This window comes from Pseudomonas sp. LjRoot71 (assembly GCF_964253255.1).
GTDB lineage: Bacteria > Pseudomonadota > Gammaproteobacteria > Pseudomonadales > Pseudomonadaceae > Aquipseudomonas.
Genome location: NZ_CAXURA020000001.1, coordinates 1,422,655 through 1,478,528 on the forward strand (window position 1 = coordinate 1,422,655; position 55,874 = coordinate 1,478,528).

The following is a 55,874-nucleotide window of genomic DNA, read 5'->3' on the forward strand; positions in this document are numbered from 1 at the left end:
GTCGCCTTATGTGCTCGGCGGTATCCACGGCAAGCTGCTGGACGCCGACCATGACCGGCTGGGCATGGCCGACGTGCAGTGCTTCGAGATGGAGGAACTGATGCACAGCAAGGCCGCCGTCATGGCCGTGCTGCATTACCTCTTTGCGCGTTTCGATGAACGCTTTGACGGTGCGCCCACGCTGCTGATCCTCGATGAAGCGTGGCTGTTCCTCGATGACCCGGTGTTTGCCGCGCGTATCCGCCAGTGGCTCAAGACGCTACGCAAGAAGAACGTCAGCGTCATCTTCGCCACGCAGTCGCTCGCCGACATCAAGGATTCGAGCATCGCCCCGGCGATCATCGAAAGCTGCGCTAGCCGCATCTTCCTGCCGAACCCGCAGGCCACCGAGCCGCAGATTCGCACGATCTACGAGGGCTTCGGCCTCAACAGCCGGCAGATCGAGATCGTCGCCACCGCGCAGCCCAAGCGCGACTACTACTACCAATCCCGTCTCGGCAACCGCCTGTTCGACCTCGACCTGGGGCCGGCGACGCTGGCCTTCGCGGGCGCTTCCACGCCGCAAGACCAGCGCGACATAGACCGCGTGCTGCTGGACGCCGGCGCACCCGGCTTCGCGGGCGCCTGGCTGCGCCATCGCGGCCTCGATTGGGCGGCCGACCTGCTGCCCTCGTTCCCCGGCCTGGCGCCGGGTTCCCTCCGTACCACCGACCACCCACAGGAGAGCCTGTCATGAAGAAGCGTCTTGTCGCCGCCGCCATCGCGGCCATGCTTTGCACCGCCACCGCCCATGCGCAATGGGTCGTGGTCGATCCCACGAACCTCGTGCAGAACACGCTGACCGCGATCCGCACGTTGCAGCAGATCAACAACCAGATTCAGCAGCTCCAGAACGAAGCGCAGATGCTGATGAACCAGGCACGCAACCTCGCCAGCCTGCCGTCCAGCGTGGTCGGCCAGTTGCGCGCCAATCTGGCAACCACGCAGCGGCTGATCGACCAGGCGCGCGGCTTGGCCTACGACGTGACGAATCTGGATCGGGAGTTCGCACGCCTGTATCCCGAGCAGTACGCCGCCACCGTCAGCGGCGACCAGATGTACCGCGACGCGCAGGAGCGTTGGCGGAACACGCTCAACGGCTTGCAGACCACCATGCAAATGCAGGCGCAGGTGTCGCAGAACCTGGGCGAAGACGAAAGTGTGCTGGCGGATCTTGTGGGCAAGAGCCAGTCGGCCGAAGGTGCGTTGCAGGCGATGCAGGCCATGAACCAGTTGCTGGCCTTGCAGGCCAAGCAGTCGATCCAGTCGCAGCGGCTCCAGATCACGCAAGACCGGGCGGCGTCGCTGGAGCTGGCGCGGCAGGCGGCAGCCACGGAGCGCGCCCGCGAGGTGCGGCGGCGCTTCCTGGGCGACGGCACGCCGTACACGCCGCAGTCCGTGAACTTCTACGGCAACTGACGGGAGGCCGCTATGCGATGCGTCCTCGTCCTGTGTGTCGCGCTGCTTGCCGCTTGCGGCGAGCAGCCGGCCGACCACCTTGCCGATGCCCTGGCCGCCGATCCCGCGCGGTTGAAGGCATTGCGCGCGCAATGCGCGGCCGACCGGCAGGCCACGGGCGAGGACGCTTGCCGTGCCGCCGCCGAAGCCTTCCGGCGGCGCTTCTTCTCCGGCCAGGCCGGGCCGGATGAATACCAGACGCTGGCCGACCTGCCGCCGATCCCGCCGAGCTTCGATGAACCGGCCGATGGCGAAGCGCCGCCCTTGACCGCCGTACCGGAGGACACGCCATGAATGACGTGACCATCATCGACCGCTTCCTCAACATCTTCTCCACCTACATCGACTCGGGTTTCGGGCTGTTGCAGGGCGAAGTGGCCTTCCTCACCGCCACGCTGATCGTCATCGACATGACGATCGCCGGACTGTATTGGGCGATGAGTCACGCCACCGGCCAGGGCGAGGACGTGATCGCCAAGCTGCTGCGCAAGGTGCTCTACGTCGGTGCCTTCGCTTACATCATCGGCAACTTCAACTGGCTGGCCGGCATCGTGTTCCGCTCCTTCGCCGGGCTGGGCCTGACGGCCACCGGCTCGACCATCACGATGGAGAACTTCTTGCAGCCGGGCCGACTGGCGAAAACCGGCATCGACGCAGGCGCTCCGATTCTGGAGCAAGTCGGCGAGATGGCCGGTTTCCCCGAGGTGTTTGTGAACCTCGATGCCATCACGGTGATGTTCCTCGCTTGGCTGGTCGTGGTCTTGTGCTTCTTCGTGCTGGCAATCCAGCTTTTCATCACGCTGATCGAGTTCAAGCTGACGACGCTCGCGGGCTTCGTGCTGGTGCCGTTTGCCTTGTGGAACAAGACGGCGTTCCTCGCCGAGAAGGTGCTGGGCAACGTGGTGTCGTCCGGCGTCAAGGTACTGGTGCTGGCCGTGATCGTCGGCATCGGCTCGGGCCTGTTCGCCGAGTTCCAGGTTCATCCCGATGACCCGTCCATCGACCACGCGCTGGTCATCATGCTTGCGTCGCTCACCTTGCTGGCGCTGGGCATCTTCGGCCCTGGCATCGCTACGGGCCTGGTGTCCGGTGCGCCGCAGCTCGGCGCCGGCGCTATGGCCGGCGCTGCTGTAGGCGCAGCCGGCACGGCCGTTGCCGTAGGCGCTGCCGCGACGGGCGTGGGCGGCGCGGTCATGGCCGGGGCGCGCATGGCGCCTGCCGCCGCCAAGCTCGCCGGCAGCGGCGCGCGTGCTGCCGCCTCGACGGCCAGCAGCGCACGCTCGGCGTTCCAGGCCGGTTCCGCCGCCGCAGGCGGTGGCGCGAAGGGCGCGATGGCCGGCTTGGGCAATGTCGCCAAGACCGGCGCGCAGTCCGCCGGGCGCGGCATCGCATCCCGTGCTTCCGCTGCTGGGCAACGCATGGCAGCTCCCTTCCGCTCCGGCTGGAGCGGCGCTGCTGCTGACGATGGCACGGCAGCCGGTGGAGCCGGGGCATCCGGCCGGGCCGCCGCAGGCGAGGCCACTTCCGGCGCAGCCAATGCGCAACCCGCTTGGGCCAAGCGGCTGCATCGCCGCCAGCAACTCACCCATGCCGCGACCACCACCGCGCACACGCTGCGCGGCGGCGATGGCGGCGGCTCGGGCCAAGGCCCAAGCCTGCGCGATTCCGATTCATAAGGAGAACTGACCATGCGATTCAAGCGACCGCAGGTGCGCTACGCCGACACGCCGCAGCCTGCCACTCCGTACCAAGCTGCCGGCCAGGTGTGGGACGAGCGCATCGGCTCGCCGCGCGTGCAGGCGAAGAACTGGCGCCTCATGGCCTTCGGCTGCCTGACGCTCGCGCTGCTGATGGCCGGCGGCCTAGTGTGGCGCTCGGCGCAATCCATCGTGACGCCCTACGTGGTGGAGGTGGACAACGCAGGCCAGGTGCGCGCCGTGGGCGAAGCGGCCACGCCGTACCGGCCCAACGATGCGCAGACGGCGCACCACATCGCGCGTTTCGTGACGCTGGTGCGCTCACTGTCCATCGACCCGATCGTCGTGCGGCAGAACTGGCTCGATGCCTACGACTACACGACCGACAAGGGCGCGGCCGTGCTCAACGACTACGCCCGCACCAGTGACCCGTTCGCTCGTATCGGTCGCGAGTCGGTGACGGTGCAGATCACCAGCGTCGTGCGCGCAAGCGACACGTCTTTCAACGTGCGCTGGACGGAGCGCCGCTACGTCAACGGCGCCGCGGCGGGCCTGGAGCGGTGGACGGCCGTGGTGTCCATCGTGCTCCAGCCGCCGCGCACCGAAGAACGCCTGCGCAAGAACCCCCTGGGCATCTACGTCAACGGCTTGTCGTGGAGCCGCGAGCTGGATTCTTCCGAAGGAGCCAAACCATGAATGCACTTTTCCGTAAATCCGCCTTGCCGGTGATCCTGCTGGCTTCGACTGTCTTGTTCACGGGCTGCGCCACGCAAGGCAAGCCGCCGCCGACCATCTCGCTCGATGAGCCGGTGCAGGCCCAGCCGCTGCCCGAACCGCCCGCGCCGGTGGAGGTGGTGGCCGTGCCCGAGGTGCTGCCGATGCCGGCGCAGTTGATGCCGGTGCCCGAGGCCGAAGACGCCAAACCTACGCCGGAACCGGCCGACGAGAAGGTGCGTGTCTCGCGCGCCAACGCCGAGGCCCGCGTCGCGCCCACGCGCGAGGGCTACGTCAACGCGATTCAGGTGTGGCCCTTCACCGATGGCGCGCTCTATCAGGTCTATGCGGCCGTGGGCCGCGTGACCGTGATTTCGCTCCAGCCGGGCGAGGAACTGGTGACGGTGGCCGCCGGCGATACCGTGCGCTGGATCGTGGGCGACACGTCCAGCGGCAGCGGCGCCGACCTGCGCGTGAACGTGCTGGTCAAGCCGATCCGCTCGGGACTCAAGACCAATCTCGTCATCACGACCAGCCGCCGCACCTATCTGCTGGAGCTGACCTCGACGGAAAAGACGTGGATGGCGTCGGCGTCCTGGGAGTACCCGCGCGACCGGATGCTGGCCTTGCAGCGCCAGGCGCAGGCGGCCAGCGCCGCAGCGCCGGTCGATACCGGGCTGGCGCTGGAGAACCTGCGCTTCCGCTACGCGATCAGCGGCAGCAATCCGCCGTGGAAGCCGCTGCGCGCTTTCGATGACGGCGAGAAGGTCTATATCCAGTTTCCGGCGGGCATCGCGCAAGGCGAGCTGCCGCCCCTGTTCGTCATCGGCGCGCAGGGCGATGGACAACTGGTGAACTACCGCTTCCGCTCGCCGTACTACATCGTGGATCGGCTGTTCGGCGCGGCCGAACTGCGCCTGGGCGGCGACAAGGGCGACGTGGTGCGAATCGAGCGCACGGACGGCGTTGCGCGGAGGAACTGACCATGAGCCAGGACGACACCCCCGACCTCGCCACGCCGCAGGCGGGCAAGGTCGCGCCCGAGGCGGTGGCGCTGCGCGCCCAGCCGCGCCCGGTCACGCGCCTGAACCGGCGCACGCTGGCCATCCTCGTCGGCAGCCTGTCGGTCGCCGTGCTCGGCGCCACGATCTGGTCATTGCAGCCACAGCGGCGCGGAGCCGGCGAGCAGACCGAGCTTTACAACGTCGATCGCGTGTCGAAGTCCGAAGGGCTGGACGCGCTGCCAACCGATTACTCGAAGCTGCCGGCCTTGCCGCCCGCCGCACCCGAGCTGGGGCCGCCACTACCGGGCGATCTTGGCCCGGCCATCGTGAAGTCGCAGCAGCCGGTGACGGCCGCCTACGCGGCCCCCGGCCACGACCCGAACGACGCGCTGCGCAAGGAAGCCGAAGCGGCTGCGGCATCGTCGGTGTTCTTCCGCTCGGGTTCGCAGAAGGCCGCGCCGGTAGCGCAGACGCAGGTGGCTGCCTCGCAGGGCTTCGCCGCCAATGCGGCGTTCGACCCACTGGCGGCTGGCCCGGCCTCGACGGCGGCCCAGCCTGCCGACCCGACCGCCGTACAGAACCGGCAAGACCAGAAAGAGGCGTTCCAGAAAGCCGGAACCACGGAAACCCGTAATTCCGGCAATCTGACCCTGCCGGCTTCGCCGTATCAGGTCATGGCCGGAACGGTGGTCGCCGGGGCGCTGGTGACGGGCATCAAGTCGGACTTGCCGGGCGACGTGATCGCCACGGTGACGGAGCCGGTCTATGACACGGCCACCGGCAAGTTCCTGCTGATCCCGCAGGGTTCGCGCATCCTGGGCAAATACAACAGCCAGGTCAGCTACGGGCAGAGCCGCGTGCAGGTGGTGTGGAACCGGATCATCCTGCCCGACACGTCTTCGCTCACGCTCGACAACCTGGCCGGCACCGACCCGGCCGGTTATGCCGGGCTGGAAGACGACGTGGATTGGCATTGGGGCCGCATCTTTGCCGGCGCGGCGCTGACCACGCTGCTGGGTGTCGGTGCCGAGCTGGCCGCGCCGGAGAACCGGCAGGACGGTGATCGCGTCATCATCGCCGGCCGCGACAGCGCCCAAGACAGCATCAATCAGGTCGGCCAAGAGATGACACGGCGCAACATGAACATCCAACCGACGCTGACCGAACGGCCGGGCCTGCCGGTTCGCATCATCGTCAACCGCGATCTGGTGCTGCGGCCGTACCAGCCGCTTTTCTTCAACAGGGGGACTTCACGATGACGACGCGCAAGCTGCGGCTGGGGCCGCTGCCGAAAACCGAATCCACGAAGCTGACCTTTGCTTGCCCGGCCAGCCTGAAAGCCGACCTCGACCGCTACGCCGCGCTGCACGCGCAGACCTACGGCGAAGCGGTCGATGCCACGGTGCTGATTCCGCACATGCTGGAAGCCTTCATGGCGGGGGATCGGGGATTCAGGAAGGGAGGCGCGGGCAAGGCCGCGCCGTCGAAGCCAAGCTGATGACGCCGGTTCCCGTGGTATCCATCCCTCGAACGCGCAGCCCAAGGCTGCGCGTTCTTCGTTCTGGAGGGCTGCGGCGTTGTGGGCTATGATGATGAGACGCGGCCGCCGTCTGCTGGCAATCGTCCCCGATGCAGCACGCTCCGGCTTTCTACCGCGACGCTCTTATGTGGCTCCTAGTCCACAACGCCGCAGCCCCGCAAAGCGGCCCGAAGTAGAGCTAAACCCGCGCCCCATATAGACTTCCGGCCATCAGGCTGTTTTCACAAAACACTTGACACCGGAACTTTTTTGCACTGCGCCTTGCCTGCCCAACCTATGGCCAAGCGTCGCGTGCCCTACTCATCGTCCGGCGCGGCTTTGACTATTGGCTCGCCGCGGCGCCTCCGCCTTTGGAAATAACCATGCTGCAACACCTGAAAAACACCTGGTTCTTTAATATCCGCGGCGATGTGCTCGCCGGTCTGGTGGTGGCGCTGGCACTGATCCCGGAAGCCATCGCCTTCTCGATCATCGCCGGGGTCGACCCCAAAGTCGGCCTGTATGCCTCCTTCTGCATTGCCGTGGTGATCGCCTTTGTCGGTGGCCGCCCAGGCATGATCAGCGCGGCCACCGGGGCCATGGCCCTGCTGATGGTGACCCTGGTGAAAAACCATGGTCTGGAATACCTGCTGGCCGCAACACTGTTGTGCGGCGCGCTGCAGATTGGCACGGGTTACCTCAAACTCGGCTCACTGATGCGCTTTGTCTCGCGCTCGGTGGTCACCGGCTTCGTCAACGCCCTGGCCATCCTGATTTTCATGGCGCAGCTGCCCGAACTGACCAACGTCACCTGGCAGGTCTACGCCATGTGTGCGGCGGGCCTGGCCATCATCTATCTGTTTCCCTATGTGCCGACGCTGGGCCGCCTGATTCCGTCGCCGCTGGTGTGCATCCTGTCGATGACCGCCGTGGCGATGTATTTCGGCCTGGATATCCGCACCGTCGGCGACATGGGTGAACTGCCGGACACCCTGCCGATCTTCCTCTGGCCGGACGTGCCCCTGACATTCGAGACCCTGGCGATCATCTTCCCCTTTTCCGCCGCACTGGCCGTGGTTGGCCTGCTGGAGTCGATGATGACCGCGACCATCGTCGATGACATGACCGATACCGAAAGCGACAAGAACCGTGAATGCAAAGGCCAGGGCGTGGCCAATATCGCCTCTGGCCTGCTGGGCGGCATGGCGGGTTGCGCGATGATCGGCCAGTCGGTGATCAACGTGAAATCCGGCGGCCGGGGGCGTTTGTCCTGCCTGGTGGCCGGCAGCGTGCTGCTGTTGATGGTGGTGTTTCTCAGCGACTGGGTACGGCAGATCCCCATGGCCGCGCTGGTAGCGGTAATGATCATGGTGTCGATCGGCACCTTCAGCTGGGCGTCGCTGCGCAACCTGCGCACCTTCCCGCTGTCGACCAATATCGTCATGCTCGCCACCGTGGCGGTCACCGTCTATACCCACAACCTGGCGTACGGCGTGTTTGTAGGCGTGTTGCTGGCGGCGATGTTCTTCGCCAACAAGATCGGCCATTACCTGTACATCACCTCGGCGCGGGACAGCGCAACCGGCCAGCGCACCTACCAGGTGGTCGGTCAGGTGTTCTTCAGTTCAGCCGACAAGTTCGTCAGTGCCTTTGACCTGCGTGAAGGCCTGAGCAAGGTGGTGATTGACCTGTCCCGCGCACACTTCTGGGACATCACGGCAGTCGCAGCGCTGGATAAGGTGGTGCTGAAACTGCGTCGCAGCGGCAGTGAGGTCGAAGTGCTCGGTCTTAACGAAGCCAGCGCGACCATCGTTGATCGCTTTGGCGTGCACGAAAAGCCCGAAGCCATCGATCAAGTGCTCGGGCACTAAGCCCGCTCAATTCGACTCGGTCGCCGCAGACGCAAACAGCTGCTCCAGCGGCACCGGCCGACCGAAGTAGTAGCCCTGGAAGCAAGTGCAACCAAAGCTGCTCAGGCGCTCGCACTGGGCCTGGGTTTCCACACCCTCGGCGATCACGTCCAGCTTCAGTGCATGCGCCAGGGACACGATGGTGCAGGCAATGTCGGCATCCTGGGTGTCGCTAAGCAGGTCGCAGACAAAGGAACGGTCGATCTTCAGCTGATCCACCGGCAGGGTTTTCAGGTAGGACAACGACGAGTAGCCCGTGCCGAAACAAAACAGCGCAGCTCACTGACCACCAGCCCTCTTACGGAACGGCAGCTGGAACCACGGCCTTATCCTTTGGTTTTAGTCCAGTCTCGCCGAGGTCACCAGAAAACTGCCGCACGGAGCGGTCAAACCGCGCAATGCCCGGTTTTTCGCCTCAGACTCAAGCAAGTTGAATGCCGAATTGCTGATTTGATCAAAGCTGGCGATGTGACAGCTTTTTCACTTTGGACGGGTTATGCTTCCAGAAAGACGTTTTTGTGATCACAGACCATGACTGAAGCCCAGTTACCCCGCCAGCCCAAGGCTTTCGTCCTGTGGCGTGAAGCCCAGGACACACGCATCCGCTCGCCACTGGGAGGCATCTATTACCTGCTGGCCTGGGCGCTCACCTGGATTTTCAGCAACGAACCAGGCGCACTGATCATTCCGGGGCTCGTCGGCATCAGCATCTTCGCCCTGTTGCTGGTGCTGCGCCTGCTGCACCGCCTGCCACAGGAGCAGAGCGATGCCAGCCTCAAGCGTTGGCTCAACCTGCATTGGGGCTTGATTCTGCTCACCGCGCTAAGCTGGGGCCTGGCCCACGCGCTGGCGCACAAGGATGCCCTGTTCAGCGATTCGGCAATCATCGCCACCCTCAGCACCATCGCTTTCAGCACCGCGCTGGCCTTCAACTTCGCCATGCGCAAGAAGCTCGCAAGCCTCGCCCTGTTGCTGATCTACCTACCGGGCCTGATCAGTCTTGCCGTGGACTGGCGCGATCAGTACGCCATTTTGATCACCCTGAGCTTCTACCTCAGCTACCTGCTGCTGGCGCTCAACCGCAGCAACCGCGAATACCACAACACCCTGGCTCTGGAGCTGCAGTTGCTCTATCAGCAGGAAAAGCTGGAGCGACTCAGCCGCACCGACAGCCTGACCCAGCTGGGCAATCGTTATCAGTTCAACAGCCTGTTCCCGGTGATGGTGGGTAACGCTCAGCGGCAGAACCAGCCGTTATCCCTGGTGCTGCTGGACATCGACTTCTTCAAGCGGATCAACGACGAATACGGCCACAGCTGTGGCGACAGCTGCCTGAGTGCCTTTGCCGAACGGATGCGCCAGAACTTCCGCCGCGACAGTGATGCCCTGCTGCGCCTGGGCGGCGAAGAGTTCGGCATCCTGATGCCCAACACCGCGCTGGAACAGGCGCGTCAATTGGCCGAGCAGTTCCGTCAGGAGCTGGAGCGCGAAGGTTTCAATGTCCCCGGCACCCGTCTGCCGCTAACTGCGAGCCTGGGTGTCGGCTGTTACGACATGCTGCGTGACGGCAGTGCCGAAGCCTTCTTCAAGCGCGTTGATGACGCCCTTTACCAGGCCAAGAGCGCCGGGCGTAACCGCATCGAACTGGCCTGAAACAGGCGGCAGCCGAGCTGCCGCCATGCGGGCCTAGGGTCTGTTGACGTTTCGTTCGCGGCCGCGCCGGAGCCAGTTTTAGCGCGAGGCAAGGCACGAGATGCGAAGTTTAGCCAGCTAAATGAGCCATCGAGGAACGCAGTATCGCGCTAAAACTGGCCCGGCCCTTCGGGTTGCGCGCAAAATCTCGCCATGCGTTGTTGGAGGACTTGGCAAGGGAACAACCATTACCTGCGTCCTCCGCCTAGCCTGGCGAGATTTTGCGCGGCAACGCGGCTCGCGACGAAACGTCAACAGACCCTAGAGTCGGAAGTTACCCATCTGTTTGGCCAGGTCATCCGCCAGCGCGCGCAGGGTCTGGCAGTCTTCCTTGCACACCTGCACCTCACCAGCCGTGGCATGGGCCAGGTCGGCAATGCCTTGTACGTTGCGGTTGATCTCCTCGGTCACCGAGGACTGTTCCTCGGTGGCGGTGGCCACCTGGGTGTTCATATCGCTGATGCGTTCAATCTGCTCGGTAATCGCACTCAGCGACTGCCCCGTACGCTGACTGGCTTCCACGCCAGTACCAGTCGCACGCTGGCCGGCATGCATGGAGCTTACGGCGGTTTCCGCGCCCTGCTTGAGGCGCTGGATCATCTGCTGAATTTCATCGGTCGAACTCTGCGTGCGGCTGGCCAAGGTGCGTACCTCGTCAGCCACCACAGCAAAACCACGGCCCATCTCCCCAGCCCGCGCCGCTTCGATAGCAGCGTTCAGCGCCAGCAGGTTGGTCTGCTCGGAAATCCCGCGAATTACCGCCAGTACCTGATCAATCGAAGCCACCTGCTCGGCCAGCTCACTGACTGCGGCGGCGGCATTGCCAATATCAGTGGACATGCTCTCGATATGCCCGATGGATTGGCGCACCTCATTACGCGCGCCCTGCGCCTCGTCCCGCGCGCTTTGCGATGACTGCGCGGCGCTGCTGGCGTTACGGGCGATTTCCTGCACGGTGAGGCCCATCTCGTGCACCGCCGTGGCAACCATGTCAGTCATTTCCTGCTGCTGGCTGGAACGTCCGGCCGTGTTGTCGACCACCTGCGCCACCTGGCTGACCGACGCGCGCAAACGCTCACTGGTCGCCAACACATCGCTGATCAGGCTGCGCTGACCGCCGATAAAGCGGTTGAAGCCACGGGCCAAGTCGCCCAGTTCGTCCTCGCGGGACTCATCCAGGCGACGGGTCAGGTCACCGCCACCGCCGCCGATTTCAACCAGCGCAGCAGTCACCTGACGGATCGGCCGCACCAGACCGCGTGCCAGAATCACCACCAGACCGAGGAACAGCAACGCCACACCAATGCCGATGGCGCTGGTCATAAACAGCGCCTGACGCGCCTCGGCGTAGATTTCCGCCTCAGGCACTTCGCTGACCAGCAGCCAGTCCAGGCTGCCGAGTTTCTGCGCCACGGCCAGGTAAGCCTCGCCGTCGCGTTCAAAACGCACCGCCTTGCCGCCGCTGTTCAGCAACTGGTCGGCCGGGCCTTGGCCAAACAGCTCCGCCAAACGACCGCTGCCGCTCAGTTCGGCCTGCGGGTGCACCTTGATCTCGCCCTGGGCATCGATCAGGAACACCTGGCCACGCTCGCCAAAGCGAAAATCACGAATCATTTCCGACATGGCCTTGAGGCTGTAGCCCAGACCGGACACACCCAGCGTCTTGTTGCCCTGCTTGATGCGCTGATTGATAAACAGGGTGGGCAGCCGCGTGCCCTTGTCGATGTCGATTTCCAGCACCTGATCGCGGCTGCTGTCGACCAGTTTGTAGAACCACTGGTTCTCCGGCTGAGTGCGATTGATCACCCGCGCGAGGCCAGTACCGGTGAAATAGTTGCCGCTTTCCAGTACGGCAATCGAGGTGGTCATGGCATTCTGCTGCACGCGTACGCCATCCAGATAACGCGCCACGGCATCACGCAGCCCCTCATCTTCGCCAGCGGCCAGCCAATCCTGAATGAACGCGTTGCCGGCAATCCCGGCGTTGGCCGTAATCGGCGCGGTGAGCACCCGCTCCAGGTCATTGCGGATCGCCAGCACCCGTGCCGGCAGCGCTTCCTCAACCAGGAAGCGCTCACTCAGACGGTTGACCACCGCCGAATAGACGCCGACCACAATCAGAATGCTGGCAAGCAGGGCAGCGCCCATGCTGAGAATCAGCTGCCACTGAATGCTGCGTTTCCACACGCTCATGGAGGGTTACCTTATGCTTATTATTGGAAAGGCAAGATTGAATACAATCATGTACACAAACTCAATAACCTGCCGACGTATAACAGCTATCGGCCAGTCCATGCGCCGACTTTAACCAGCCCGCAGCACCTCTCACTGCATCTGCCGCCACAAGCGCAGGTAGGCCTCTTCGTGGCTGAAATCCAGTTCGATACTCAGGTCATCGCTCTCCTGCAACACACTGGGGGTGATCAGCAGCGGCGCGGAAACAAACTGGCTTGAGGGCGTGCCGGCAAATGCCCGGTTCAACTCATCAACCAGCTGCCAGCCCTGCACGCTCAAGGGCTCGGCCACCGTCGCCACCTGTTGCGACAGGCCGGAGTGAATACGCCCCAAGGCCTTGGCCGAGCCATCACCCGCAGAAATATTGCGCAGGCCCTTGCGCCCCAGCGCGTTGAGCGGCACGTTGATATGGTCGAAGTACACATCGTTGATCGCCAACGTGTGGCTCCATTGATTGCCGAAGCGCCGATGCAGCGTGCGCACCCGCTCATCCATACCCTTGCTCACGGCAGAGATCGGCAAATCCTCAATGCTCAGCAGGCGGCATTGCTCACATTGCGCCAGGCGCTCGGCCATCCGTTCGGTCTTGGCCGTAGCGATGGCGAACTGGCTGTCGGTAAAAATCACCACGCCAATCGGGCCATCGCGTACTCCACCGCCAGATCGGCCACCTGCTGCGGGTCACTGGTGATATTGCTGAACAGCACCTCGGTCGGCCCCGGCCGATCTCCGGCATGCCAGCCGACCAGGGGAATGTCCTGGCGTTTGAAGTCATCGATCAGCGCACCGAGGGCCTGCGGGTCAAAACCGCCGAGCACCACGCTCTGTGGCCTGCGCTCCAGCGCCTGCGCCGCCACGCGCTGGATCTCTGCCGGATCACCTCGACCATCCACCGCGTGCACCTGCCAGCCGAGCAGCTTGGCCGCCCGCTCGAAGCTGCGATACACGCCAACCACACCACCGTTGCGAAAATCAGCCGCAATAAAGCTGACCTGCATGCCGCTGCGCGCCGGCGGCCCGTCACGCGGCCCGGACCATTGCGCCGCCGCCAGCCAGGCACTGAACAGCAGCCCGCACAGCCAGAACGCACTTGCCTTGTAGGTCATCGACATGGCTTTTCCCTGCGCTGCTGCCCGGCACTTTGTCGAACAGCTGTTGCTAGCAGCGTAGTCCGTCCATTGACGGGCAGCGGGCAGACGACCTCAATCGGACAGGCTGAAACTCAATTTGGCGGTCTGGCCACTCTCGTCGAGCACACTGAGCTGGTAGCGACCGGCGCGCGAAAAACTCTGGTTCAGCACGGCTTCAGCCGTGGTTTCCGCCACCGGTTGGCCGTCGACAAACCACCAGCGTCGGCCACTGCCGCCCAGGGCCGAAAGACGCAAGCGCAGCGGTTCAACGCTGCCGGCCGGGCGCCGCAAGCGGTCGCCTTCGCGCACCCCGACAATCGACAACGGCGCACTGGCGGCGACCTGTTGCGGCGGGCATTGCCGGTCCACCGCCGGCAGGCGCGCACTGCGTCGCTCACGGCGTGGCAACCAGGGCTCCAGCGGTGCTGGCCACAACGCCAGATGCTGCGCCGTGGCTCCCGGACAGCTGGCATCCACACGCAAGCCCTGGGCATTGACCCAAAGGGTTTCCTGCAAGCCCAGGCCCAGCGGCTGATCCTGCGCCTGCAAGGTCGGCGGCGTAGTGCCGTCCAGGGTCCAGGCGAAGCGCTGACGCCGGCAGTTGGGGTCATGGCTGTCGAGCGGTTGACCCAGCGGCCAACAGATGGCGGCCACACCGACCGAGGCCGGCTGCGGGTCTATCGGCAGGGCAATGCCACGCTGGCTGTCGCGATTGACCAGCAGATCATGCACCTGCAATAGCAGTGGCGCGGCCGACGCCAGGCCAAACTGCCCGGACACCGGGGTGCCGTCAGGACGGCCGATCCAGATGCCGATCAGGTAACGCGGCGCCACGCCAATCGCCCAGGCATCACGAAAGCCATAGCTAGTACCAGTCTTCCAGGCCAGGCTCGGGCGCTGCACCAGCTGCGCGCGCGGGTCACGATCAGGCCGCGCCTGACCGCTGAGAATGCGCCGTACAATCCACGCCGAGCCGGGCGACAGTAAACGCCGCTCATGCAGCCCATCCTGCGGCTGAAAACGCAGGCGTACGGCCATGCCGCCGCGGGCAAAGGCGCTGTAACCGCTGACCAGTTCCTCCAGCCGGCTGCCGGCGCCGCCGAGAATCAACGCCAGGTTAGGTTCGGCCAGCGGTGGCAGCAGCAAGGGCACGCCGGCACTGCGCAGCTCACCAGCAAAACGCTTCGGCCCGTAGGCTTCCAGCAGTTGCACGGCGGGTAGGTTGAGCGAGGTAGCCAGCGCCTCACTGGCCGACACCGCGCCGCTGAAGCCGGCGGCGAAGTTGCCCGGTCGATAGTCGCCATAACGGCGTGGCACATCCTGCAGCAGTGATTCGGAATGAATCAGCCCTTCATCCAACGCCATGCCGTAAAGAAAGGGCTTCAGGGTCGAACCCGGCGAGCGCACCGCGTTGATCATGTCGACATGGCCGAAGCGTTTGGCATCGCTGATATCCACTGAGCCTAGGTAAGCGCGCACCGCCATGCTCGGCTGCTCGACCACCAGAATCGCTGCCGAGGTGCGCTCTGGCAGCCGCGCACGCCAGCCCAGCAGCAGGTCTTCCAGGCGGCGCTGCAAGGTGGCATCGAGCGTCGTGCGAATCAGCGGTGGGCTGCCCGCCGTATTCAGCCGCCGCGCCAGCAACGGGGCCAGGCGCGGTTCCTGGCGCGGCGCCAGCAGCACCGGTTCTTCCAGCGCATCGTTGATCGCCGATTGCGGCCATATCTGGAAGCTGGCCAGGCGCTTGAGCACCTTGTCGCGCGCTGCCTGCGCCCGCTCGGGATGACGATCCGGACGCAAACGGCTGGGCGCCTGCGGCAGCACCGCCAGCAAGGCCGCTTCGGCGCGAGTCAGTTGGCTCGGTGATTTGCCCAGGTAGGCCCAGCTGGCCGCAGCCACCCCTTGTAGCGTGCCGCCAAACGGCGCGCGATTGAGGTAGAGGGTGAGGATTTCATCCTTGGACAGGTGCCACTCCAGCTGCAGCGTGCGCCACAACTGCTTGAGCTTGCCGCTGTAGCTGCGCGCATGTGGATCAAGCAGGCGCGCCACCTGCATCGACAGCGTGCTGCCACCCGACAGCACCCGCCCGCCGCTGAGGTTCTGCCAGGCTGCGCGGCCCAGCGCCAGCGGGTTGACCCCAGGGTGCTGATAGAACCAGCGATCCTCGTAGGTCAGCAGCGCCTCCAGGTAATAGGGCGACACCTCCGCGGGGCTGACCGGGTAACGCCATACGCCATCATGGTCGGCAAAGCGCCACAGCGGCGCACCGTCCTCGGCCAGCACCACGCGGGCCAGGTCATCCCCCGGCACCGGCAGCGGAAACAGGCGGTCGGCCGCCAGCAGTGCCAGCAGTGCCAGCAGCAAGGCCAACGGCAGCGCCAGCCAGGGCCGCCGTAACAGCGGCCAGAGGTGCTGACGGCAGATCACAACAAGCCGCTGGTAAAACACGTTAACGCGGGTCATGCGCGTAGCCATTCCTTGTATCGCGATGCTGTACTGACAAACGGCCAACAGCGCTGCCATTCTGCCAAATCACTGGCACACTGACGCGCAGCAGCAATCCATGCAGCGTTGAGTGGAACGAGAACTATGGGTGTAGAAGGCTTTTTTGAATCCCTGGGCGAGGCGGTTGGCTCGGTGATCCGCTTTATCGTCGAAGGCTTGAGCGGCTTCTTCGGCCTGCTCGGTGGTGCGGTCAGCAGCTTTATCACGGGCATGTCCAAGGCCTTGGGGGTGACGCCATCATTGCTCAGCATCGTGGTGCTGGTGGCCGGCCTCTGGCTGCTGTACCTGGCGGTGCGCGCCTTTATCCGCCGTTCGATCATTGCCGGGGTGATCTGGCTGGTGCTGGGGTTATGGTTGCTAGGCGGCCTGATCGGTTAAGCCAAACAACAAGGCCCGCCAATCTGGCGGGCCTTGTGCGTTCTAAGAACCTGTTTCGGATCTCGCGAGCTAGAGCGAGACAAGGCAAAAATGGCCGAGGAAGCGGAGTTTACGTGCTGTAAATGAGCATTCCGAGGCCATTTTTAACGCCGTATCGCCGACGCGCAGCAGATCCGAGACTGGTTCTAACGCTCCTTAACGATCAAACGCCCCGGCGTGGTGCCCAAAGCCTGCCAGTTCGGTCGGTACATCGACTCCACTTGCGGTGGCGGTACGCGGTAGCTGCCCGGGGTAACGGCGCGGGCCAGGTACAGCAAGTGAGTGGTGTCGTAGCCGTTGACGTCCAGCGCTGCAACGTAGCGATCACCACGGAACTCCTGGTGCTTGATCGCCGCGTTCTGCATCGACTCACGCCACTCTTTCACCGCACTGCTGGCGTCATCCAGGCTGGCCGAACTTTGTGCCAGGTTCTGGTTCTCCAGCTCCAGGCCTGCCGGCAGCAGGTCGACCACCAGAGCATCCGGTACGCGCTGCTTGGCGGATACGGCCAGGTGCACCAGCACCAGCTCGCCACTTTGCAGGTTGCTCAGGTCCAGCGGCTGGCCGTCCATGCCCAGGTACTCGCGGTAGATGCTGAGGTTCTCGCCACCGGCTGCGGGTGCCTGGCTGGGGTAGCCGGACAGGGTGAGCTGCTGGTACAGCGGCGTGTCGCCCGGTTTGCTGACTGAATTGCGAATGCTCAGCGGCGCCGCCAGGTCGCTGCCATCGAGTTTGAGCCCCGGTTGGGCATTGCTCAGGTCGAAGGCCAGGCTGCCGCTTTGCAGGGCGGCACTCCAGTTTGGCTCCGGCTTGCTCAGCAGGTTGCGCCCGGCCAGGTACAGCGAGTTGCGCTCCTGGGTCGACAGCCACTGCTGCCCGGCCACTTCGTCAGCCAGGTTGAACAGCCGCTCTTCGCGGCGGTTGCCGGCCAGGTCGTGCTCTTCAAGCAGCGCCAGAATCAGCGCCTGGTCGCGCAGCGGGCTGCCGTAGTCAGCCAGCCAGGTGTTGCTGTCACGGCCACGGGCCAGGCCGGCGGTCAGCAGTTCGTCGGCACGCGGCTGGTCGCCCATTTTCTGCAAGGCCACGGCCAGGTGCACCAGCGGTAAGCCGGAGCGGGCATCGCTGCGTCGCTCGTACAGGCTGCGCAGCGCACCCAGCGGCGCCTGCTGGCTGCGCGCCAGCACATAACCGGCGTAGGCCTGCACGGCAAAGCGGCTGTGCTCAGCATTGTCGCTGTAATTGACTTCGATCAGCTGGCGCTCCTGCAGGTAGCGCAGCAGGCGTTCATTGGCCTTTTTCAGCGCCTCTTCCGGCACGCCGAAACCTTGCTCACGGGCGCGCAGGAGGAAGTCGCTGACATAAGCGGTCAGCCAGTATTCCTCGTCGCTGTCCGCGCCCCACAGACCGAAGCTGCCGTTGTAGCGCTGCATGCTCAGCAGGCGTTCGATGCCCAGCTCGATGGAGCGTTTGCGCTGCTCATCCGGCTCGGCTTCCACGCCCAGACGTTTCAGTGTGGCGGCATCGGCATACAGCGACGGATACAGACCACTGGTGGTCTGCTCCAGGCAGCCGTATGGATAGGCTTTAAGCGCGCGAATCTGCTCGCCCAGGTTGAGCGGCGGCCGGCTGGATATCGCCAGCCGCGCTTCCAGCCCTGCCGTCTCGAAGGCACTCAGGGCATTGGCCGGCAGCAGCCAGGGTTCGTCTTTGAGCACGGCGCGGAAGTGTTGCAGCTGCGCCGGATAGGCCGGACGAATGCCCAACGTCCACTCGCGGCTGAACGGCGGCAGGTCTTCACCCGGCAGGGCCAGGCCGTTGACGCTGACCTTGAAGCGTCCCTGGCCGTAACCACCCAAGGCACTGACCGGGATGCGCAGGATGGTGCGCTGACCGTCGGCCAGGGTGATCGGCGCCACCGCTGCGCCGGGGTTCTGCGCCAGGCGCAGTTGACCTTCGGCACTCAGTTGTACATCGAGTTTCTGCTCGCGCCCGGAGAGGTTGCTCAGGTCCAGGGCCAAGGTGGTTTCATCACCACCGGCGAGGAAGCGCGGCGCCGACAGCTCGGCAATCAGTGGTGCAGCGACCACCGTCTTGCCTTCGCCCATGCCGTAGTGCTCGTCGGTCCAGGCTTGCGCCATCAGGCGCAGTTCACCGTTGAAGTCAGGGATCGCCAGGCTGACTTCGCCTTCACCCTGCTCGTTCAGTTTCAGCGGCTCACTCTGTAGGGCGACGATCAGCACACTGGTGTCCGGACGCTTGCCGCCACCGGCCAGCGCCGCGTCACCACCGAAGGCCAATTTGGCCACCCGACCTTGGCCGGCTTCGATCAGTTGACCGTAGATATCCAGATGATCTGCGCCATAAGCCTTGCGGCCGAAGAAGTTGGCGAATGGATCCGGCGTGGCGTAGTCGGTGATATTGAGGATGCCGACATCCACTGCGGCCACCAGCACCTGCGCCTGTTTCGGGATGCTGCCGTCGGCGTTGCGCGCCTGCACCTTGACCTTGAGTGGCTGGTTGGGGCGCATCTTCTCTGCAGCGGTGAGGGTCAGCGCCAGTTTGCGCGGCGCACGCTCCAGCGGCAGATGCAACAGGCCGACCGCGCGCTTGGGCGTGGCATTGCTTTTGCGCTCGCCGGGGCGAATCACCAGGGCGCTAACATACAGGTCATGCCGTGCCCAGTCCTTGGCAATCGGGATGTCGAAGGTCTTGCCTTCGGCCGGTACGTCTACCTCTTGCCACCACAGTGGGCCTTCACTGGACTCCACCATCAGGTAGCCCTTGCCCGCAGCGGGCGGGGTGACGGTGACCTGGGCCGTATCGCCATCGACATAGGCCGGTTTATCCAGCGCCAGCTTGACCTGATCCGGACGCACCGCGCCGCCGTCGGCGTTGTCCTGCCAGCGGTAGCCGGCCCAGAAGCGCAGGCTGCTGAGCAGGCCGGTCTGGCCGTCGATCACCTCAATGCGATACGGGCCCCATTCCACCGGGAAGCTGATCTTGGCGGTGCCGCCGGCAGCGACCTTGAGGGTTTCTTCGTTAAGGGTGAGGAATTTCTCGGTGTAGTTATGGCTCCAGCCATCGCTCTCGGAGAAGTTCCAGAAGTAGTCACGGCGCTCACGGATCAGGCGCACGCTGAGCTGATCGGCGGCCAGTTTATTGCCCTCGGCATCGGCCACCAGCACTTCAAACTCGGCCAGGCTGTCGGCGTCCACTTCTTCGCCATCAAACAACCCGCGTACACCCGGCAGACGCTCGGCCGGCCACACTGGCTGGACAATCCGCCGGGTAATCGCGCGGCCACCGGACTCCTGCAGGCTGGCCTGCAGAATCAGACGCAGCGGCGATTTGGCATCGCTCCAACGGCTCTCGATATCCAGGCTGGCCTTGCCCTGCTCGTCGAGGCTGGTTTCATCCAGTTCGATGTCCTCACTCAGCTCTTCTTCAGTAACCGAACCGAACTGATAGCCCGGCAAACTCGCCACTGCCTCACGCAGCGGACGCACATAAAGCTGGCCACTGAGACGATTACCGGCAGCCGGGGCGCCATACAGGTAGCGCCCCGTCACGTCGAACTGAGCGTTCTCGCTCGGGCTGTAAGGCACCTCGCTGCCCTTGAGTTCCAGGGCCATACGCTCAGGCAGGAAGTCTTCCACGGAGAACTCGTACAGCTGCTGACGGCCATCACCGAGATCGAACAGCAGTTGCCAGCGGCCGGTCGGCGCTTCATCAGCCAGTTGCAGTTGGTACTGATACAGGCCGGAATCGTCGGCCTGCCAGACGAACTTGCGGCTGACCTGCTCATCCGGGCGGCGCACTTCCACATTCACCGGCTGGGCTTTTACCGCGCGGCCATCGGCATCGCGCAGCAGGCCATTAAGCAGCACGGTCTCGCCGGGGCGATAGAGGTCACGCGGGCCGAATACGAAGAACTGCAACGGATGGGCAACAGGACCGGCGATATCGAATTCGGCCAGGTCCAGCGCGGCGGTGTTCAGGCGTAACAGGCTGGTCTGTTCGCCCTGGTGGGCCAGCAGCACTTCGGCTTTGGGCGGCAACGGCAGTTCGCCATGGCCGGCGCCGTCGGTCTTGCCTTCGGCCAGCACCTGGCCTTCTGCGTTGAGGATTTCCAGACGTACATCGCCCAAGGCATCACCACCGGCCAGGGCCTGGGTGAACACATCCATACGGTTCTGGTAACGGTGCACGGACAGGCCGATATCGCTCAGGGTGAACAGCGTGGCCGGTTGCGAGTAGTTGTAGCTGCCCGCTTCACGCATCACCGCCAGGTACACACCGGGCTGCTTGAACGGCTCCAGGCCGGCAATCGGCAGCAGCAGGGTTTCGCGGGTGTTGCGCGCCGGGTTCAGGTCAAAGCGGCCGCCGTAGACCAGCTCGGCCATCGGCAGCAGGCTGCGGGCTTCCCAATTGTCCAGATTGCTCGACCGGCCCCAGCGGTTAAGGAAGGCCGGCAGCGATTCGGGTTTGATGCGGAAGAACTCGACATTCACCTTGTCAACGTTCAGCGCAATCACCGGCAGGCCTTCGGCCAGGCGCGTCGGCAGCAGCGAGCCACGGCTGGCGAAGCCGACACTGGCTTGCAGGTCGCGGGTTTCCAGGCGGGTCACCTGCTCGGCGGCGAGGCGCTTGCCATTCAGCCCGAGCAGCCCGGCATCTACAGTCAGCACCAATTTGCGCTGCGGCTCCAGGTGACGCAGGCGCACTTCCATCAGGTTGTCGGTCAGCTCCCAGGCGCCGTCGACCTTGCCGCTTTTGCTATCGACCAGATGCAGGCGCTCGGCGAGCTTCTGCTCGGGGTCGAGCGGTACGGAAAAACTGATCGACAGGGTGCTGGCACCATCCAGCTGGACCTCCGAAACGTCTACCACGGTCAGTTCGCGACCGGCGTAACGTTCGGCCAGCGCCTTGCGGTCAACCGGCGCTTTGGCCGTCTCGCTGGTGCTGGGGATGGCTTGGGTGGCCGTCACTTCGGCGGGCACCGGGGTAGATGAATCACAGGCGCTGAGCAGGCTCAGGACAAGTGCCAGAAGCAGTCCATTCTTCGGCATTGCGGGGCTCCAACAAGGGTAGATGCAGAGGCCTGACACTATAGTCGAGGCGCTCACCGACCACTAAGTGTGCATCTGCAAAATTGCTCAGCAGCGCACGCCTGTCGATCAGTGTTTAATACCCCGCCTGTGACACGCGCCTGCGCATTTTGTTGCAGCCATTCCCAGCTAGTTCGAGAACGCATTTGATAAACGCCGTACGCGATGCCTGGCAGCATGCGCCGACCCACAAACGGGTCTGGGCATTGGCTGCGCCGATGATCCTCTGCAACCTCTCGGTACCGCTGGTGGCGCTGGTCGACAGTGCGGTAATTGGCCATTTGCCGCATGCCCACCAATTGGCCGCAGTGGCAGTGGGCGCCAGCCTGTATGGCTTGCTGGTCGGCAGCGTGGGCTTTCTGCGCATGGGCACCACGGGCTTTACCGCCCAGGCAGTTGGCCGCAGAGACGGCAGCGCGCTGCGCCAGGTGTTGCTGCAAGCCTTGTTGTTAGGCGGCGTACTGGCCTTGGCACTGGGCCTGCTGATGCGCCTGCTCAGCGTACCGGTATTGGAGCTGATGCAGCCTTCGGCGCAGCTCGACGTCCTGGCTCGCAGTTATCTGCATATTCGACTCTTCGGCCTGCCAGGCGCGCTGGCCAGCTATGCCCTGGTCGGCTGGCTACTCGGCACACAAAATGCCCGCGGGCCGTTATTGATCATGTTCGGCACCAACCTGCTGAATGTGGCCCTGACGTTGCTGTTCGTCCTCCGGCTGGGCTGGGAAGTGGCAGGCGCAGCCTGGGGCTCGGTACTGGCGGAATGGAGCGGGGCACTGCTCGGCCTTTACCTGGCGCGCCAGACAATCAAGCGCCAGGCTGGGCGCATCAATTGGCCCGCGCTGCGGCTATGGCAGAACTGGCGGCCTTTGCTGGCGGTAAACCGCGATATTTTTATTCGTACCATGGCCCTGCAAGCGGCATTTTTCCTCATTACCGTACAAGGCACCCGCCTAGGTGATACCACAGTGGCGGCCAATGCCTTGCTGATCAATGGCCTGATGCTGAGCGCCTTCGCCCTGGACGGGCTGGCCCATGCCGTCGAGGCGCTTGGCGGGCATGCGCTGGGCGCCGGGGATCGCCAGGCGCTGCGGCGCAGCATGCTGGTGGCGGGGGCCTGGTCACTGCTGGCGAGCCTGGGATTTGCCCTCTTCTTCTGGCTCGGCGGGCACTGGTTTGTCGGCCTGCAAACCGACATCGCCACAGTACGTAGCACGGCCCTTACCTACCTGCCCTATCTGGCGTTGCTGCCGTTGATCGGGGTCTGGAGCTACCTGCTCGATGGCCTGTTTATCGGCGCTACCCGCGCTCGTGAAATGCGTAATGCCATGCTCTGGGCATTATTTCTAAGCCTGCCATTGGCCTGGTGGCTACAGGCGCTGGGCAACCACGGCCTGTGGCTGGCTCTGCTGGCCTTTATGGCGCTACGCGGCCTGTGCCTGGGTGGCTATGCTTACCGCCTGACCCGTGCCGACCAATGGTTCGCCCCCAGCCAATCAGGAGCCCCTTATGCTCAGCCCTGAAATGCCCTGCGATGAAGTCCTGCGCCAGCAGATTCTCGATGACAACGAACTGCTCGACACCCCCGCAGACGCCTATCTGGACACCCTGGTACGGGTGGTGCGCGAGGTCTTCGCGGTCAAGACCGTGCTGGTCAGCCTGATCGACCATGACCGCCAGTGGTTCAAGTCACGTATCGGCCTGGAAATCAGCGAAACCCCGCGGACCATTTCCTTCTGCGCCCACGCGATTCTCGGCACCCAGCCGTTTATCGTCGAAGACACCCATAACGACCTGCGTTTCCACGACAACCCGGTGGTGGTCAACAACCCGCAGATCCGCTTCTATGCCGGGCAACCGCTGTTCTCCGAAGAAGGCCAGGCACTTGGTACCCTGTGCCTGATCGACCCGGTCCCGCGGCAGCTAACGGACAAGCAGCTGCGCCTGTTTACCGACATGGCCGTGCTGGTGGAAGGCTACCTGAAGCTGCGCCATGTCAGCGCCCAGACCGAACAGCTGCGTGCGGCGCTGAGCCGCGAACAGCGCAAGACCATGCTCGACCCACTGACCCAGCTGTGGAACCGCGCCGGCCTCGATCACTTCCTGCCCAGGCATCAGCAACAGGCCGACGAACTGGGCTTGAGCCTCGGCGTGCTGTTCTGCGATCTCGACTACTTCAAGAAGGTCAACGACAACCACGGCCACGCCGCCGGCGATCAGGTGCTGTGGGAAACTGCGCGGCGCATCAGTGCCGCCGTGCGTCCGCAGGATGTAGTCACCCGCAGTGGCGGCGAGGAGTTCGTGGTGCTGCTGCAGGTGCATGACCAGCACGAGCTGCTGCAAATTGCCGAACGGATTCGCAGCACCCTGAGCAAAGAGCCGGTGGAAACCGACAACCACCCCCTGCACCTGACTATCAGCATCGGCGCGGCCCTGCGCAGCGCCGGGGAACCACCCAGCAGCACCATGAAACGCGCCGATCAGGCTCTCTATCAGGCCAAGGGCAATGGCCGTAACCGGGTTGAATTCGCCCACTGACCCGAGAAAGGATGCCCACATGGCTCAAGCACTGGCTGCCTACCTGCATTACCTGTCGATTTTCGTGCTGTTCGCCCTGCTTAGCGTCGAGCATGTGCAATTCAAACTGCCGCTGGACCTGCGCCGCGCCCGCAGCCTGATCATCACCGACATTGCTTATGGCATCAGTGCTGGCGTGGTGCTGTTTACCGGCCTGGCGCGCGTGCTCTGGTACGGCAAGGGCCTGGACTACTACCTGGGCAACAGCCTGTTTCACGCCAAAGTCGGCCTGTTTATTCTGATCGGACTGATTTCCGTGGTGCCGACCTTTGTCTTCCTCAACTGGCGTAACAGCCTCAAGGCCGGCGAAGTGCCGCAGGTCAGCGCCCGCCAGGCACGCCTGGTGATCATGGTGATTCGCCTGGAACTGTTGCTGCTACTGGCCCTACCATTACTGGCAGTGCTGATGGCGCGTGGTTATGGCTGACCGCCAGCCTGGCGCGGCAGGCAGAATGCCTCGACCATCAGGGCCATGCTCTCGATCACCTCATCACGCGTGAGCAATTGCTGATCCTGGCTGAAGTAACAAGCCGTGGTGTACTGCACCGAGTTGACCATTACAAATAGCGTGGCCGGCAGGTTATCGATGCGGTACTCATGCGCATGACGCATCAGATAGTGCTGGCACACCTCACTCATATCCCGCTCCAGGCTCTGGAACAGCTTGCCTGATTGCAGCCGGTGCCAATTACGCACCAGCTCGCGCTGCCCCTTGTCCTGCTCCACCTGTTCAAAGACCCCCTGCAAAACCGCCCGCGTGGCCGTTCTGACATCACAGTCGAGCAGTGGCCGCAGCCGCTGGTACACCACCTCCATCAGCTGGCGAGCCTGCTGCTGCATCAAGGCCTCGATCAACGCCTCCTTGTTGGCGAAATACTGATAAAGCGAGCCAATGCTGGCCCCGGCACGCTGGGCAACATGGTTGGTAGTGAGCCCGTCGAGGCCACGCTCCCCCAACTCCTGCGCCGTAGCCTCAAGCAGCGCCGCGACCATCTCACCCGAACGTTTCTGCGTAGGTTGCTTCCTCATACCGGCATCGACCATGCGAGTTGTTTGCGAGTAATTACTCGCAATAGTGTGGCGGCACGACCAACCAACGGCACCCAACCAAGGTATAAACATGCCTGCGCACCCCACCCGTATACCCGGCCGCCATGGCGCCGACATCACACGCGCACGCAAAGCCGCCGCCCCCATCCGACGCTGGATCAAAGGCCCGAGCGAGCCGAGCGCCGATGAGTGGCAGGCTATCGGCGAGTCCTTGCTGCACGGCGACGCGCCAATGGACAGGCTGATCGAGTGGATGCTGGAGAATGGCCTGGCGCGAACCAAGCCACTGTATGACCGCGCCGTGAACGAGGGCATCGCCGCGCTGAATGACCCACCACAGCCGCTGCTGCAGTTCTTCAATCAGGTCGAAGCCACACCGGCCTGGTTCATGCCCAGCCTGGCCGACCAGGGCGCGCGCGCCTGTGGCTTGTCCGGCATGACGGGAATGCGCGTGCTGCGCGACCTGGGTCTGCTCGCCGGCTACCAGGCTTCGGCCATCAATCGAACCCTGGTACTCACCGGCTCACTGGAAAAAAGCGCACAACGGCGCATCGCCGAAACGACCAAGTGGTGGATCGACTGCACCCGGCCTGGCGGCATGCTGCCAGGCGCACCCGGCTACCGCAGCACCCTGCAGGTACGCCTGATCCATGGCTTAATACGCCACCGCGTAGCCGCGATGCAGGACTGGGACGCGAGCTATTACGGCGTGCCGATCAACCAGGGCGACATGCACGTCACATACCTGGCCTTCTCCAGCATTTTCCTGCTTGGCCAACGCCTACTCGGAGTTCCGCTATCCCTGTCAGAGGGCGCAGCCATCACCCACCTCTGGCGCTACATTGCCTGGCTGATGGGGGTGGAGGCCTGCTGGCTGCACGCCGACGAAAATCAGGCACGTCGTGCGCTGTACCACAACCTGCTGAGCCAACCCTCAGCCGACGAAAGCAGCCGTCAACTGGGTATGGCGCTGATTAACGAACCCCTGCAACGCCACTACAGCAACCTGCCCTGGCTGCGTGGTCACCTCAACAAGGCGATTCACCTGAGTATTGCCCGCAGCTTTATCAACCGCGACGGGCGGCAGGCACTGGGGTTGCCGCGCGGAATACTGCCCTGGTACCCCCTGCTGAGCGCGCCGCTACGTTTTGCCTGGCATACCGTGCTACGCGGCCTGCCCTACGGCCGCGAATTTCTGATCCAACGCGGCCTGCGCCAGCAGGAAGCCTATCTGCAAACCCTGTTTGGCAAAAAACACCCGACCCTGACAGATATGGCAGCGCCAACGCAGCCCTGAAGCGTCGCCGACCGCCACGCCCCGGGCGCGATAAGCAGGCTCAGCGAGCGGTCGCGAAACCGCCTGGGCGAGCGCAGAAACAAGGCGGGCATTTGCCCACGCGGCATGGCTCTGCTAGTGTCGCGCCGGTTCCAATTCCCCGATCCGCCCCGAGATATCCGCCATGGCCGCCCGTAAAAAAGCCGCGCTCGATTTCGAGCAATCCCTGACCGATCTGCAGAATCTGGTCGAGCGTCTGGAAAACGGCGAGCTGTCGCTGGAAGACTCGCTGACCGCCTTCGAGCAGGGTGTGCGCCTGACCCGCGACTGCCAGGCCGCATTGGCCCAGGCCGAGCAGAAAGTGCAAATACTGATGGAGCGCGACGGCGAGCTGGAGGAAGCCCCTTTCGACGCGGATCAACAGGCATGATTGCGGCCTACCAGAGCAGCTGCCAGCGCCGTGTCGACGCCGCCCTGGACACCCTGCTGCACAGCCCACGCCCGGAGCTGGAGCGCCTCTATGCAGCCATGCGCTACAGCCTGTTCAATGGCGGCAAACGGGTGCGTCCGCTACTCGCCTACGCCGCCTGTGAAGCCCTTGGCGGCGATCCTGCGCGGGCCAACGCGGCAGCCTGTGCGGTGGAGCTGATCCACGCCTACTCGCTGGTGCATGACGACCTGCCGGCGATGGACGATGACGACCTGCGCCGGGGTCAGCCGACCACCCACAAAGCCTTCGATGAAGCTTGCGCGATTCTCGCTGGCGACGGTCTGCAAAGCCTGGCCTTTGAAGTGCTCAGCGATGCCAAGCACAACCCGCACAGCGCCGAACTGCGCCTGGCCATGCTCAACACCCTGAGCCATGCCGCCGGCCCTGCAGGGATGGTCGGCGGGCAAGCCATCGACCTCGGTTCGGTAGGCCAGCAGCTCGACCATGATGCCCTGGAAGTCATGCACCGGCACAAGACCGGCGCCCTGATCGAAGCCAGCGTGCAGCTCGGCGCACTGGCCAGCGAGCGCGCCGACGAGCACGCCCTGAAAGCCCTGCACACCTATGCCCGGGCCATCGGCCTGGCGTTTCAGGTGCAGGACGACATCCTCGACGTGGAAAGCGACACGGCCACCCTGGGCAAGACCCAGGGCAAGGACCAGGCCCACGACAAACCCACCTACCCCGCCCTGCTTGGCCTCGACGCGGCCAAGGCCTACGCCCTGGAGCTGCGCGACCAGGCCCTGCACGCCCTACGGCCGTTCGACCAGGCGGCCGAGCCGCTGCGGGAACTGGCGCGCTATATCGTCGAACGGCGCAGCTGATCAGCCCCGACTGCTGGCCAGCGCCAGCATCTGCTCACGCAACCAGGCATGCCCGGCCTGGTTTTCCACCTGCCGCGACCAGTACAGGTTGAGGCTGACTGGCGGCAGGCTGATCGGCAGCGCCAGCAAGCGATTGGGCAACCCGGCATTGATCAGCTCGGCGTAACGCAACGGCATGGTCAGCAACCACTCACTCTGTGCCACCAGCAGCGCCGCCGAGAGGTAATGCTGGCAACGCTGGCGCACCTGTCGCGCCAATCCCTGGCGTGCCAACGCCAGATCTTCCACGCAGATGCCACGCCGCCGTGAAGTGACTGCAATGTGCTCGGCGGCCAGGTAGCGCGGCATATCCAGCGGCCCATCAAAGGCCGGCCCGGCAACCACACACAACGGGTCGGTGAGCAGCTGCTGCTGACGCAACTCGGGGTCGGTCGGCCGGGCGATTTCAATGGCCAGGTCGATGCGCCCGGCGCTCAGCTCACGTTGCAGCTCGGCCCAATGCAGGCTGCTGCTGCGCACCTGCAATTGCGGGGCAACCCGGCGTAGGTGGTCGATGATGCTCGGCAGCACCACCGGCTCCATCTGCTCAGGCATATTCAGGGTAAAAGTGCGGCGGTCCTGCGTGGGGTCGAAGTCCTGACCGCGTGTCACGCTGCGCAACAACCCGGCCAATGCCTCCTGAATGCCCGGTGCCAGCTGTGTGGCCAGTGGCGTGGGCGCCACCCCACGGCCTTCGCGGATAAACAGCGGATCGTTCAGTTGTTCACGCAACCGATTCAGCGCGTGGCTGACCGCCGACTGGCTGAGGTGCAGCAAGACCGCTGCACGCGTCAGGTTGCGCTCGCGATAGATCACCTCGAAGACTCGAAACAGGTTCAGGTCGATGCGTCCCAGCGCTGACCATTCATGCTGTTGATTCATGGTTATCCCCGACAATTGCCTACCCGCCCAGCCTAGCAGGCAAGGGCAACCAGAAAACCATGAATACGCTGCATGGATAACGATGCATAAGCATCAGTTCTGTGACGGCGAACGGACTGACTAAGATGCCGCCAGGAAAAAATAAGAAGGGGCCATCTGCCATGCCTGAACGCGCATACCTCGACCACCTGGCCAGCCTGCAAGCCGAGGCCTGGCCTGCCAACGCGCCACGCGAGGCGCACTACCCGCACGGCCAACAGCCACTCAGCGAATACCTGCGAGCCTGGGCCAGTACCCAGCCTGACCGCCCGGCCCTGGACTTCTACGGCCACAGCATCACCTGGGCTGAGCTGGATCGCCTGTCCGACCGCTGCGCTGCACTGCTCTGTGAGCTGGGGGTACAGGTCGGTGATCGGGTTGCGGTGTTTATGCCCAACTGCCCACAGCTGCATATCGCCTTCTACGGCATCCTCAAATGCGGGGCGGTGTATGCCCCCGTCAGCCCGCTGAGCAAACCGCTGGAGCTGGCCTATCAGCTACAGGACAGCGCCACTCAGGTGCTGCTCTGCTTCGATCAGCTGCTGCCGGTGGTGCGCGCCGTACAGGCGCAATACTCGCCGCGCCACATTCTGGCAACCAGCCTCAGCGAACTGCGCCCCAGCGTGCCGAGCATCCCGGTGGCAGACCTGCTGCTTGCCGGAAAAGTTGCACTCGACGCCGATCTCATCGACTTTCTCCCAGCCGTGGAGCGCTGCCAGCACGCCACGCCCAGCCACCGGCCACAGCTCGATGACATCGCCGCGCTGAATTACACCGGTGGTACCACCGGGTTGCCCAAGGGCTGTGTGCACACCCACGGCGACATGCTCTACACCTGCGCCAGCTTCGTGCCCGTGGCCATGGGCCTGCAACCCGATAGCGTGCTGCTCAACTTCCTCCCGGAGTTCTGGATTGCCGGAGAAAACGCCGGACTGCTGTTCCCCGTGTTCAGTGGCTGCCGCCTGGTGCTGCTGGCGCGCTGGGATGCGCTGGCCTTTATGGCCGCTATCGAGCATTACCGGGTCAGCCACTGCGGCCTGCTGGTCGACAGCGCCGCAGAAGTCCTGGAGCACAGCGATGTCGGCCGCTACAACTTCCGTTCGCTGCACCGCACCGGGAGCATTTCCTTTACCAAGAAGCTGACCCGCGACTACCGCGAGCGCTGGCGCGAGCTGACTGGCTGCACGCTGTTTGAATTCAGCTTCGGCATGACCGAAACCCACACCTGCGACACCTTCACCTATGGCCTGCAGGACGACGATTTCGACCTCACCAGCGCCCCGACTTTTGTCGGCCTGCCGGTGCCCGGCACTGAATTCAAGGTCTGCGATTTCACCAGCGGCGAGCTGCTGCCACTGGGCAGCGAAGGCGAGCTGTGCGTGCGCAGCCCTTCTTTGCTGCACGGTTACTGGCAGCGCCCGGAGGAGTCTGCTGCGGCTCTGCGCGATGGCTGGCTGCACACCGGCGATCTCGGCCAGATCACCGATCAGGGGTTTATCCGCTACCTGGGCCGGCGCAAGGAAATGCTCAAGGTCAACGGCATGAGTGTGTTCCCCAGCGAACTGGAGGCCATGCTCGGTCAGCACCCGGCGCTGCTGGCCAGTGCGGTGATCGGCCGTAGTGACGCCAGCAGTGGCCAACGCCCGGTGGCGTTTGTCGTGTTCAAGGCCGGCAGCCAGGAGAGTGCCTACAGCCTGCACGACTGGTGCAAGGAGGCGATGGCCAGCTACAAGGTGCCAGAGATCCGCGTGGTCGACGCACTGCCCATGACGGCCACCGGCAAGGTCAAAAAGAACGAGCTGGAGAGCCTGCTGTGAACACCCCCTTTACTGCCCTGCTGATCGCCAACCGTGGCGAAATCGCCATCCGCATCGCCCGCGCCGCCAGTGAACTGGGCATTCGCTCGGTCGCCCTGTACGCCGAAGACGACGCCGCTTCCCTGCATGTGCGGCAGGCAGACAGCGCCGTGGCGCTCAAGGGCCGTGGTGTAGCGGCTTACCTGGATATGGACCAGCTGATCGCGATTGCCCAGGCGCAGGGCTGCGATGCCGTGCATCCGGGCTACGGCTTTCTCGCGGAGAACGCCGAGTTTGCGCGGCGCTGCCAGGCCGCTGGGCTGTGTTTTGTCGGCCCCAGCAGCGAGGTGCTGCAATTGTTTGGCGACAAGGCAGCGGCGCGGGCGCTAGCCGAACGCTGCGCCGTGCCGCTGGTAGCGGGGATCAATCGGCCGATCAGCCTGGAGGAAGCCCATGGCTTTCTCGCTGAACATGGCGCCGTCATGCTCAAGGCCCTGGCGGGCGGCGGTGGTCGCGGCATGCGCCCGTTATTCGCAGCCAGTGAGCTGGACGAGTCCTTTGCACGCTGCCAGTCCGAAGCCCGCACCGCATTCGGCAATGATGCGCTGTATATCGAGCAACTGGTCAGCCAGGCCCGGCATATCGAGATTCAGGTACTGGGTGACAGCACGGGCGCAGTGAGCCATCTGTGGGAGCGCGACTGCAGCCTGCAACGCCGCCAGCAGAAGCTGGTGGAAATCGCCCCCAGCCCGGACCTCCCCGCTGCCACCCGCGAACGGATGATCGCAGCCGCACTAAAACTGGCCGGAGCAGCAAAATACCAAGGCCTGGGCACCTTCGAATTTCTATTGGATGCCGAACAACCCGAGCGCTTTTACTTTATGGAGGCCAACCCGCGCATTCAGGTCGAACACACCGTCACCGAGCAGGTCACCGGCATCGACCTGCTGCACACCCAGCTCAAGCTGGCCGCAGGTCAATCACTGGAACAACTGGGCCTGCTGCAGCCTCCGGCCTTGAACGGCAGCGCGGTGCAGCTGCGCATCAACCTGGAAAGCATGAGTGCCGATGGCAGCACCCGCCCGGCCGCCGGCACCCTGACGGCCTACCAGCCGCCCAGCGGACCCGGCCTGCGCGTGGATGGCTACGGTTACGCCGGCTATCCGGTCAGCCCCTGTTACGACTCACTGCTGGCCAAGCTGATCGCCCATGCACCGGACTACCCCAGCGCCCTGCGCCGCGCCTACCGGGCACTGTGCGAATTTCGCCTGGAAGGCGTGGCGAGCAACCTGCACCTGCTGCAGAACCTGCTGCGCCTGCCGCAGGTGGCGAGCTATCAGCTGACCACGCGCTTTGTCGAAAACCAGCTAAGCGAGCTGCTGGCCGCCCAGCCCCAGGCCCATCCACATCACTTCTTTGCCGGTGCGCAGGCGGCCAGCCAAGACGCACAGCAGGTACAGGATGCACCACCCGGCTGCCTGCCCCTGCTGACCCACAGCACCGGCGTGGTGGTCAGCCTGGAGGTGGCCGAAGGCGATGCGGTGGCCGTCGGCCAGAGCATTGCGGTGCTGGAGGCGATGAAAATGGAGTTTGTCGTCACCGCCAGCCACAGTGGCATCGTCCGCCAACTGGCCGTGCAGATCGGCAGCGCACTCAATGAAGGCCAGCCACTGCTGTTTATCGAACCCGCCGAGGTCGACGTCGCCGCCAGCCAGAGCGAACAGAGCCTGGACCTTGAGCATATCCGTACGGATCTGGCCGAAGTGCTCGAGCGCCACGCCGTCACCCGCGACGAGCGCCGCCCGCAGGCCGTGACCAAACGGCGCAAGACGGGCCAACGCACCGTGCGCGAGAACCTGGCGGACTTGCTGGACGACGGCAGCTTCAGCGAATACGGCGCACTGGCGATTGCCGCACAACGGCGCAGGCGTTCGCTGGCCGAGCTGATCGAACAGAGCCCGGCCGATGGCTTGGTGGCTGGCACCGGCACGGTCAACGCCGAGGTGTTCGGCAGCCAGGCCGCGCGCTGCATGGCCATCGCCTACGACTACACGGTCTTCGCCGGCACCCAGGGCGTGATGAACCATAAGAAAACCGACCGCATGCTCGGCCTGGCCGCGCAGTGGCGCTTGCCGCTGGTGCTGTTTGCCGAAGGTGGCGGTGGCCGCCCTGGCGATACCGATTTTGTCGGCGTGGCCGGGCTGGACTGTCACACCTTTGTCGGCATGGCCAAGCTCTCCGGCCTAGTGCCGCTGGTCGGCGTGGTGTCCGGGCGCTGCTTTGCCGGCAACGCCGCGCTGCTCGGCTGCTGTGATGTGATTATCGCCACAGAGGACGCGACCATCGGCATGGCGGGCCCGGCGATGATCGAAGGCGGCGGCCTGGGCAGCTTCAAACCGGAACAGGTCGGCCCGGTCAGCGTGCAGGGACCCAATGGCGTTATCGATGTGCGGGTAGCCGACGAAGCCGCAGCGGTGCAAGTGGCCAAGCAGTACCTGAGCTACTTCCAGGGCGTGCTAACCGAGTGGGATTGCGCCGATCAGCGCGAGCTGCGCCACCTGATCCCGGAAAACCGCTTGCGCGTCTACGACATCCGCCAGGTCATCCGCACACTCGCGGACACGGGCTCCGTATTGGAACTGCGCCGCGAATTTGCCCCCGGTCTAATCACCGCATTTATCCGCATCGAAGGTAAGCCATTCGGCCTGCTGGCGAATAATCCGGCGCACCTCGGCGGGGCTATCGATGCGGTGGCCGGCGACAAGGCTGCGCGCTTTATGCAGCTGTGCGACGCCTTCGATATTCCGCTGCTGTCGCTGTGCGACACCCCCGGCTTTATGGTCGGCCCGGAGGCGGAGAAGCAGGCCACGGTGCGCCATGTCTCGCGCATGTTTGTCGCCGCCGCCAGCCTGACGGTGCCGTTCTTCACCGTGGTGCTGCGCAAGGGCTACGGCCTCGGTGCCCAGGCCATGGCCGCCGGCAGCTTCCATTCGCCACTGTTCACCATCGCCTGGCCCAGCGCCGAGTTTGGTGCAATGGGCCTGGAAGGCGCGGTGCGCCTGGGGTTTGCCAAGGAACTGGCCGCCGTTGAGGACCCGGCGGCACGCCAGCAGCTGTTCGACAAGCTGGTGGCCAAGGCCTACGAGAATGGCAAGGGCATCAATATGGCCAGCTTTCTGGAGATCGATGCGGTGATCGACCCCGTGGAAACCCGCGCCTGGCTACTGCGCGGCCTCAATGCCACACCCAAGCCCGCGCCGCGCGAGGGCAAAAAGCGCAGCGTGGATACCTGGTAGTCCGCTGAGCGCGCCTGGATGCACCATCCGTGCATCCAGGCGCGAGGTGCATGGAACCGAACCTTGTTTGGGCAGTTTCCGGCGCTTCGGGTAAACTGCCGCATCTTTTGCACCGATAACGATCTGCCTGATGCCGACGACCTTCCACGAGATTCCCCGTGAGCGCCCGCTGACGCCCCTCCTAGACCGTGCCAACACGCCGGACGAACTGCGTCGCCTGGGCGAAGCCGAGCTGGAGACGCTGGCCGACGAGCTGCGCCAGTACCTGCTATACACCGTTGGCCAGACCGGTGGGCATTTCGGCGCAGGCCTTGGCGTGATCGAACTGACCGTGGCCCTGCACTACGTCTTCGACACCCCGGACGACCGCCTGGTGTGGGACGTGGGCCATCAGGCCTACCCGCACAAGATCCTCACCGGTCGCCGTGAGCAGATGGGCAGTTTGCGCCAGAAGGATGGCATCGCTGCCTTCCCGCGCCGCTCGGAGAGCGAGTACGACACCTTTGGCGTCGGCCACTCCAGCACCAGCATCAGCGCCGCCCTGGGCATGGCCATCGCCGCCCGCCTGAAAGGTGAGAAGCGCAAGGCCGTGGCAGTAATCGGCGACGGCGCGATGACCGCCGGTATGGCCTTCGAGGCGCTGAACCACGCCAGTGACGTGGGCGCCAACATGCTGGTGATCCTCAACGACAACGACATGTCGATCTCCAAGAACGTCGGTGGCCTATCCAACTACCTGGCCAAGATCATCTCCAGCCGCACGTACTCGAACATGCGCGAAGGCAGCAAGAAGATCCTCTCGCACCTGCCCGGTGCCTGGGAAATCGCCCGCAAGGTGGAAGAACACGCCAAAGGCATGCTGGTCCCCGGCACCCTGTTCGAAGAATTGGGCTGGAACTACGTCGGCCCCATCGACGGCCACGACCTGCCCACCCTACTGGCGACGCTGCGCAATATGCGCGACCTCGACGGCCCGCAGTTCCTGCATGTGGTGACCAAAAAGGGCAAGGGTTTCGCCCCGGCCGAGGTCGACCCGATCGGCTATCACGCTATCACCAAGCTGGAGCCGATCAACGCGCCGGCCGCCCCCAAGCAAGCCAGCGGGCCGAAATACTCCAGCGTATTTGGCCAGTGGCTGTGCGATATGGCCGCCGAAGACCCGCGCCTGGTCGGCATCACCCCGGCGATGAAGGAAGGCTCCGACCTGGTGGCCTTCAGCGAACGTTACCCCGAGCGCTATTTCGATGTAGCCATCGCCGAGCAACACGCAGTGACCCTCGCCGCCGGCATGGCCTGCGACGGCGCCAAGCCGGTGGTGGCGATCTACTCGACCTTCCTGCAGCGCGCCTATGACCAGCTGATCCACGATGTAGCCGTGCAGCACCTCGACGTGCTGTTCGCCATCGACCGCGCCGGTCTGGTCGGCGAGGACGGCCCGACCCACGCCGGCAGCTTCGACATCTCCTACCTGCGCTGCATCCCCGGCATGCTGGTGATGACCCCGAGTGATGAGAACGAACTGCGCCGCATGCTCAGCACTGGCCATCTGTTCAATGGCCCTGCCGCCGTCCGCTATCCGCGTGGCAGCGGGCCGAATGCGGCCATCGAACCAGGCCTGGAACCGCTGGAAATCGGTAAGGGCGTGGTTCGCCGCCAGGGCAAGCAAAGCGCCCTGCTGGTGTTCGGCGTGCAACTGAGCGAAGCGCTCAAGGTGGGCGACGCACTCGACGCCACGGTGGTCGATATGCGCTTCGTCAAACCGCTGGATGAAGCCCTGGTACGCCAGCTGGCGGCCAGCCACGAGTTGCTGGTGACCATCGAAGAGAACAGCGTGATGGGCGGTGCCGGCAGCGCGGTCAGCGAGTTCCTCGCCCATGCCGGCCTGCTCAAACCCGTGCTGCACCTGGGCCTGCCGGACTACTACGTCGAACACGCCAAACCGGCGCAGATGCTCGCCGAATGCGGCCTGGATGCCGCTGGCATCGAAGCGGCCGTACGCCAGCGCCTGGCAACCCTGGCCAGCTGAGCGCCATTGATCCCGAGCTGAACGACGCTCACTTGTAATTGCAGTAACCGCGCATTAAGGTGCGCGGCGTTTTACTTCCGCCAAGGTGCGCCCTTCATCCGTGAAGCGGCGTTAAACGGGAAGCCGGTGCGCTCATGACGAGCCATCCCGGCACTGCCCCCGCAACGGTAATCGACCGCAGAGCCATTCTGCACGTCACCTCACGCTGTCCACTGGAGCAATCTGGGAAGGACGAGGCCACGTATGTCGAGAGTCCGGAGACCGGCCTTGCTGGATGCGACTGGTGTTGCGGAGGGCATCACCGTCAAGCTCAGGCTGCCTCTGCGCACGCCCGTTCTTGTCCCTGCCCTCCTCAAAAGTCTCCCGACCTTTTGAGGATTCTCTAGATGAAGTTGTCCCGTCTTGCCCTGGCTGTGGCCTTGTTGCCCAGCATCAGCGTTGCTGCCAGCGATAGCCGCAACCACGAGTTGCCACCACTGGTCATTACTCGTGCGACTCCGCTCAAAGCACCGGTGCCCGCGAGCGTCAAAGTAATCGACCGCCAGCAGATTGAAGCAACTGCGGCGTCATCACTCCTTGACGTACTGCGCAGCCAGGCCGGTATACAAATACGCGACACCATTGGCGATGGCAGCCGAGCCACTTTCAGTCTGCGCGGCTTCGGCGAGAATGCGGTTAACAACACCCTGATCCTGGTCGATGGTCGGCGCCTAAACCAACCCAGCCAGGCCGGAGCCGACCTCAACAGCGTGCCGCTGGGCAATATCGAGCGCATCGAGATCATTCGTGGCGCAGGTACAGTCCTCTATGGCGACCAAGCGGTAGGTGGCGTTATCAATATTGTCACCCGCACCCCAAGCAGCAATGAGGGCTATCTCGAAGCCAGTCGCGGCAGCCATGACCTGGAGGCCTTTCGCGGGCATATCTACCAGCAGCTCGGCGGTGGATTTTCGACCTACCTGAGCGGCGAGTCGCGAACAGCTGACAACTATCGCGACCATAACAATGCCAGTTACAGCAACGCCTTCGCCCGCCTGCGCTATGACCATGACAATGGCCATGCGCTGTATGAGTACCAAACGGTCGACGATGAGCTGCTCTACCCCAATGCCCTGACCAGGGCGCAACGCCGTACAGATCGCAAGCAAAGTGACTCAACGGCCTGGAATGACAGCAAGACGCAGGTGCATCGTTTTGCCCTGGAGCAGCAACTGAGTGACGTATGGACTGCCAACCTCGACTACAGCCATAGCGATCAGGACAGTGTCGGCAGTTTTGCTGCACCGGACCGTTTCACCCAGGACACCCGCACTGAAAGCATCAGTCCCAGACTGAGTGCACGCTACGACAACACCCTGGGGGCAGGAGAATGGCTACTGGGTCACGACCACATAAGCAGTGACGCCCAATCATCCTGGGGCACCGACTTCCAGCAAACCCAGCGCGACTGGTATAGCCAGTTAAGCCAGGAACTAGGCCGCGACGTGACCGTTACTGTCGGCTATCGCAGCAGCGAAGCGGACGACAATAACAAGGCGATCCGCAAACACCATAAAGATCGCGAAGACAGCACCAGCATTGGCCTGAGCTGGCAAGCTAACCAAGAGACGCGTTTGTTTATCAAGCGCGAGGATGTGCTGCGCTGGGCCAACGTGGACGACAATGCGTTTGTCCTGCCAGGGGTCGAGTTCCTCAAACCGCAGACCGGCGTGTCTTGGGAAAGTGGCATCGAGTGGCAAGACGGCGTACAGCGTTACCAAGCAACGCTGTATCGGTTGGATTTGCAGGACGAACTCCTCTACGACGCAATGATTGCCAACCCCAACAGCTGGAATGGTCGCGGGGCCAATATCAATCTGGATAAAACCCGCCGTGATGGACTGCTGCTGGAAGCGGAGCGCCAGTTGAGCGAACGCCTGAGCATCGGTGGCCAATACAGCTTTACCGATGCGGAGTTTCGCGCGGGCTCTTTTCAGGGCAACAAGGTTCCGTGGGTCGCGCGCCATACGGCCAGTACACACCTCAGCTACCTGATCGTGCCAGGCCTGCGCGGTTATCTGGAAGCGGTTTATACCGGCAACCGCTATTACTCGGGGGACGATGCCAACAACCAGCACCAAGCGGGCAGCTACACCCTGCTTAACGCGGCACTGAGCTACGACTATCAGCAGTTCAGCAGCAAGTTGCGCCTCAACAACCTCACTGGCAAACGTTATGACGCGTTTGCCAGCGCAACCAGCAGTTACCCCGCAGCCGAAGAGCAGGTGCAGCTCAGCGTTGGTTACAGGTTCTGACAATCCGCCCTGGGCCTTTTCGGTCCAGGGCTTTCAACGCGCCTGCGCCAAGCGCTCACACAATTTCTCCATCGCCCCCAGCATCTGAAAGCTCGGCCGCTCCAGGCCGTTGTCCGGTACCAGCCAGAGTTGCTCGCGCTCGACAGCCGTTAGGCCCGGCCAGATGCGCCAGGCATCCAACTGCTGCTGCACACCCGCCAGAATCACCTCGGGATTGCGCTCAAGTACCGCTTCTACGCTGACCTGCGGCGCAGGCAAGCTCAGCTCGGCAAAAATATTGCGCGCCCCGCATACCGCCAGGGCATCGCTGATGATCTGCTGACCGCCGATGGTGTACAGCGGCACATCCCAGATCTGATAGAACAGCCGCAACGGCTGCTCGCGCCGGTAGCGCTGACTCAGCTGTTGCAGGCCCTGGTTGAAGCGCTGTTGCAGACGTTGGCCCTGCTCAGGACGGCCAATCCGCGCGCCGATCTCGGCAAACTGTCCGGCCAGGTCGGCCAACTTGCGCGGCTCGATCACCAGCACTGGAATGCCCAGACGCTGCAGCTGCTGACGTTGCGCACTGCTGATGCTGTCCGGCCACAGCAGCACCAGGTCAGGCTGTAACTGCAACAGGCTCTCCAACTCCAGCTGGCCAAAATTGCCCACCGAGGGCAGATGTTTCACCGCAGCAGGTCGCTCACCGCCATCCAGCAGCCCGACCAGCAAGTCACCAGCCTCAAGTTCGAGGACGATCTCGGTCAGCGACGGGGCCAGGGTGACCACCCGCGAGGCCGCCGCCACCGGCCAGGCCAGTGACAGCAGCATGCAGAGCATCAGCGTGCGCATCAGCCGAGTTGGCGAGGAATGCGATAGAGGTACAGCAGAACGATGCTGGACAGCGCCAGCAGAATCAGCGGGATCGCCTCAAGCCCGGCGAAGACCGCCAGGGCGGCGATCCAAGCCGGCAACGCAGCACCCAGCAGCGCCAGGCGCCGTGCCCGGGTCAGCTCCAGCCAGGCGTCATGTTCAGCCGGGCTGTCGAGGGCTTTTTCTGTGGCCACCAAGGCGCGTTTGTAACCGCTGAACAGCGGCAGGCTGATGAACATCGAAGCGAGGCCAGCGATAAACAGTGGCATGGTCAGCAAACCGGTCTGCTGACCACTGCCAAACAGCAGGTTAAGCACAAACAACGGGGCCAAGGTCACGGCCAGTTGCCGCCACCACTCCAGCGCCAGCCGACGGCGCACTTCGCCGCGCGTCACAGGCTTTCCTCGACCTCGCCCTGGTGCAGGCTGCCGAGCATATGCCCGAGCTTGCCGGCCTTGGTCGCCAGGTATTTCTTGTTGTGCGGGTTGTGATCAATCTGCAGCGGCACGCGAGTCGCCACATTGATGCCCATCTCACCGAGCGCCTTGACCTTGCGCGGGTTGTTGGTCATCAGCTTGAGCTGGCTGATGCGCAGATGATCGAGCATCGGCAGGCAGATGGCGTAGTCGCGCTGATCGGCCCCGAAGCCCAGACGCTCGTTGGCTTCCACGGTATCGGCGCCACCATCCTGCAACTCATAGGCGCGAATCTTGTTCAACAGGCCAATGCCGCGGCCTTCCTGACGCAAATAAAGCAGCACGCCACGGCCTTCGCTGGCAATCGCGCGCAAGGCAGCTTCCAGCTGAAAACCACAATCGCAACGCAGGCTGAACAGCGCATCGCCGGTCAGGCATTCAGAGTGCAAACGGCCCAGTACGGGCGCGCCATCGGCCACGTCACCAAAGGTCAGGGCAACATGCTCCTTGCCCGTGGCCTCTTCAAGGAAGCCATGCATGGTGAACACGCCAAAGGGCGTGGGCAGCTGGGAGGCGGCGACAAACACGACGGACACCGGATGCTCCTAAAGATAAATGGCAGAAAGAATAGGGCCGGCATTGTAACAGCAGGCCTTGGCAGCCGCTTAGCATGAATTATTGATGATAAGGATCGAGCAGGCGCATGGCGCTAGTACTTGGATTCCAGCACCAGCACATCCTGCTCCACCCTCCAGCCAACCCGGCCGAGAAAGCTCATACCCAGCAACGCCTCGGCAGGCGAGCCGCCTTCCAGCACCACGGCTTCAACACCCAGCACCTCCAGCTCACCGACTTTGACCCGGTCCAGGCTCACCCGCCAGCCGCGCGCGGTGCCGCTGGCCGTGCTGACCTGCAAGGGCGCACCGACGGCACGGTAATCGATGCCCAGGCGGCGTGCCTGTTCATCATTGAGCGCCACCGAGGTTGCACCAGTGTCCACCAGGAACTGGATCGGATGACCATTCACCGAACCGGCAATCCAGTAGTGCCCGCCAATGCCCTTGGCGACGCTCAGCTGTTTTTTCTGCGTTTCGGCAAAGCCATCGCTGTATTCACGGCTGAGGCTGTAACTGCGCTCAACACCATCCACTCGCAGCACCGCGCCACGGCTGTCCGCGCTGACCACCACCACGCCAGCTGGGCCAGTCTGACCAACCTTGACCAGCTTGCGCTGACCATCAACGTTCAACACCGCCGCCCCGGGAAACAGGCCAACGACCCGCACCTGCGGGGCTGCCGATGCAATGGTGCTGCACAGCAACAGGCTTATAGCGATCAGGTTATACACACGCATGCGGGGTCTCGCAGGGATCAGTCAAAGGGATAAGGCTGCTGCCAACGCTTGAAAATCGGCCGCAGGCTGCCGTCGGCCACCAGTTGTTCCATACGCTGGTCAAACAGCTCCGCCAGGGCACGCCCACGGGGGTTATCGGCAAAGCCCAGATAGAGCGGCAAGGTGGTCAGCGGGGTCATGCGGTAGCGCGATGGCTCGGCGGTGGCCGCGAGAATATCGCTGAGCTCGCCCAGCGCATCAATGTAGAGGTCGGCATGCCCCTGGTCGAGCATGCCGAGGATACCGCTGCGGCGGATCACTTCGCGGTACTGGTGCAAATTTGGCAAATATCGCTGGTACTCATAACCCCGCACCCAGACCAAGCGGAACGATCCCAGGTTGTCCAGCGTTGGCACAGGCGTACTTTTCAGACCCAGGGCCACGATCTGATCGAAGTCATAGTTCCAACGCGGGTAGAACACCTGATGCCGCACTTCATTGAGGTAGGAGCCAACCCAGGCGTCGGCCTCGCCGCGCTGGACCAGACCAATTGAACGGGTATAGGGCACATGCTGGACCTGCAACTGCACACCGGCGGGTTCAAAGACCAGGCGGAAAATATCCCAGGCCATGCCGCTACCATCGACCTCGGTGTGGCCTGGCCAGGTTTCCGCAGCAATCCGCACTTGCGTGGGCTCAGTAGCGTTGGCCAGCCCACTGGCCACACTCACCACCGCCCATAGCAGCCAGCCCCAGCAGCGCTTCATCAACCAGCCCTCCCTTGCTACCAGCCCAGCGCAGCCGCCAGCCCATTCGCCCAACCCCACACGATCAACTGCAGGCTCATCCAGGCAAATACCCCCGCCAGCACGTCGTCGAGCATGATGCCTACGCCGCCGTGTACATGCCGGTCGACCCAGCGAATCGGCCAGGGTTTGAGGATGTCGAACACGCGAAACAGTAAAAAGCCTAGCAGCAGCCAGCCCCAGCCGTGAGGAACCAGCCAGAGGGTGATCCACATGCCGACCATTTCGTCCCAGACGATGCCTTCGTGATCGTGCACGCGCAGGTCATCAGCCACTTTGCCGCACAGCCAGAAGCCAAACAGCATGGTCACGCCCAGCATCAGCCAGTAGCCCCAGTCCGGCAGCATCTGCCACAGCGGGATAAATGGCAGGGCAACCAGCGAGCCCCAGGTGCCCGGCGCTTTCGGTAACGTGCCGGAACCGAAGCCGAAGGCCAGAAAATGCCAGGGATTGCGCCACACCGAAGGCGGCACGAACTCGGCGGGAACTTGCTTGGGATGATCAGTCACTGGCACTTCCAAAATGTTGATAACCACGCCGAGGCGGCTCTACGGGCTGACCTTGCGCGTCCAGCAGGGTCACGCCCTGGCCGGCGGCAACGCGGCCAATCACCTGCACCGGGAGACCGGCTAGCTGCATATCCGCCAAATGCTCAGGCGGCAGGGTAAAGGCCAGGCGGTAGTCATCACCACCGCTTAGCGCACATTGCAGTGCAGCAGCGTCGCCAACCTGCGCCCGCAAGGCATCGGATAACGGCACCTGGGCCTGCTCGATGAGCAGCGCTACAGCCGAGGCCGCGGCGATATGCCCACAATCGGCCAGCAAGCCATCGGAGATATCCAGCGCCGCACTGGCCTTGCCGCGCAGGGCCAGGCCCAGTTCAAGCTGCGGCATCGGCGACCAATAACGCGCCAGCAGCGCCGTGGCCTGCGCCGAATCAGCACGCTGCTGCCCCAGCACCAGCGGCAAGGCACCTGCCGCATCACCCAGCTCACCGCCGACACACAGCAGATCGCCGACTTGCGCGCCCTTGCGGGTCAGCGCCAGACCGCTCGGCACGCGCCCAAACACACTGAGGGTAAGACTCAGCGGGCCACGGGTGGTGTCACCGCCGATCAGGCGAATGGCGCAACGCTGGGCCATCTGCTCCAGACCACTGGCAAAGGCCTCCAGCCAGCTCGCTTCCGCGCGGGGCAAAGTCAGGGCCAGGGTAAAGCCGACAGGCGTAGCGCCCATGGCCGCCAGATCGCTGACTGAAACGCCCAGGGCACGCTGACCCAGCAGAAAAGGATCGGCAGAATCGGGAAAATGCACCCCGCTTACCAGGGTGTCGGTGGAGATTGCCAACTGCTCGCCAGCCGGCAACTCCAACAGGGCACAGTCATCACCTATGCCCAACGCCACACCTTCACCGGCCTGCGCACAGGGCGCAGCGGCGAAGAACTGACGGATAAGCTCGAACTCACCCATGAGATGGCAACGATCTGCTGCGCGTCGGCCCTGCTGCGTTAAAAGCAGACTCGGAATGCTCATGTGCTACAGCACACTCCGCGTCCTCGCCTGCTTTTGCCTTGCAGGACTCTAGCTCGCAAGATCGTAAATCAAGCATCCCAAAAGACCTTAACGCTTGTTGGCGCGAACTTCATCCGCGCGCAAACGCGGAGCCAGCTTGTCCAGCACGCCGTTGACGAATTTGTGCCCGTCGGTGGCGCCAAACACCTTGGCCAGTTCGATGCCTTCGTTGATCACCACGCGATAGGGGATATCGATGCGGTTCTTCAGCTCGTAGGTCGACAGACGCAGGATCGACAGCTCAACCGGGTCGATCTCGTCCAGTGGACGGTCGAGCAGCGACTCGAACGCGCCATCGATCTCCGACTTCTGGCGTGGCACGCCATGCAGAATCTCGTGGAAGTAGGCACCATCGACCGCGCTGAAATCGTTATCGACGCGGAACTGCGCTTCGATTTCGTTCAGCGACTGGCCAGCCATGTGCCAGGAATACAGCGCCTGCATGGCCAGGGAGCGCGCCTGACGGCGCGCGAGGGTTTTGGTGCTGGGGGCTTTCGGGCCTTTCGGCGGCTGCCCGGTGCTGTCGTTCTGGCTCACTTGGCCTCCAACTGCGCCAGCAGGCTGACCATTTCCAGGGCCGACAGTGCGGCTTCGGCACCTTTGTTACCGGCCTTGGTGCCGGAACGCTCGATGGCTTGCTCGATGGAATCGACAGTCAGCACGCCGAAAGCGACTGGCACGCCGAACTCCATGGACACCTGGGCCAGGCCCTTGGTGCACTCACCGGCCACGTACTCGAAGTGCGGAGTACCGCCACGGATCACTGCGCCGAGGGCGATGATCGCGTCGTACTCGCTGCGCTGGGCGACTTTCTGCGCCACCAGCGGGATCTCGAACGCGCCTGGAGCACGGATGATGGTGATGTCGTCTTCGCTCACGCCATGACGCACCAGGGCATCAACCGCGCCGCTTACCAGGCTTTCAACAACGAAGCTGTTGAAGCGGCCGACGACCAGGGCAAAGCGGCCCTTGGGGGCGATAAAAGTACCTTCGATGGTCTTCAGGGTCATAGCGAATCTCGTCTGTATTAAAGAGCCGGGCCGCCAGCGGCGACCCTTGGGATTATTTAGAGGGCAGGTATTCTACAACTTCCAGGTCGAAACCGGATATTGCATTGAACTTCATCGGCGAACTCATCAGGCGCATCTTGCGCACACCGAGGTCACGCAGAATCTGCGAGCCCGCGCCCACGGTGCTGTAGGTCGCCGGATTAGCCGGCTGCTGACGGCTGATCAGTGCCAACAGCTCCGGCCCGGTCAGCGGATTGCCCAGCAGCAGCACCACTCCGCTGCCAGCCTTGGCCACTTCAGCCATGGCGGCACGCATGCTCCAGCGGCCCGGCTGGTTGACCATAAACAGGTCACGCAGCGGATCCATGTTGTGCACCCGCACCAGCGTCGGTTCTTCGGCACACACCGTGCCCAGGGTCAGCGCCATGTGCGCGGTATCCTCGACGCCGTCGCGGTAGGTCACCAGGTTGAACTGACCCAGTTCGGTGTCCAGCGGCTGTTCGCTGATGCGCTCAACCGTGCGCTCATGGATCAGGCGGTAGTGGATCAGATCAGCGATGGTGCCGATCTTCAGACCGTGCTCTTCGGCGAACTTTTCCAGCTCCGGACGACGGGCCATGGTGCCATCGTCGTTCATGATCTCGCAGATCACCCCGCTCGGCTCGAAACCGCCCATGCGTGCCAGGTCGCAGGCCGCCTCGGTGTGGCCGGCACGGGCCAGCACGCCGCCCGGCTGAGCCATCAACGGAAAGATATGACCAGGGCTGACGATATCCGTCGCCACGGCATTACGCGCCACGGCAGCTTGTACGGTTCGCGCGCGGTCAGCCGCAGAGATACCGGTGGTCACGCCTTCGGCGGCTTCGATGGAGACGGTGAATTTAGTGCCGAAGCCGGAGCCGTTGCGCGGCGCCATCAGCGGCAGGTTGAGCAACTCGCAGCGCTCGCGGGTCATTGGCATGCAGATCAGACCACGGGCGAAGCGGGCCATGAAGTTGATGTGCTCTGCAGTGACGCATTCGGAGGCAATGATGATGTCGCCTTCGTTCTCGCGGTCTTCGTCATCCATGAGGATGACCATCTTGCCAGCGCGGATGTCTTCGATCAGTTCTTCAGCGGTATTGAGCGCCATCGGGCGTCTCCTCAATTATTCAGATAGCCGTGTTCGGCAAGAAAACTTTCGGTCAGACCCGAAGCCTTGGGCTCGGCAGCCTTGTCGCCGAGCAGCAGGCGCTCCAGGTAACGCGCCAGCAAGTCAACCTCGAGGTTGACCTTACGCCCGGCCTGGTAGTCGACCATGATGGTCTCGGCCAGGGTGTGCGGCACGATGGTCAGTTCGAACTCGGCGCCATTGACCGCGTTGACGGTCAGGCTGGTGCCGTCGACGGTGATCGAACCCTTGTGCGCGATGTACTTGGCCAGCTCGCGCGGAGCGCGCACCGTGAACTGCACGGCACGGGCGTTATCGGCGCGCGAGACGATCTCGCCGACGCCATCGACGTGGCCGCTGACCAGATGACCACCGAGGCGGCTGGTCGGCGTCAGGGCCTTTTCCAGGTTCACCGCGCTGCCAGGCTTGAGGTCGGCAAAGGCAGTGCGCGCCAGCGTCTCGCGGCTGACGTCGGCCCAAAAGCCGTCGCCAGGCAGCTCCACTGCGGTCAGGCAGATGCCGTTGACCGCGATGCTGTCGCCGAGCTTGACGTCGCCCAAATCGAGTTTGCCGGTGGCTACGTAGACGCGCACGTCGCCGCCTTTCGGGGTCATGGCGCGGATACTGCCGATGGCTTCGATTATGCCGGTGAACATACGCCCTCCGGTTTCACGTTGAAGGTAGTGCTGAACAGCATGGACGAACTCCTGTTTTGATTAAAAACAGGGCAATGCCGATCGATAGGGATTTCGCGGACACGCACGAGGCGCCCGTGGAGGGAATCCCGCTCTCTCTTTATCCGGACTATACCGTCGGCCCCGGAATCACACCGGGTCTGCTGGACCTCGCGCGGCAGGAGCCGTGGCGAGCGCTCGCGGGCTAGGTTCTGCGAACCATTACCGCCGGTGGGGAATCACACCCCGCCCTGAGAACGTTGACTGCTTACGCAGCCGAGACGCGTTTTACCACATATTGCCGCCAACCTGCACCGGCTAACGGCCGCCTGAATGACATGCTATCTACCACGTGCACGCTGGCCCATGGCCTTGCCGGTGATCAGCCCGCAGGCTGCGGCACCGCAATAATGCGCCAGTCATCACCGACCGCGCGCATCTCGACAATTTTCAGCGCCGGTGCATCGGCCATGCGCGCCAGCGGCAGATCGAGCAACGGCCGCGCGCTGGAACCCAGCAGCTTGGGCGCAACAAACAGCTGGTACTCATCCACCAGCCCCAGGCGGGCGAAGGCACCGGCCAGACGTGGCCCGGCCTCCACCAGCACTTCGTTGGCACCACGCGCCGCCAACTCGACCAGCAGCTTGCGCAGGTCAACATGCCCGTTACTGCCCGGCACCGCCAATAGTTCGTGCCCATCGTCCAGATAGCGATCACGCGCAGACGCCGCGGCGCAGGTCGCCACCAATGCGGCGCCAGCTTGAAAAAACGGAACGTTGAGCGGCACACGCAGGCGTCCATCGACCAACACGCGCAGCGGTGGGCGAGTCTGCGCCAGGGCACTCAGTTCGGCCCCCAGGCCCAGTTCATCGGCGCGCACGGTCAGCCGGGCATCATCGGCCAGCACCGTGTCGGCACCCGTCAGCACCACGCTGGAGCGCGCACGCAGGCGCTGCACCGCAGCGCGCGCCGCTGGCCCGGTAATCCACTGACTTTCACCGCTGGCCATGGCGGTACGCCCATCCAGGCTCATCGCCAGCTTGACCCGGACAAAGGGCAACCCCTGCTCCATGCGCTTGATAAAGCCTGCATTCAGTGCACGCGCCTCGCTTTCCAGCACCCCGCTCTGTACCGCAATGCCGGCATGCATGAGGCGCAGCAGGCCATCACCGCTAACCTGCGGATTGGGGTCCTGCATGGCCGCCACCACACGGGCAACGCCGGCGTTGATCAGCGCATCGGCGCATGGCGGTGTACGCCCATGGTGACTGCAGGGTTCCAGGGTGACATAAGCGGTGGCGCCACGGGCCTTGTCGCCGGCCTGGCGCAGTGCATGCACTTCGGCATGCGGCTCGCCGGCACGGGCATGCCAGCCTTCGCCAACAATGCGGCCATCACGAACGATCACGCAGCCAACGCGCGGATTGGGGTGAGTGGAGTACAGGCCTTTTCGGGCCAGTTCCAGCGCGCGCGCCATACAGGCGTGATCTGAAGTCATCATCAACCTTTGATAGGTTCGCGGGACAGTCGGTCAATTTCCTCGCGGAATTCGTTGAGGTCCTGAAAGCGCTTGTACACCGAGGCAAAGCGGATATAGGCCACTTCATCGAGTTTCTGCAGCTCGGCCATCACCAGCTCACCCAGCACCAGCGACTTGATCTCGCGTTCGCCGGTGGCGCGCAGCTTGTGCTTGATATGGGCAATCGCCGCTTCCAGGCGCTCGATGCTCACCGGGCGTTTCTCCAGCGCACGCTGCATACCGGCACGCAGCTTCTCCTCGTCGAACGGCTGGCGACTGCCGTCCTGCTTGATCAGCCGAGGCATGACCAGCTCAGCCGTCTCGAAGGTGGTGAAGCGCTCTTCACAGGCCAGGCATTCACGCCGACGACGCACCTGCTCGCCCTCGGCAACCAGGCGCGAATCGATCACTTTGGTGTCATTGGCACCGCAGAAGGGACAGTGCATAAGTAAGGCCAGCCTTAGAACGAAGGTGGCCATGGTAGCGCATCCCACAGGCAAGACAAGCCGCGGCCTTTGCGGTATACAGGCGACCGTCCCCCACAGCGGAGTTGCTCCCCCGATGAAAGCCCATGCCCCGTTTCGGCCGCTGATTCTAGTGAGCCTGCTGGCCCTGCTGAGCGCCTGCGCCAGCGACAGCCCGGCACCTGCTGCGCCCACCCCCGTTGCGCCGCCCGAAACACCGAGCGCGCCCGCACCATTACCTGCCCACCAGCGCGAACTGAGCGGCAGCCTGCTCAATGTGCCGAACGCAGCCGATGTGGAACTGGCACTGCTGGCAGTCGACGCGCGCGGCCGGCCACAGGCGCTGATCGGCAGCATCCAGTTGCGTGGCAATGGTAATCCGCTGGCGTTTCACCTGCCCTTCAACCCGGAAACCTTCAACAAGCACAGCCGGGTTGAACTGCACGGCCGCGCCAACCAGGCCGGCCGGCTGATCCTGCGCCTGCCGCCGCAACCCATTGCCCGCGGCGAAACCCAAGCCCTCGGCGAGCTGCGTCTGGTGCCCGCACCGTGAGTGCTCCGGCTGCTCTGCAACAGGCCCTGAGCGCCCTGCTCGGTGATGCGCAACTGAGCGCGGAAACCCTGCCGGGCACGGCTATTCGCTTGTGGCTGATCGATGCCGACAACATGGCCCGAGCCTTCAGCCCGGAGGAAACCCGGCGCATTCTCGAAGAACCGCCCTACTGGTGTTTCTGCTGGGCCAGCGGCCTGGTCCTGGCCCGCTGGCTGGCCGAAAACCCGCAATGGGTGCGCGGCAAGCGTGTGCTGGATTTCGGCGCGGGCTCCGGTGTGGCGGCGATTGCGGCGGCCAAGGCCGGCGCACTGGAAGTGGTGGCATGCGACCTCGACCCTCTGGCTATCGAGGCCTGCCGGGCGAATGCCGCGCTGAATGATGTGCAGCTGAGTTACTCAACCGACTTTTTCGCCGAGGCGGATCGCTTCGACCTGATCATCGTCGCCGACGTGCTCTACGACCGCGCCAACCTGCCGCTGCTCGATCAATTTCTCAGCCGTGGCCGTGAAGCATTGGTGGCGGACTCGCGGGTACGTGATTTTCAGCACCCGCTGTACCAGCGCCTGGGTATCCTCGAAGCCTGTACCTGGCCGGATCTGGCCGAACCAGCCGAGTTCCGCCACGTCAGCCTGTATCATGCACAGCGCACCTAGCGAGCGCAGCCCAGCAGCCCTTGTATCGCGCACCAAGCGCCCACATTAATCCGCTTAATCACCCGTCTTTCGAGAACCACCATGAGCGATTCGCCCTATATCTTCGACATCTCCGGCAGCGCCAGCTTCGAACAGCTGGTGATCGAAAACTCCTTCCAGAAGCCCGTCCTGGTGGATTTCTGGGCCGACTGGTGCGCGCCGTGCAAGGCACTGATGCCGCTGCTGGCGAAGATCACCGAGGAATACAACGGCGAATTGCTACTGGCCAAGGTCAACTGCGACATCGAACAGGACATCGTCGCCCGTTTCGGTATCCGTAGCCTGCCGACCGTGGTGCTGTTCAAGAATGGCCAGCCGGTCGATGGCTTTGCCGGTGCACAGCCAGAGTCGGCGATTCGCGAGCTGCTCAAGCCTCACGTCGCCGAACCGGCACCAGCCGCCGCCGACCCGATGGAGGCCGCACAGGCGCTGTTCAGCGAAGGCCGCTTTGCCGATGCCGAAGCCTTGCTCAAGGTGCTGCTGACGGAAAACAACGAACACGCTGCGGCGCTTATTCTCTACGCACGCTGCCTGGCCGAGCGCGGTGAGTTGGGCGAAGCGGAGGCAGTGCTCGGCGCCGTCAAAGGCGATGAGCACAAACAGGCCCTGGCCGGTGCACGCGCGCAGCTGACCTTCCTGCGCCAGGCGGCCGAGTTGCCGGACGTCGCCAGTCTGAAAACCCGTCTGGCGCAGAATGCCGATGATGATGAAGCGAGCTACCAGTTGGCCATCCAGCAACTGGCCCGCCAGCACTACGAGCCGGCGCTGGACGCCCTGCTCAAGCTGTTTATCCGCAACCGCAGCTACGCCGAGGGCCTGCCACACAAGACCCTGCTGCAAGTCTTCGACCTGCTGGGCAATGACCACCCACTGGTCACCACCTACCGACGCAAGCTGTATCAGGCGATTTACTGATCGTCACAACCGTCGATGGGTAACCCCCATCGACGTGGACTAACCCACCCAGTGATAGATCGGCGCATCGACACCGGTTTCCATACGCACCTGCGCGCAATGGCGCAACCGCACCAGCAGGCGCTTGCCCGCCGCCTCGCCACCCGCCAGCCCGGCCAGTTGCCCGAGCAGCTGCGGCCCATCGATCTGCCCCGCCTGGCGCAGCAACTCCAGCGTGGTTTGCCACAGCGCATCATTGGCCACAGGCGCGACAGCGGCTGCGGGGGCTGGAGGCGGTTCAAGGCTCACGTGCTGAGCCAGCTGTGCCCAGTCCTGCGCATCCAGCTCAACCGTTAGGTCCACCGGCCAGGCACCGATCTGCCCACGAATTCGCACCATCACTCTGCCCTCAGCTAATCAGCCGCCATGCTCCCACGTCCACTGCAGGCCGCCAAGCAAGGCTGGTCATGGACGTTAAAAAATTGTTATAACGTAACAAGCATTAACTTCTGATCGGAGATCACCATGCGCCGCCTGCTACTTGCCCTGCCGTTTGCCTTACTGCCCCCGGCCGCCCTCGCGGCCGAACACAGCCATGAACATGACCACGCGCATGATCACGCCGAGCACGGCAGCCTGGACGCTCACGAGCACGGCGCCGCGCAACTCAACGTGTTACTCGACGGCAAGGTGCTGGAGCTGCAACTGGAAAGCCCGGCAATGAACCTGGTGGGCTTCGAGCATGCTGCCAAGAGCGACGCCGACAAAGCCAAGGTTGCCGCCGCACGCAGCCAGCTGGAACAACCGCAGCCGCTGTTCGGCCTGAACGCGGGCGACTGCAAAATCAGTAAACAAGAGCTGGAAAGCCCGCTATTCGCCGAACATGCCGACTCGCATGAACATGAACATGAACATGAACATGAAAAGTCCCAAGAGAGCGAGCACAGTGATATCCACGCGCACTACACACTCGACTGCCAGAAGCCTGAAGAATTGAAACAACTTAACCTTGGCGAACTGTTCAAGCGCTTCCCCGCCACCGAGAAAATTCAGGTACAACTGATCGGCCCGGATGGCCAGCAGGGCCTTGAGCTGACGCCCGCACAGCCGACCCTGAGTTTCTAACCACCTTTTTGCAGCAGAACGGCCGGGGTAACCCGGCCGCTTACTTTATGAGTTCAGCCTTGATTCACTTGTCCAACCTCGGCTTTGCCTGGCCGGGCCAACCTGAGCTGCTGGACATCGACGCCTTCACCCTGCAACGCGGCGAAAGCCTGTTTCTCAAAGGCCCCAGTGGCAGCGGCAAGACCACCCTGCTCGGCCTGCTCGGCGGCGTACAGAAACCTAATCGCGGCAGCATCCGCCTGCTCGACCAGGACCTGAGTACGCTGTCCGCCAGCGCCCGCGACCGCTTTCGCGTCGATCACACCGGCTACATCTTTCAGCAATTCAACCTGCTGCCGTTTCTCTCGGTGCGTGAGAACGTCGAACTGCCCTGTCATTTCTCCGCTCTGCGTGCCAGCCGCGCGGTGCAACGCCATGGCAGCGTAACCAAGGCCACCAACGCCCTGCTAGCCCACCTTGGGTTACACCAGCCTGAGCTGCTGCAACGCCGCGCAGGTGATCTGTCGATCGGCCAGCAGCAGCGCGTCGCCGCTGCCCGTGCGCTGATCGGCCAGCCGGAACTGGTGATCGCCGACGAACCCACCTCGGCGCTGGATACTGATGCCCGCGAAGCCTTTCTCGAGCTGCTGTTCGCCGAGTGCCGCGAGGCTGGCTCCAGCCTGCTGTTTGTCAGCCACGACCAGAGCCTGGCAAGGCTGTTTGACCGCAGCCTGTCGCTGGCCGAGCTGAACAAAGCCACCCGTTTGGCGGAGATTTAACGATGTACCTATTGCGTCTCGCCCTCGCCAGCCTGGGCAACCGCCGCTTTACCGCCTGGCTGACGGTGTTTGCCATCGCCCTCTCTGTGTGCCTGCTGCTCGCGGTCGAGCGGGTGCGCACCGAAGCCCGCGCCAGCTTTGCCAACACCATCAGCGGCACCGATCTGATTGTCGGCGCGCGCTCGGGTAGCGTGAACCTGCTGCTGTACTCGGTATTCCGCATCGGTAATGCCACCAACAATATCCGCTGGGATAGCTTCGAGCAGTTAGCCCAGCACCGTCAGGTCAAATGGGCCATCCCGATCTCACTCGGCGATTCGCACCGTGGCTACCGGGTGATGGGCACCAGCCCGGCGTATTTCGAACACTACCGTTATGCCCGCAGCCAACCACTGCAACTGAGCAGCGGCCGCGCCTTTGCCGATGACCCGTTCGAGGTTGTACTTGGCGCAGAAGTGGCGCAAGCGCTCAACTACCAGCTCGATCAGGAGCTGGTGCTGGCCCATGGCGTGGCCACCATCAGCCTGGTTAAGCATGACGACAAACCGTTCAAGGTGGTCGGCATCCTCAAGCGCACCGGCACGCCGGTGGACCGCACCCTGCATATTTCCCTGGCCGGCATGGAGGCCCTGCATGTCGACTGGCAAAACGGCATGCCCGCACGCGGCGCGGCAACGGTCAGTGCTGAGCAGGCGCGGGCGATGGACCTGCAACCCAAGCAGATCACCGCCGTCATGCTCGGCCTGAACAGCAAGATCGCCACATTTAGCCTGCAACGCGAGATCAACGAGTTTCGTGGCGAACCGCTGCTGGCGATTCTCCCCGGCGTTGCGCTGCAGGAGCTGTGGAGCCTGATGGGCACCGCCGAGAAGGCGCTATTCGTGGTTTCGCTGTTCGTGGTGCTGACTGGACTGATCGGCATGCTTACGGCGATTCTCACCAGCCTTAACGAGCGCCGCCGCGAGATGGCGATTCTGCGCTCGGTCGGCGCGCGGCCCTGGCATATCGCCAGCCTGCTGATCGTCGAAGCCTTTGCCCTGGCCCTGGCCGGCGTACTGCTCGGTTTGCTGTTGCTGTACCTGGGCATCGCCGGAGCGCAGGGCTATGTGCAGGCGAATTACGGCCTGTACCTGCCACTGAATCTGCCGACCCGCTATGAGTGGACGCTACTCGGCGCTATCCTGAGCGCCGCCCTGCTGATGGGCTGTGTACCGGCCTGGCGCGCGTACCGCCAATCCCTGGCCGATGGCTTATCGATCCGCTTATGAGGCTTTTGCATGCACCGCTCTCTGCTCGCCACTCTGATGCTTACCCTGGCCCTGCCGCTGGCCGCGGCCGAGGTGCGCGAGCTGACCTGGTCGGAAATGGTCCCGGCCGACGCCCCGCCGCAAAGCACTGAACCGGCACCGATCCATGACCTCTCGCAGCTCGCCGATGCCCTCGCCGAGTCAGGCCCGGCGGCCATGCAGCAGTCGCCCGCAGCACCGGTGGTGCAGGCACTGGATGGCCAGCAGGTCAAACTGCCGGGCTATATCGTACCGCTGGATGTCACCGATGAAGGCCGTGTCACCGAGTTCCTGCTGGTGCCGTACTTCGGCGCCTGCATCCACGTACCACCACCACCGTCGAACCAGATCGTCCACGTCACCAGCGAACTGGGCGTGCTGATGGATGCGCTGTACCAACCGTTCTGGATCGAAGGCCCGCTCAAGGTCGAGCAGACCAGCAGCGAGCTAGCCGAAGCCGGCTACCAGATGGAAGCCGAGAAGATTTACGCCTACGAGCTGCCAGATAGCTAAAGCCCAGCGCAGCCGTCAGCCAACAAAACGCTGCCCGGCTGCTGTTGCGGGGCGCATGAGTGGTACAAAGCCCCACCGAGGCATACCAAGCCATCCGGACACCGGTGTGCGACAAGCGACAACCACCTGATTATTTTGATAGCAAGCTACTTTATTGAGCTGGATCAACAGCCGAATTTTCACGCGCCCTAACATCGTATTCAGCCAATACGAACCGATGCTTTTGGGAGCACATCATGCGTACATCTCTGTTTACTGCCTCATTGCTGGCCCTGGCCATTGCCGCCCCACTGGCGCACGCGCACCAGGCTGGCGACATCATCGTGCGCGCCGGTGCGATCACCGTTGACCCGCAGGAAAGCAGCAGCGACATCTGGGTGGGCGCACTCGGGATGGATGTAGCTGGCACCAAGGCCACCCTGGACAGTGACACCCAGTTGGGCCTGAACTTCGCCTATATGCTGACCAACAACATCGGCATTGAGCTGCTGGCCGCCACCCCGTTCAGCCATGACGTCGGCGTGAAAGGCATGCCGGGCGGCTTTGCTGGCCTCAACGGCAAACTGGGCAGCCTCAAACACCTGCCGCCGACCCTGAGCGTGGTGTACTACCCGCTGGATGCCAGCTCGGCCTTCCAGCCCTATGTAGGCGCAGGTATCAACTACACCTGGTTCTTCGACACCAAGCTGAGCAGCGAAGCAGAAGGTAAAGGCTTCAGCGGCCTGGACATGAAGGACTCCTGGGGCCTGGCCGCACAGGTAGGCATGGACTACATGCTGACGGACAACATCATGCTCAACGCCCAGGTGCGCTACATCGACATAGAAACCACTGGCACCACCAACATCCTCGGTGACAAGGTCAAGGTCGATGTGGACGTGGATCCGTTCGTTTACATGGTTGGCCTGGGCTACAAGTTCTAAGCCCTCAGGCATAAAAAAACCGGCCCTCACGGCCGGTTTTTTTATGCCGTCGCACGCTCAGCCTTGCGCCAGCAGGCGGCGCAATCCTTCGCGCATCGGTGTCGCAGCAGGCAATTGGTAATGCGCTTGCAAACGCTGGTTGTCAGCCCGCGAATGACGAATATCGCCGGCGCGCGGCGCCTGGTAATTGACCGCAGGCAGGCCGCCACACAGCTCACCAATCTGCGCCAGCAGCTGATTCAGACTCACAGCTTCATTCCAGCCGACGTTTACCGCCCCCTCAACGACTTGCGGCGCGGCCAGCGCCTGAGTCAGCAGCGCGACTAAGTCTTCGATATAGAAGAAGTCGCGGGTCTGCTCGCCGTCGCCGAATACGCTAATCGGCAACCCCTGCTGCACGCGCTGGGTGAAGATGCTGATCACCCCGGAGTACGGCGAGGACGGATCCTGACGCGGGCCGAAGATATTGAAGAAACGAAAGATCGCCGGCTCCAGGCCATGCTGGCGGCGATAGAAATCCAGGTAATGCTCACTCGCCAGCTTGTCCGCCGCATAGGGCGTCAGCGGCGCTTTGGGTGTGCTTTCATCAATCGCCAAGCCTTCGCCGTTGTTGCCGTACACCGCAGCGCTGGAGGCAAACAGCACACGCTTGACGCCATGCAGGCGCATCGCCTCACAGATGTTCAAGGTGCCGACAAAGTTGCTCTGGTGGGTCGCCACCGGATCATCCACCGAAGCCTGTACCGATGCCACGGCAGCCAGATGCGCCACAGCCGCACAGCCGGCCACCGCCTGCACGACCACAGCGGCATCGGCCACATCGCCCTGAATAAACTGCAGGCGCGGGTTATTCAGCGGCAGGTTGGTCAGCTTGCCCATCGACAGGTTATCCAGCACCCGCACGCTATGGCCCTGAGCCAACAAGGCATCGACCAGGTGCGAGCCGATAAAGCCGGCTCCGCCAGTAACCAGAACAAGACGCGAATCAGACATGACGGTAATAACGATCCAGTAGGCTCGGCAGCCCCGAGCGCCAGGCACGTGGTTTGATGCCGAAGGTATGCAGAATTTTCTTGCACGACAGCACGGCATGCTGCGGCTCTTCAGCCGCATCCGGGCGAGCGCTGTGCGCCTGGGGGCTCACTTCATCGACCAGGTTGCTGCGGAAGTTGCGTGCCTCGCTGAGCACCGCTTGTCCCAGCGCCAGCGAAGTGGTCGCCTCATGGCCGCCGTAGTGGTAGGTGCCCCACAGCGGCGTCTGGCAATCCAGCTGCTTGAGTACGGCGAGAATTACCCGCGCGGCATCATCGACCGGGGTCG

General features: G+C 63.7%; 53 protein-coding genes, 1 pseudogene and 2 riboswitches (2 of these 56 only partly in view). Of the genes and pseudogenes, 29 read left to right on the forward strand and 25 right to left on the reverse strand.

The window, feature by feature from the left end:
- The 9 genes from trbE to ACSQ17_RS06815 all read left to right on the forward strand — a co-directional run.
- Window positions 1–736: the final stretch of a conjugal transfer protein TrbE gene (gene trbE / locus ACSQ17_RS06775; protein ID WP_033475079.1), read on the forward strand. The gene continues 1,724 nt to the left of window position 1, outside the view; the window shows 736 of its 2,460 coding nt (coding positions 1,725–2,460); the start codon falls outside the window, past its left edge; it ends in the stop codon at window positions 734–736.
- Window positions 733–1,458, forward strand: a complete 726-nt coding sequence (gene trbJ, locus ACSQ17_RS06780; RefSeq protein ID WP_033475080.1) for a P-type conjugative transfer protein TrbJ — start codon at window positions 733–735, stop codon at window positions 1,456–1,458. The genes trbE and trbJ overlap by 4 nt, the downstream gene beginning before the upstream one ends.
- A 12-nt stretch (window positions 1,459–1,470) precedes the next feature.
- Window positions 1,471–1,791, forward strand: coding sequence for an EexN family lipoprotein (locus tag ACSQ17_RS06785; RefSeq protein WP_033475081.1), 321 nt, complete (start codon window positions 1,471–1,473; stop codon window positions 1,789–1,791).
- Window positions 1,788–3,173, forward strand: coding sequence for a P-type conjugative transfer protein TrbL (gene trbL, locus ACSQ17_RS06790; RefSeq protein WP_024889309.1), 1,386 nt, complete (start codon window positions 1,788–1,790; stop codon window positions 3,171–3,173). The genes ACSQ17_RS06785 and trbL overlap by 4 nt, the downstream gene beginning before the upstream one ends.
- A gap of 12 nt (window positions 3,174–3,185) precedes the next feature.
- Window positions 3,186–3,890 (forward strand): conjugal transfer protein TrbF, encoded by a 705-nt coding sequence (trbF, locus tag ACSQ17_RS06795; RefSeq protein ID WP_024889308.1) that lies wholly within the window; start codon window positions 3,186–3,188, stop codon window positions 3,888–3,890.
- Window positions 3,887–4,891, forward strand: a complete 1,005-nt coding sequence (gene trbG / locus ACSQ17_RS06800) for a P-type conjugative transfer protein TrbG (protein ID WP_024889307.1) — start codon at window positions 3,887–3,889, stop codon at window positions 4,889–4,891. Before trbF ends, trbG begins: the two co-directional genes overlap by 4 nt.
- Window positions 4,892–4,893: 2 nt before the next feature.
- Window positions 4,894–6,171 (forward strand): TrbI/VirB10 family protein, encoded by a 1,278-nt coding sequence (locus ACSQ17_RS06805; protein ID WP_033475082.1) that lies wholly within the window; start codon window positions 4,894–4,896, stop codon window positions 6,169–6,171.
- On the forward strand, window positions 6,168–6,410 hold the full coding sequence (locus ACSQ17_RS06810) for a DUF2274 domain-containing protein (protein WP_033475083.1): 243 nt from the start codon (window positions 6,168–6,170) through the stop codon (window positions 6,408–6,410). Before ACSQ17_RS06805 ends, ACSQ17_RS06810 begins: the two co-directional genes overlap by 4 nt.
- Before the next feature lie 404 nt (window positions 6,411–6,814).
- Entirely contained in the window at window positions 6,815–8,302 is a 1,488-nt protein-coding gene (locus ACSQ17_RS06815; protein ID WP_436068072.1) for a SulP family inorganic anion transporter, read from the forward strand.
- Window positions 8,303–8,308: 6 nt separating this feature from the next.
- Here ACSQ17_RS06815 and ACSQ17_RS06820 read toward each other — a convergent pair whose 3' ends face one another.
- The gene (locus ACSQ17_RS06820; RefSeq protein WP_436070440.1) at window positions 8,309–8,614 is read right to left on the reverse strand and encodes an EAL domain-containing protein; all 306 of its coding nucleotides are present in this window, start codon (window positions 8,612–8,614) and stop codon (window positions 8,309–8,311) included.
- A gap of 258 nt (window positions 8,615–8,872) precedes the next feature.
- Between ACSQ17_RS06820 and ACSQ17_RS06825 the strand changes: the two genes are divergently transcribed.
- Window positions 8,873–9,994, forward strand: a complete 1,122-nt coding sequence (locus tag ACSQ17_RS06825; protein ID WP_436068073.1) for a GGDEF domain-containing protein — start codon at window positions 8,873–8,875, stop codon at window positions 9,992–9,994.
- Window positions 9,995–10,294: 300 nt separating this feature from the next.
- On the opposite strand, the gene ACSQ17_RS06830 is transcribed toward ACSQ17_RS06825, so the two are convergent.
- The 5 genes and pseudogenes from ACSQ17_RS06830 to pbpC all read right to left on the reverse strand — a co-directional run bounded on the left by ACSQ17_RS06830 (window position 10,295) and on the right by pbpC (window position 15,861).
- Complete coding sequence (locus tag ACSQ17_RS06830) at window positions 10,295–11,032, reverse strand: methyl-accepting chemotaxis protein (RefSeq protein ID WP_374528458.1); 738 nt, start codon at window positions 11,030–11,032, stop codon at window positions 10,295–10,297.
- Window positions 11,033–11,164: 132 nt separating this feature from the next.
- Window positions 11,165–12,226: pseudogene (locus ACSQ17_RS06835) on the reverse strand (HAMP domain-containing protein); the annotation flags it as partial.
- A gap of 132 nt (window positions 12,227–12,358) precedes the next feature.
- Window positions 12,359–12,895 carry a hypothetical protein gene (locus ACSQ17_RS06840; RefSeq protein ID WP_436068074.1) on the reverse strand — a complete coding sequence of 179 codons (537 nt, stop codon included), beginning with the start codon at window positions 12,893–12,895 and terminating at the stop codon, window positions 12,359–12,361.
- Window positions 12,892–13,380, reverse strand: a complete 489-nt coding sequence (locus ACSQ17_RS06845; protein ID WP_436068075.1) for a substrate-binding domain-containing protein — start codon at window positions 13,378–13,380, stop codon at window positions 12,892–12,894. Before ACSQ17_RS06845 ends, ACSQ17_RS06840 begins: the two co-directional genes overlap by 4 nt.
- Window positions 13,381–13,470: 90 nt before the next feature.
- Window positions 13,471–15,861, reverse strand: a complete 2,391-nt coding sequence (pbpC, locus tag ACSQ17_RS06850) for a peptidoglycan glycosyltransferase PbpC (protein ID WP_436068076.1) — start codon at window positions 15,859–15,861, stop codon at window positions 13,471–13,473.
- Window positions 15,862–15,987: 126 nt separating this feature from the next.
- On the opposite strand from pbpC, the gene ACSQ17_RS06855 reads away from it, so the two are divergent.
- On the forward strand, window positions 15,988–16,281 hold the full coding sequence (locus tag ACSQ17_RS06855) for a hypothetical protein (protein ID WP_233685972.1): 294 nt from the start codon (window positions 15,988–15,990) through the stop codon (window positions 16,279–16,281).
- Between the two features lie 185 nt (window positions 16,282–16,466).
- Here ACSQ17_RS06855 and ACSQ17_RS06860 read toward each other — a convergent pair whose 3' ends face one another.
- Window positions 16,467–21,389 carry an alpha-2-macroglobulin family protein gene (locus ACSQ17_RS06860; RefSeq protein ID WP_436068077.1) on the reverse strand — a complete coding sequence of 1,641 codons (4,923 nt, stop codon included), beginning with the start codon at window positions 21,387–21,389 and terminating at the stop codon, window positions 16,467–16,469.
- A gap of 188 nt (window positions 21,390–21,577) precedes the next feature.
- On the opposite strand from ACSQ17_RS06860, the gene ACSQ17_RS06865 reads away from it, so the two are divergent.
- The 3 genes from ACSQ17_RS06865 to ACSQ17_RS06875 are packed head-to-tail and all read left to right on the forward strand — an operon-like array spanning window position 21,578 to window position 24,429.
- Window positions 21,578–22,948 (forward strand): MATE family efflux transporter, encoded by a 1,371-nt coding sequence (locus ACSQ17_RS06865; RefSeq protein ID WP_436070441.1) that lies wholly within the window; start codon window positions 21,578–21,580, stop codon window positions 22,946–22,948.
- Window positions 22,935–23,963, forward strand: coding sequence for a sensor domain-containing diguanylate cyclase (locus ACSQ17_RS06870; RefSeq protein WP_436068078.1), 1,029 nt, complete (start codon window positions 22,935–22,937; stop codon window positions 23,961–23,963). Before ACSQ17_RS06865 ends, ACSQ17_RS06870 begins: the two co-directional genes overlap by 14 nt.
- Window positions 23,964–23,982: 19 nt before the next feature.
- On the forward strand, window positions 23,983–24,429 hold the full coding sequence (locus ACSQ17_RS06875) for a DUF2214 family protein (protein WP_233685975.1): 447 nt from the start codon (window positions 23,983–23,985) through the stop codon (window positions 24,427–24,429).
- Here ACSQ17_RS06875 and ACSQ17_RS06880 read toward each other — a convergent pair.
- Window positions 24,420–25,031: a TetR/AcrR family transcriptional regulator gene (locus ACSQ17_RS06880; protein ID WP_436068079.1), complete on the reverse strand. Its 612-nt coding sequence runs from the start codon at window positions 25,029–25,031 to the stop codon at window positions 24,420–24,422. The genes ACSQ17_RS06875 and ACSQ17_RS06880 overlap by 10 nt on opposite strands.
- 91 nt (window positions 25,032–25,122) lie before the next feature.
- Here ACSQ17_RS06880 and ACSQ17_RS06885 point away from each other — a divergent pair, with 91 nt between their 5' ends.
- The 3 genes from ACSQ17_RS06885 to ispA all read left to right on the forward strand — a co-directional run bounded on the left by ACSQ17_RS06885 (window position 25,123) and on the right by ispA (window position 27,642).
- On the forward strand, window positions 25,123–26,349 hold the full coding sequence (locus ACSQ17_RS06885; protein ID WP_436068080.1) for an oxygenase MpaB family protein: 1,227 nt from the start codon (window positions 25,123–25,125) through the stop codon (window positions 26,347–26,349).
- 163 nt (window positions 26,350–26,512) lie between these two features.
- Window positions 26,513–26,758: an exodeoxyribonuclease VII small subunit gene (locus ACSQ17_RS06890; protein WP_090255704.1), complete on the forward strand. Its 246-nt coding sequence runs from the start codon at window positions 26,513–26,515 to the stop codon at window positions 26,756–26,758.
- Window positions 26,755–27,642 (forward strand): (2E,6E)-farnesyl diphosphate synthase, encoded by an 888-nt coding sequence (gene ispA, locus ACSQ17_RS06895; protein ID WP_436068081.1) that lies wholly within the window; start codon window positions 26,755–26,757, stop codon window positions 27,640–27,642. The genes ACSQ17_RS06890 and ispA overlap by 4 nt, the downstream gene beginning before the upstream one ends.
- Here ispA and ACSQ17_RS06900 read toward each other — a convergent pair whose 3' ends face one another.
- On the reverse strand, window positions 27,643–28,563 hold the full coding sequence (locus ACSQ17_RS06900; RefSeq protein ID WP_436068082.1) for a LysR family transcriptional regulator: 921 nt from the start codon (window positions 28,561–28,563) through the stop codon (window positions 27,643–27,645). It abuts the gene before it with no gap.
- A gap of 161 nt (window positions 28,564–28,724) precedes the next feature.
- Here ACSQ17_RS06900 and ACSQ17_RS06905 point away from each other — a divergent pair, with 161 nt between their 5' ends.
- From ACSQ17_RS06905 to ACSQ17_RS06920, 4 genes are all read left to right on the forward strand, one after another.
- Window positions 28,725–30,419 (forward strand): AMP-binding protein, encoded by a 1,695-nt coding sequence (locus ACSQ17_RS06905; RefSeq protein WP_436068083.1) that lies wholly within the window; start codon window positions 28,725–28,727, stop codon window positions 30,417–30,419.
- A complete protein-coding gene (locus ACSQ17_RS06910; RefSeq protein ID WP_436068084.1) occupies window positions 30,416–33,694 on the forward strand; it encodes a carboxyl transferase domain-containing protein in 3,279 nt (1,092 codons plus the stop codon). Before ACSQ17_RS06905 ends, ACSQ17_RS06910 begins: the two co-directional genes overlap by 4 nt.
- A gap of 130 nt (window positions 33,695–33,824) precedes the next feature.
- Window positions 33,825–35,720, forward strand: a complete 1,896-nt coding sequence (dxs, locus tag ACSQ17_RS06915) for a 1-deoxy-D-xylulose-5-phosphate synthase (RefSeq protein ID WP_436068085.1) — start codon at window positions 33,825–33,827, stop codon at window positions 35,718–35,720.
- Window positions 35,721–35,786: 66 nt separating this feature from the next.
- Window positions 35,787–36,004: riboswitch (cobalamin riboswitch) on the forward strand.
- Between the two features lie 102 nt (window positions 36,005–36,106).
- Entirely contained in the window at window positions 36,107–38,014 is a 1,908-nt protein-coding gene (locus ACSQ17_RS06920; RefSeq protein WP_436068086.1) for a TonB-dependent receptor family protein, read from the forward strand.
- Between the two features lie 33 nt (window positions 38,015–38,047).
- Here the strand turns inward: ACSQ17_RS06920 and ACSQ17_RS06925 are convergent, their stop codons facing one another.
- From ACSQ17_RS06925 to nrdR, 13 genes are all read right to left on the reverse strand, one after another.
- Window positions 38,048–38,845 (reverse strand): cobalamin-binding protein, encoded by a 798-nt coding sequence (locus ACSQ17_RS06925; RefSeq protein WP_436068087.1) that lies wholly within the window; start codon window positions 38,843–38,845, stop codon window positions 38,048–38,050.
- A complete protein-coding gene (locus ACSQ17_RS06930; protein ID WP_436068088.1) occupies window positions 38,845–39,261 on the reverse strand; it encodes an MFS transporter in 417 nt (138 codons plus the stop codon). Before ACSQ17_RS06930 ends, ACSQ17_RS06925 begins: the two co-directional genes overlap by 1 nt.
- Complete coding sequence (ribA, locus tag ACSQ17_RS06935; RefSeq protein ID WP_436068089.1) at window positions 39,258–39,878, reverse strand: GTP cyclohydrolase II; 621 nt, start codon at window positions 39,876–39,878, stop codon at window positions 39,258–39,260. Before ribA ends, ACSQ17_RS06930 begins: the two co-directional genes overlap by 4 nt.
- 113 nt (window positions 39,879–39,991) lie before the next feature.
- Window positions 39,992–40,636 (reverse strand): retropepsin-like aspartic protease family protein, encoded by a 645-nt coding sequence (locus ACSQ17_RS06940; protein ID WP_436068090.1) that lies wholly within the window; start codon window positions 40,634–40,636, stop codon window positions 39,992–39,994.
- Window positions 40,637–40,653: 17 nt separating this feature from the next.
- Window positions 40,654–41,382 (reverse strand): substrate-binding periplasmic protein, encoded by a 729-nt coding sequence (locus ACSQ17_RS06945; protein WP_436068091.1) that lies wholly within the window; start codon window positions 41,380–41,382, stop codon window positions 40,654–40,656.
- Window positions 41,383–41,399: 17 nt separating this feature from the next.
- Entirely contained in the window at window positions 41,400–41,930 is a 531-nt protein-coding gene (locus ACSQ17_RS06950) for a phosphatidylglycerophosphatase A family protein (RefSeq protein WP_436068092.1), read from the reverse strand.
- Window positions 41,923–42,891: a thiamine-phosphate kinase gene (gene thiL, locus ACSQ17_RS06955; RefSeq protein WP_436068093.1), complete on the reverse strand. Its 969-nt coding sequence runs from the start codon at window positions 42,889–42,891 to the stop codon at window positions 41,923–41,925. The genes ACSQ17_RS06950 and thiL overlap by 8 nt, the downstream gene beginning before the upstream one ends.
- Window positions 42,892–43,041: 150 nt before the next feature.
- The gene (nusB, locus tag ACSQ17_RS06960) at window positions 43,042–43,530 is read right to left on the reverse strand and encodes a transcription antitermination factor NusB (protein ID WP_392540069.1); all 489 of its coding nucleotides are present in this window, start codon (window positions 43,528–43,530) and stop codon (window positions 43,042–43,044) included.
- A complete protein-coding gene (ribH, locus tag ACSQ17_RS06965) occupies window positions 43,527–44,003 on the reverse strand; it encodes a 6,7-dimethyl-8-ribityllumazine synthase (RefSeq protein ID WP_436068094.1) in 477 nt (158 codons plus the stop codon). The genes nusB and ribH overlap by 4 nt, the downstream gene beginning before the upstream one ends.
- A 52-nt stretch (window positions 44,004–44,055) precedes the next feature.
- Entirely contained in the window at window positions 44,056–45,135 is a 1,080-nt protein-coding gene (gene ribBA / locus ACSQ17_RS06970) for a bifunctional 3,4-dihydroxy-2-butanone-4-phosphate synthase/GTP cyclohydrolase II (RefSeq protein WP_436068095.1), read from the reverse strand.
- Window positions 45,136–45,146: 11 nt separating this feature from the next.
- Entirely contained in the window at window positions 45,147–45,809 is a 663-nt protein-coding gene (locus ACSQ17_RS06975) for a riboflavin synthase (RefSeq protein ID WP_436068096.1), read from the reverse strand.
- A gap of 126 nt (window positions 45,810–45,935) precedes the next feature.
- Window positions 45,936–46,090, reverse strand: a riboswitch (FMN riboswitch).
- A 119-nt stretch (window positions 46,091–46,209) separates the two neighbouring features.
- Window positions 46,210–47,328: a bifunctional diaminohydroxyphosphoribosylaminopyrimidine deaminase/5-amino-6-(5-phosphoribosylamino)uracil reductase RibD gene (gene ribD, locus ACSQ17_RS06980; RefSeq protein WP_436068097.1), complete on the reverse strand. Its 1,119-nt coding sequence runs from the start codon at window positions 47,326–47,328 to the stop codon at window positions 46,210–46,212.
- The gene (gene nrdR, locus ACSQ17_RS06985; protein WP_233685995.1) at window positions 47,328–47,792 is read right to left on the reverse strand and encodes a transcriptional regulator NrdR; all 465 of its coding nucleotides are present in this window, start codon (window positions 47,790–47,792) and stop codon (window positions 47,328–47,330) included. The genes ribD and nrdR overlap by 1 nt, the downstream gene beginning before the upstream one ends.
- A gap of 115 nt (window positions 47,793–47,907) precedes the next feature.
- Here nrdR and ACSQ17_RS06990 point away from each other — a divergent pair, with 115 nt between their 5' ends.
- The 3 genes from ACSQ17_RS06990 (at window position 47,908) to trxA (ending at window position 49,970) form a co-directional block, all read left to right on the forward strand.
- Window positions 47,908–48,363: a YbaY family lipoprotein gene (locus ACSQ17_RS06990; protein WP_436068098.1), complete on the forward strand. Its 456-nt coding sequence runs from the start codon at window positions 47,908–47,910 to the stop codon at window positions 48,361–48,363.
- Complete coding sequence (locus ACSQ17_RS06995; RefSeq protein WP_436068099.1) at window positions 48,360–49,016, forward strand: class I SAM-dependent methyltransferase; 657 nt, start codon at window positions 48,360–48,362, stop codon at window positions 49,014–49,016. Before ACSQ17_RS06990 ends, ACSQ17_RS06995 begins: the two co-directional genes overlap by 4 nt.
- A gap of 81 nt (window positions 49,017–49,097) precedes the next feature.
- Window positions 49,098–49,970 carry a thioredoxin gene (gene trxA / locus ACSQ17_RS07000; protein ID WP_436068100.1) on the forward strand — a complete coding sequence of 291 codons (873 nt, stop codon included), beginning with the start codon at window positions 49,098–49,100 and terminating at the stop codon, window positions 49,968–49,970.
- Between the two features lie 39 nt (window positions 49,971–50,009).
- Here trxA and ACSQ17_RS07005 read toward each other — a convergent pair whose 3' ends face one another.
- Window positions 50,010–50,348: a hypothetical protein gene (locus ACSQ17_RS07005; RefSeq protein ID WP_436070442.1), complete on the reverse strand. Its 339-nt coding sequence runs from the start codon at window positions 50,346–50,348 to the stop codon at window positions 50,010–50,012.
- A 126-nt stretch (window positions 50,349–50,474) separates the two neighbouring features.
- On the opposite strand from ACSQ17_RS07005, the gene ACSQ17_RS07010 reads away from it, so the two are divergent.
- The 5 genes from ACSQ17_RS07010 (at window position 50,475) to ACSQ17_RS07030 (ending at window position 54,554) form a co-directional block, all read left to right on the forward strand.
- Complete coding sequence (locus ACSQ17_RS07010; RefSeq protein ID WP_436068101.1) at window positions 50,475–51,074, forward strand: DUF2796 domain-containing protein; 600 nt, start codon at window positions 50,475–50,477, stop codon at window positions 51,072–51,074.
- 47 nt (window positions 51,075–51,121) lie between these two features.
- Window positions 51,122–51,832, forward strand: coding sequence for an ABC transporter ATP-binding protein (locus ACSQ17_RS07015; protein WP_436068102.1), 711 nt, complete (start codon window positions 51,122–51,124; stop codon window positions 51,830–51,832).
- A 2-nt stretch (window positions 51,833–51,834) separates the two neighbouring features.
- A complete protein-coding gene (locus ACSQ17_RS07020) occupies window positions 51,835–53,100 on the forward strand; it encodes an ABC transporter permease (protein WP_436068103.1) in 1,266 nt (421 codons plus the stop codon).
- A gap of 9 nt (window positions 53,101–53,109) precedes the next feature.
- The gene (locus ACSQ17_RS07025) at window positions 53,110–53,631 is read left to right on the forward strand and encodes a DUF3299 domain-containing protein (protein WP_436068104.1); all 522 of its coding nucleotides are present in this window, start codon (window positions 53,110–53,112) and stop codon (window positions 53,629–53,631) included.
- Between the two features lie 236 nt (window positions 53,632–53,867).
- Complete coding sequence (locus ACSQ17_RS07030) at window positions 53,868–54,554, forward strand: OmpW/AlkL family protein (RefSeq protein WP_436068105.1); 687 nt, start codon at window positions 53,868–53,870, stop codon at window positions 54,552–54,554.
- Between the two features lie 57 nt (window positions 54,555–54,611).
- On the opposite strand, the gene ACSQ17_RS07035 is transcribed toward ACSQ17_RS07030, so the two are convergent.
- Together ACSQ17_RS07035 and ACSQ17_RS07040 are read right to left on the reverse strand one after the other, a co-directional pair.
- Window positions 54,612–55,547: an NAD-dependent epimerase/dehydratase family protein gene (locus tag ACSQ17_RS07035; protein ID WP_436068106.1), complete on the reverse strand. Its 936-nt coding sequence runs from the start codon at window positions 55,545–55,547 to the stop codon at window positions 54,612–54,614.
- A protein-coding gene (locus tag ACSQ17_RS07040; RefSeq protein WP_436068107.1) for a sugar nucleotide-binding protein crosses the window boundary here: on the reverse strand, window positions 55,540–55,874 show its end. It continues 550 nt past the right edge of the window; only the last 335 of its 885 coding nucleotides appear in the window; its start codon lies beyond the right edge, outside the window; it ends in the stop codon at window positions 55,540–55,542. The genes ACSQ17_RS07035 and ACSQ17_RS07040 overlap by 8 nt, the downstream gene beginning before the upstream one ends.

What these genes read in the sequence shown, in the direction of transcription:
- ACSQ17_RS06845 (WP_436068075.1), bottom strand. Translation starts at nt 13,380, where the DNA reads ATGTCGATGACCTACAAGGCAAGTGCGTTCTGGCTGTGCGGGCTGCTG.
- ACSQ17_RS06825 (WP_436068073.1), top strand. Translation starts at nt 8,873, where the DNA reads ATGACTGAAGCCCAGTTACCCCGCCAGCCCAAGGCTTTCGTCCTGTGG.
- ACSQ17_RS06990 (WP_436068098.1), top strand. Translation starts at nt 47,908, where the DNA reads ATGAAAGCCCATGCCCCGTTTCGGCCGCTGATTCTAGTGAGCCTGCTG.
- dxs (WP_436068085.1), top strand. Translation starts at nt 33,825, where the DNA reads ATGCCGACGACCTTCCACGAGATTCCCCGTGAGCGCCCGCTGACGCCC.
- ribH (WP_436068094.1), bottom strand. Translation starts at nt 44,003, where the DNA reads ATGACCCTGAAGACCATCGAAGGTACTTTTATCGCCCCCAAGGGCCGC.
- ACSQ17_RS06975 (WP_436068096.1), bottom strand. Translation starts at nt 45,809, where the DNA reads ATGTTCACCGGCATAATCGAAGCCATCGGCAGTATCCGCGCCATGACC.
- ACSQ17_RS06940 (WP_436068090.1), bottom strand. Translation starts at nt 40,636, where the DNA reads ATGCGTGTGTATAACCTGATCGCTATAAGCCTGTTGCTGTGCAGCACC.
- ACSQ17_RS06860 (WP_436068077.1), bottom strand. Translation starts at nt 21,389, where the DNA reads ATGCCGAAGAATGGACTGCTTCTGGCACTTGTCCTGAGCCTGCTCAGC.
- ACSQ17_RS07020 (WP_436068103.1), top strand. Translation starts at nt 51,835, where the DNA reads ATGTACCTATTGCGTCTCGCCCTCGCCAGCCTGGGCAACCGCCGCTTT.
- trbL (WP_024889309.1), top strand. Translation starts at nt 1,788, where the DNA reads ATGAATGACGTGACCATCATCGACCGCTTCCTCAACATCTTCTCCACC.
- ACSQ17_RS07010 (WP_436068101.1), top strand. Translation starts at nt 50,475, where the DNA reads ATGCGCCGCCTGCTACTTGCCCTGCCGTTTGCCTTACTGCCCCCGGCC.
- ACSQ17_RS06890 (WP_090255704.1), top strand. Translation starts at nt 26,513, where the DNA reads ATGGCCGCCCGTAAAAAAGCCGCGCTCGATTTCGAGCAATCCCTGACC.
- ACSQ17_RS06925 (WP_436068087.1), bottom strand. Translation starts at nt 38,845, where the DNA reads ATGCGCACGCTGATGCTCTGCATGCTGCTGTCACTGGCCTGGCCGGTG.
- ACSQ17_RS06785 (WP_033475081.1), top strand. Translation starts at nt 1,471, where the DNA reads ATGCGATGCGTCCTCGTCCTGTGTGTCGCGCTGCTTGCCGCTTGCGGC.
- ribD (WP_436068097.1), bottom strand. Translation starts at nt 47,328, where the DNA reads ATGATGACTTCAGATCACGCCTGTATGGCGCGCGCGCTGGAACTGGCC.
- ACSQ17_RS06945 (WP_436068091.1), bottom strand. Translation starts at nt 41,382, where the DNA reads ATGAAGCGCTGCTGGGGCTGGCTGCTATGGGCGGTGGTGAGTGTGGCC.
- ACSQ17_RS07015 (WP_436068102.1), top strand. Translation starts at nt 51,122, where the DNA reads ATGAGTTCAGCCTTGATTCACTTGTCCAACCTCGGCTTTGCCTGGCCG.
- thiL (WP_436068093.1), bottom strand. Translation starts at nt 42,891, where the DNA reads ATGGGTGAGTTCGAGCTTATCCGTCAGTTCTTCGCCGCTGCGCCCTGT.
- trbJ (WP_033475080.1), top strand. Translation starts at nt 733, where the DNA reads ATGAAGAAGCGTCTTGTCGCCGCCGCCATCGCGGCCATGCTTTGCACC.
- ACSQ17_RS06900 (WP_436068082.1), bottom strand. Translation starts at nt 28,563, where the DNA reads ATGAATCAACAGCATGAATGGTCAGCGCTGGGACGCATCGACCTGAAC.
- pbpC (WP_436068076.1), bottom strand. Translation starts at nt 15,861, where the DNA reads ATGACCCGCGTTAACGTGTTTTACCAGCGGCTTGTTGTGATCTGCCGT.
- ACSQ17_RS07035 (WP_436068106.1), bottom strand. Translation starts at nt 55,547, where the DNA reads ATGTCTGATTCGCGTCTTGTTCTGGTTACTGGCGGAGCCGGCTTTATC.
- ACSQ17_RS06810 (WP_033475083.1), top strand. Translation starts at nt 6,168, where the DNA reads ATGACGACGCGCAAGCTGCGGCTGGGGCCGCTGCCGAAAACCGAATCC.
- ACSQ17_RS06880 (WP_436068079.1), bottom strand. Translation starts at nt 25,031, where the DNA reads ATGAGGAAGCAACCTACGCAGAAACGTTCGGGTGAGATGGTCGCGGCG.
- ACSQ17_RS07025 (WP_436068104.1), top strand. Translation starts at nt 53,110, where the DNA reads ATGCACCGCTCTCTGCTCGCCACTCTGATGCTTACCCTGGCCCTGCCG.
- ACSQ17_RS07005 (WP_436070442.1), bottom strand. Translation starts at nt 50,348, where the DNA reads ATGGTGCGAATTCGTGGGCAGATCGGTGCCTGGCCGGTGGACCTAACG.
- ACSQ17_RS06830 (WP_374528458.1), bottom strand. Translation starts at nt 11,032, where the DNA reads ATGACTGACATGGTTGCCACGGCGGTGCACGAGATGGGCCTCACCGTG.
- ACSQ17_RS06905 (WP_436068083.1), top strand. Translation starts at nt 28,725, where the DNA reads ATGCCTGAACGCGCATACCTCGACCACCTGGCCAGCCTGCAAGCCGAG.
- ACSQ17_RS06920 (WP_436068086.1), top strand. Translation starts at nt 36,107, where the DNA reads ATGAAGTTGTCCCGTCTTGCCCTGGCTGTGGCCTTGTTGCCCAGCATC.
- ispA (WP_436068081.1), top strand. Translation starts at nt 26,755, where the DNA reads ATGATTGCGGCCTACCAGAGCAGCTGCCAGCGCCGTGTCGACGCCGCC.
- ribBA (WP_436068095.1), bottom strand. Translation starts at nt 45,135, where the DNA reads ATGGCGCTCAATACCGCTGAAGAACTGATCGAAGACATCCGCGCTGGC.
- trxA (WP_436068100.1), top strand. Translation starts at nt 49,098, where the DNA reads ATGAGCGATTCGCCCTATATCTTCGACATCTCCGGCAGCGCCAGCTTC.
- nrdR (WP_233685995.1), bottom strand. Translation starts at nt 47,792, where the DNA reads ATGCACTGTCCCTTCTGCGGTGCCAATGACACCAAAGTGATCGATTCG.
- ACSQ17_RS06875 (WP_233685975.1), top strand. Translation starts at nt 23,983, where the DNA reads ATGGCTCAAGCACTGGCTGCCTACCTGCATTACCTGTCGATTTTCGTG.
- ACSQ17_RS06815 (WP_436068072.1), top strand. Translation starts at nt 6,815, where the DNA reads ATGCTGCAACACCTGAAAAACACCTGGTTCTTTAATATCCGCGGCGAT.
- ACSQ17_RS07030 (WP_436068105.1), top strand. Translation starts at nt 53,868, where the DNA reads ATGCGTACATCTCTGTTTACTGCCTCATTGCTGGCCCTGGCCATTGCC.
- trbG (WP_024889307.1), top strand. Translation starts at nt 3,887, where the DNA reads ATGAATGCACTTTTCCGTAAATCCGCCTTGCCGGTGATCCTGCTGGCT.
- ACSQ17_RS06805 (WP_033475082.1), top strand. Translation starts at nt 4,894, where the DNA reads ATGAGCCAGGACGACACCCCCGACCTCGCCACGCCGCAGGCGGGCAAG.
- ACSQ17_RS06855 (WP_233685972.1), top strand. Translation starts at nt 15,988, where the DNA reads ATGGGTGTAGAAGGCTTTTTTGAATCCCTGGGCGAGGCGGTTGGCTCG.
- ACSQ17_RS06870 (WP_436068078.1), top strand. Translation starts at nt 22,935, where the DNA reads ATGCTCAGCCCTGAAATGCCCTGCGATGAAGTCCTGCGCCAGCAGATT.
- ACSQ17_RS06885 (WP_436068080.1), top strand. Translation starts at nt 25,123, where the DNA reads ATGCCTGCGCACCCCACCCGTATACCCGGCCGCCATGGCGCCGACATC.
- trbF (WP_024889308.1), top strand. Translation starts at nt 3,186, where the DNA reads ATGCGATTCAAGCGACCGCAGGTGCGCTACGCCGACACGCCGCAGCCT.